Source organism: Niveibacterium sp. (assembly GCF_041909475.1).
Taxonomy (GTDB): Bacteria; Pseudomonadota; Gammaproteobacteria; order Burkholderiales; family Rhodocyclaceae; genus Niveibacterium.
Genome location: NZ_JAYRDJ010000006.1, coordinates 66,138 through 122,856, shown reverse-complemented (window position 1 = coordinate 122,856; position 56,719 = coordinate 66,138). Strand labels below are relative to the sequence as shown.

Below are 56,719 nucleotides of genomic sequence, written 5' to 3'. Positions count from 1 at the left end.
CGCCAAGGCCAAGGGGGCGAAGGTCGAGCTGATGATCTTCGCCGACGAAGGCCATGGCACCGCCAAGCGCGAGAACCAGGCGCTGGAGTGGGGCCACATCCTGCGTTTCTTCCAGCAGAACCTTCAGTAATCAGGCTCGCCTAGAAAAGCGCCCCCCGCTTTGTCGGGGGCGCTTTTGTTTCAGCTCTCCAGCAGGCTGCGCAGCATCCAGGCGTTCTTCTCATGCACCTGCATGCGCTGCGTCAGCAGATCGGCGCTCGGGCCGTCGTGCGCCGATTCGGCCAGCGGAAACACATGGCGCGCGGTGCGTACCACCGACTCCTGACCTGCCACCAGATGGCGGATCATGTCCAAGGCCGACAGGCCCTCGGCTGGTTCGCCGATGGAACTCAGGCGCGCATACGCCGAGTAAGTGCCGGGTGCCGGGTGGCCCAGTGCGCGGATGCGTTCGGCGATCAGGTCCACCGCCAGCGCGAGTTCGGTGTACTGCGCCTCGAACATCAGGTGCAGCGTGTTGAACATCGGCCCCTTCACGTTCCAGTGAAAGTTGTGCGTGGTCAGGTAGAGGGTGTAGGTGTCGGCCAGCAGGCGCGACAAACCGTCTGCGATCCGTGCGCGATCCGTGTCGGTGATGCCGATGTCGATGCTCATGATTTTCTCCTGCGTATTTTCTAGATCGGCTGGCATCGTGCCCCGATCTGCCTAAACTGAAGCCTAGATGCTTGCTGCGCCTGTGCCCAATCAAGCGTATGGATGCATCACATAGCGCCGGGCTATCGCGCTACGCCGCGGCGTGCCACTGATACCCCTCAAGGCGGAAGCCGGTTCGCCCGATAACCCTTCAGGGAGATTTGGGGGATGTGATGCAGAACGACAACGATGCAGGCCTGGTGCTCGTCATCGACGACGATGCGCTGATCCGAGAAATGGTCACCGATGCGCTGGAACCCGCCTGGCGGGTCGCCGGCGCGCAAGATGCCAGCCAGGGCCTGCACATGGCCGCTGAACTGCAGCCGGCGCTGATTCTGCTGGATGTGCAGATGCCCGGCATCGACGGCTTCGAGGCCTGCCGTCGCCTGAAGGATGATTTCGCAACATCCGACATCCCGGTGCTGTTCCTGTCCGGCCTTAATACGCTGGAAGACCGGCTCGCCGGGCTCGAAGCCGGCGCCGAGGATTTCATCGCCAAGCCCTTCGACGCGATCGAGCTTAATGCCCGGGTGCAGGGCATCGTGCGCCAGCTGGCCGAGCGCAAGCGGCTCGCCGCCAGCGCGCAGAGCGCCTTCAGCACCGCCTTTACCGCGATGAGCAGCGCCGGCGAACTGGGTGTGGTGATCGAGTTCATGCGCAAAGGTTTCGGCTGCGCAGACTACGAAGCGCTTGCAAACGCCGTCTTCGCCGCGCTCACGCAGTACGGGCTGGACGGCGCCTTGAGCCTGCGTGGCACGGCCGCCCCGTTGATCCGCACCGCGCAGGGCGAAGCCAGCGCGATGGAAGCCGGTGTGCTGGCGCTGATGGGCAACCAGGACCGCATCGTCAGCCTTGGCCGCCGTGCGGCCTTCAACTACCCTGGCGTGACCTTGCTGGTGAAGAACATGCCGCAGGACGACCCGGACCGCGCCGGCCGCCTGCGCGACCACCTTGCGATCCTCGCCGAAGCGGCCTCGGCGCGGGTGCGTGCGATCGACGCGGATGCCGCGGTGCGGCTGCGCGAGCGCCAGTTGCGCGAGGTGCTGGACGAAACGCGTCGGGCGATCGATGCAATCGAGCAGCAGCGGCGCGCCCAGCGTGCGGCGGTGACGGTGGCACTGGAAACCATGTTGCACGGCACCGAGCGCGAGTTCCTGCACATGGGGCTGAGCGAATCGCAGGAAGATCGGGTTGCTTCCCTGCTTCGCGCGGCCACCTACGATGTTTCCAACGTCTACGATCAAGCCGACGATGCCAGTGCCGGCCTGCGCAAGCTGGCCGAGCGTCTCGCGCAGGAGACCGGCACCGCGTGAGCGGAGGAGGGCAATTCATGTCCGCAAACGGCTATCACCTGCTGGTGGTCGATGACGATCCGCTCGCGCGCGCGGTGGCGAGCGATTGCCTGGAAGAAGTCGGCATTCGTGTTACCGAATGCACCGATGGTGCGGCAGCGCTGGGTCTGCTCGGCGCGCAGCATTTCGACGCGGTGCTGCTCGACCGCCACATGCCCGGCCTGTCGGGCGACGAAGTCTGCCGCCGCATCCGCCACGATCTGGGCGACGCGATGCTGCCGATCCTGATGTTGACCGGCGATTCCGGCAGCCAGGATCTCGCCGCGGCGCTCGATGCGGGCGCCACCGACTTCATCCGCAAGCCCTTCGATCCGGTCGAACTACATGCGCGTGTGCGTGCTGCCGTTGAACACAAGCGCCTTACCGACCAGCTCGACAACGCGGAGAGCATGCTCTTCGCGCTTGCCCGCATGGTTGAGGCGAAAGACGAAAACACCGGCGATCACTGCAGCCGGCTGGCGCACAACTCGGTCGAATTCGGCCGCGCGCTCGGCCTTGCCGAAGCGGACCTGCAGGCCCTGCGCCGCGGTGGCGTACTGCACGACATCGGCAAGCTCGGCATTCCGGACGCGATCCTGATGAAGCCGGCCAAGCTTACCGACGACGAATGGAAGGTGATGCGGCAACACACGCTGATCGGTGCGCGCCTGTGCTCGCCGCTCAAAAGCATGGCGCGCACGGTGCCGATCATTCGCTCACACCATGAGCGCTGGGACGGCAGCGGCTACCCGGACGGCCTTGTCGGCGAAGCGATCCCGCTGCTGGCGCGGGTCTTCCAGATCGTCGATATCTACGACGCACTGGCCTACGCCCGCCCCTACAAGCCGGCGCTGCCGCAGGCCGAGGTGCTCAGCATCCTGCGTGAAGAAGGTGCGCGTGGCTGGCGCGACCCGAAGCTGCTAGCGGTGTTTCTCGATCTGCTGGCACGCAGTCCGGACAGCTTCGCCTCGCCCGCGCCCGATGCGGGCGACCTCGGCCGTGCGGTGTTTGCCGACATCGCGGGCCTCGGCCGCGGCGCGGTCTAGGCGGGCCGCGCAACCGTGGTCGGCAGCACGCCCAGACCGAGGTTGTTCAGTTCGATTCGAGCCCGTTTGCTGGGCTGGTTGCTGCTCAGCAGTCTGGTGCCGACGGCGCTGACGGCGTATTTCGTCATTTCCAGCCTCGAAGAACAGATCGGCAGCGCGGCTGGCCAACGCATGGACGAAGTTGCACAGGGGCGCGAACGGGCGCTGCGCGCGTGGATCGAACAGGTGCTCAACGACGGCCATGTGTTCGCCGCGCTGCCCGCCACCAGCCAGTGCCTCGAAAGCCTCTCACGCGCGCTCGATCGCGGCGAGCCGACCGGTGCCGACTACCGCAAGCGTGACGTGGAATGCCTTGCCAGCCTCAACTTCATCGGCCTCTCCTTCCTCTACGACGTGATGCTGGTCGACCGCGAAGGCCGCGTGGTGATGTCGCAGCAGAAGGAGACGCCGCCTGCCACCTCACTTTTCGTCGGTGCCGCGGCCACTGGCGCGACGCGTCTGGCGCAGGCCTTGCACACCGCGATCGACGAGCAAGGGGCCAGCTTCGTGCCGCACGAGATGTATGCCCCTACCGGGGCGGAGTCGGCCTTCGCCACCATCCCTATCGTGCGCGGCGCCGAAGTGCTCGGCGTGCTGGTGCTGCAACTCAACAACCGCGAATTCCTGCGCCCGCTTGCGGCCGGCATGGCCGACACCCAAAGCGGTGAGCTGTTGCTGTTGCGCAGCGAGGGCAAGGGCGGCGTGCTGGTGCTCACACCGCCTCGCGGCCACCCGGAACTCGCCTTCACGCAGCGCTTCACACTGGCGGGTGTGCGCGGCCAGAGCCTCCAGGCCGCGCTTGACGGCCCGGCAGGGCGCGGGCCGTCGCAGGGCGACCGCGGAGAGCCGGTGTTCGCGGCGTGGCGGCCGCTGCCCGACTACGGCTGGGGCCTCGTTGCCCGCATTGGCGCCGAAGAGGCGCTGGCGCCGGTGCGCGCGATCAAGCTCGCCTTGCTGCCGATCGTTGCCGTGCTGTTACTCGCAACCGGCGCGATTGCGCTGGTGCTGGGCTGGCGCCTGGTGCGGCCCTTGCAGCGCTTCACCGCCTTTAGCCGCGACGTCGCAGCCGGCAATCTGGGGGGCGAGGTGGGCTATGCAGGCAACGACGAACTGGGCGAGCTGGCGAGCACGCTGAATGCGATGTCGGCGCGGCTGGCGTATTCCACCGCGTCGCTGCAGCGTGCGAAGGGTCTGCTCGAGATACGCGTGGCGGAGCGCACCGCGGAACTGACCGAGAAGGCGCAGAACCTCGAAGCGGCCGAGCGTGTCGCCAACCTCGGGCACTGGGAGATGGACTGGCGCAGCGGCCGGCGCTACTGGTCACCGCAGGTTTATCGCATCCTCGGCTTGCCGCCCGGCAACCCGGACCCGGTGGCTTTCCGCCGCCGCATTCACCCGGATGACCGCGCAGCGGTGTCGCAAGTGATCGAGCGCGCCGGCACCGAAGGCAAGCGCTTCGCGATCGAGTTCCGCCTCGCGATGGACGACGGCAGCGTGCGCTGGGTGCGCGAGGAAGGCGAAACGGCGCTCGATGCCGATGGCCGGCCGGCGAAGAGCGTCGGCATGCTGATCGACATCACCGAACGGCAGATGACCGAGCAGGCCCTGCGGCGCTCCGAAGCGAGCGCCCGCTCGGTGCTGGAGGCAGCGCAGGAAGGCATCATCATCATCAGCCGCGCCGACCGCTCGATCCTGTACGCCAACCCGGCCGCCGAGCACATGTTCGGCCGTGCGCGCGACGACTTGCTCGGCCAGCCGACCACGATCCTGTATCCCGAGGATGCACGCGACCAGGTCGAAGCCGAGTTCGCCGCGCTGATCCGTGCCCAAGGCGGGCGTGCCAGCAGCCTGCCGGCGGTGCGCAGCAACGGCGAGCGTTTCATGGTGGACATCTTCGCCTCCGAGATCCGCTACGAGGAACGCGCGGCCATGTTCGGCTTCTTCACCGACGTGACCGAACTGCGTGCCGCCGAGGCCGAACGCGCAAGGCTGGAGCAGGAGCTGATCGAAGCGCGCGCGCTGCGTGCGGAGGTGCGCGCCGAGATGATTCTCGACGCGGTTGATGAAGGCGTGGTCGAAGTCGACAGCGAAGCGTGCGTACGCTACATCAACAAGGCCGCGCTGCGCAGCTTCGGCCTCAGCGCCGATGCGGTGATCGGGCGGCACCACGGCGATGCGGTGCCGTGGGAGATCCTCGACCGCAAAGCCGATGCCGAGGCGCCGCTGGCGAAGGTGCTGCGCAGCGGCGAGCCGCAATCGAGCGAGGGCGCCACGGTGCGGATGCCGGACGGCCGCGAGCTGCGCGTGGCCTACTACATCCGGCCCCTTGCGGCGGCGGCCGGCAGCGGTGTGCTGCTGGTGTTCCGCGACATCACCGAGCGCGAGCGCCAGCAGCTGCGCCTGCAGTTGATGTCCAGCGCGGTCGAGCAGAGCGCCTCGGCGATCCTGATCACCGATACCGACGGGCGGATCGAATATGTGAACCCGAAGTTCTGCGCGCTCTACGGCTTCGAGCCGGCGGAGCTGATCGGTTCGACGCCGCGGGTTCTCAAATCCGGCCACACCACGGCTGCCGAGTACCAGGGCTTGTGGCGCACCATCATGGGCGGCGGTGAGTGGCACGGTGAATTCCTCAACCTGCGCAAGAATGGCGAATCGCGCTGGGTTGCCGCGGCGATTGCATCGCTGCGCGACCACAAGGGGCGCCCGACGCATTTCATCGGCGTGCATGAGGACATCACCGAGCGCAAGGCGATCGAAGCCGAACTGACGCAGGCACGCGAGGTGGCCGAGACGGCGGCGCGCGCGAAGAGCGAGTTCCTCGCGCGCATGAGCCACGAGATCCGCACGCCGATGAACGCGATCATCGGGCTCTCCGACCTTGCACTGCAGGGGCCGCTCGCGCTGCGCGAGCGCGATTTCGTCACCAAGGTGAATCGCTCGGCGCAGTCGCTGCTGGGCATCATCAACGACGTACTGGACTTCTCGCGCATCGAGGCGGGCCGGCTCGAACTCGAAGCGGTCGAGTTCGCGCTCGACGATGTGTTGCAGCACCTTGCCGACATGGTGCACACACGGGTGCATGACGGCGTCGAGCTGTACTTCGATACGCCGCCCGAGGTGCCGACGCGCTTCGTCGGCGATCCGCTGCGGCTTGGCCAGGTGCTCGTCAACCTCTGCAGCAACGCGACCAAGTTCACGCGGCAGGGCTTCATTGCGGTACACGTCAGCTGCGTGAGCGAAAAGCCGGGCACGGTGACGCTCGCGTTCGAGGTGGAGGATAGCGGCGACGGTATCCCGCCCGACCGCCTGCCACTGCTGTTCGATGCCTTCGCGCAGGCCGAGGCCTCGATCGCGCGGCGCTACGGCGGCTCGGGTCTGGGGCTCGCGATCTGCCGCCAGTTGGTGCGCTTGATGGGCGGCGAGATCCGCGTGCGCAGTACGCCCGGTGTCGGCAGCGTGTTCGCGTTTACCGTGCAGCTCGGGCGCGCCGGCAGCGGCGACGAGTTCGTGCCGTCTACTGCCCTCGCGCAGCGCAGCTTGTTATGGGTGGCGACGCGCGCGCCGGGGGCGGAAGTCCTGCAACGCAGGTGCGCCGAACACGGCGTACAGCTCACCGTCGCGGAAGATCTCGCGGCGATGGGCGATGCGATCGACGCCGCACGTCGGTGCGGTGCGCCGTTTGACGTGGTGGTGGTGGACTGCGCTCTGAAGGACGAGGCCTTGCCGGGCTGGCATTGTTCAGAGTCGGCGCCACCGGTGGTGATGCTGTGCGGTGGCGGCAACTGCGCGGAATTCGAGCTTTACCTCGCGACGATGGGACTCACCGTCTGCCAGCACGTCGATCGACCGGTCACCCGCAGCGCGCTGATGCTCGCGCTGACGCGCGCGCTCGGTTGCGACAACACGCCGCCGCCCACGCGCCGCCAGCCTGCGCTGGCAGATGCCGTGGCAATGCTGGCCGGCACACGCGTGCTGGTGGTGGACGATGCCGAGCTGAACCAGGAAGTGGCGCGCGAGTATCTGCAGAGTGTCGGCGTCAGCGTATCGATCGCGAGCAACGGTGCCGAAGCCCTGGCCATCATCGCGCAGCAGCGCTTCGATGCGGTGCTGATGGATTGCCAGATGCCGGTGATGGACGGCTACGCCGCAACCCGCGCGCTGCGCCAGCAGGATGCGTTTGCGCGGCTGCCGGTGATCGCGCTGACGGCAAACGCGCTGGCTGGCGAACGTGAACGGGTACTGGAGGCAGGCATGAACGACTTCATCGCGAAACCGGTCGACCCGGAGCGGTTGTTCGAGGTGCTGATGCGCTGGATCGCGCCGATCGACATGGTGCCTGCAGTTGCGGCGGTGGCGCCCGCGGCAGCGACGTCGGTGACGGCCGCACTGGCGCAGGCGTCCGCGCCGATTGAGGGCGTGCCATCACTGCCGGGCGTCGATACCGCCGCGGGCTTGGCGCGCGCGATGGGGCGGTCAAAGACCTATCTGAAGTACCTGCGCATCTTCCACGAATCCCATGCCGGTTTTGCCGGCAATTTCGACGCGGCGCGTGCGGCGGGTGACGCCGCACTGGCACAGCGGCTCGCGCACACGCTCAAGAGCGGCGCGGCCAGCATTGGTGCGGGTGAGGTGGAAGCCGCTGCGATGGCGCTCGAGAACCTGTTGCGCGAGGGCGGCGACGCAGCGGCCGTGAGTGCCGCACGCGATCGGCTGTATGCCGCCCTGACGCCCTTGCTGGCAGCGCTCGCCGCGCTGCAGACGGCGAGCGCCTGAGCCGCTGCGCTTAGCGCAGCGGCTGGGTGCCCGGCAGGGCGGTGTCGAGCATCGCGCGTCGCAGCACGTCGATGATGCCGTTGCGCGGGTAGGTCACGCGCCATGCAATCGCCACCGTGCGGTGCGGTTGCGGGTCGACGAAGGGGCGCACCTCGACCAGGCCGTGCGCGGTGTTCAGCCCGTCGGCGGCGGCGCTCGGCAGCACTGTGACGCCAACGCCGGTTGCGACCATGTGGCGGATCGTTTCCAGCGAACTGCCTTCGAGCGTCTTCTGCAGGCCGCTGCCGCCGTTCGGGTTGGCGCAGCGCGGGCAGGCTTCGAGCACCTGATCGCGGAAGCAGTTGCCGGCACCCAGCAGCAGCAGCGGCTCTTCCATCAGCCTGCTGGCCGGCACTTCGGGCATCGCGGCCCAAGGGTGGCCGGGTGGCATCACGACGCGGAAGGGTTCGTCATACACCGGCTGCGCGACGATGCCGCTCTCGACGAAGGGCAGCGCGATCACGATCACGTCCAGCTCGCCGCGCTTGAGCGCCTCGGTGAGCTTGGCGGTGTAGTTCTCCTGGATGATCAGCGGCACGCGCGGCGCGCGCTCGCGCATCAGCGGAATCAGCCGCGGCAGCAGGTAGGGCGCGATCGTGTAGATCACGCCCAGGCGCAGCGGCCCGGAAAGCGGGTCCTTGCCGGCCTCGGCGATCTCGCGCACCTGCTGCGCTTCCATCAGCACGCGTTCGGCTTGCGCCACGATCTGCGCGCCGATCTCGGTCAGTTTCACGTCGGCCGCGCTGCGCTCGAACAGCATCACGCCAAGCTGGTCTTCGAGCTTCTTCACCGCCACCGACAGCGTGGGCTGGCTGACGTGGCATTTCTCCGCCGCGCGGCCGAAATGGCGTTCGCGAGCGAGGGCGACGATGTAGCGCAGATCGGTGAGCGTCACGAGGCAGTTCCGTTACCGGGAGGGGGTTCCGATTGTATCCCCGACGCTGCGCCGGCTTGAAAATTGCAACAGGCATCCCCAGTTTGTAATGCCATGTAAGCGGCCGGATTGCGCTTGCCGGCGTCGCATCGATAATCCCACTTCCATTCCAATACGGAGATGCAAAGATGAAGATGACGCTACCCCGTTCGCTCGCGCTCGCCAGTGTGGCTGCGGTGGCGTTTGCCGGATGCCTGCAGGAAGGGCCCGGCGTGTCGACCTCGCATGCCAGCGCGCTGGCCTCGGCCCCGGTGGCCGCCGCGAGCAGCACCGCCACTGCCACGGCACGTGCCGGCCTGCCCGATTTCTCGGCGCTGGTCGAGCAGGTCGGGCCGGCGGTGGTGAACATCGCCGTTTCCAGCGTGCGTGCCTCCGGCGGCGAAACCGCCGGCGAAAACCCGTTTGCCGATGATCCGTTCTACGACTTCCTGCGCCGTTTCGGCGTGCCGGTGCCCGGCCAGGGCGGCCAGCAGGGTGGCCAGCCGCGCGTGCAGCAAGGCGTCGGCTCCGGCTTCATCGTGAGCCCCGACGGCCATGTGCTGACCAACGCCCACGTCGTGGATGGCGCAACCGAAGTGACCGTACGCCTGACCGACAAGCGCGAGTTCAAGGCCAAGGTGGTCGGCGTTGACAAGCGCACCGACGTGGCGCTGCTGAAGATCGACGCGAAGAACCTGCCGACCGTGAAGATCGGTGACGCAGAGCATGCCAAGGTCGGCGAATGGGTGATCGCGGTCGGTTCGCCCTTCGGCTTCGACAACACGGTGACCGCCGGCATCATCTCGGCCAAGGCGCGCCGACTGCCGGACGAAACCTATGTGCCTTTCATCCAGACTGACGTCGCGATCAACCCCGGTAACTCCGGCGGCCCGCTGTTCAACCTGAACGGCGAGGTGATCGGTATCAACTCGCAGATCTACTCGCGCTCGGGCGGCTTCATGGGCATCTCGTTCGCGATTCCGATCGACACCGCGATGAAGGTGCGCGACCAGCTGCAGAAGTACGGCAAGGTGCAGCGCGGCCGTCTCGGCGTGCTGATCCAGGGCATGGATGACGACCTTGCACAGACCTTCGGCCTCGACAAGGCCAAGGGCGCGCTGGTCTCGCAGGTGGAGCCGGACGGCCCCGCCGCGAAGGCAGGGCTCGAGTCGGGCGACGTGATCCTCGCGGTGAATGGTCAGGACGTGAAGGATTCGACCGATCTGCCACGCGTGATCGGCGACCTGAAGCCGGGCGACAAGGTGAAGCTGCAGGTGTGGCGCAACAAGGCCAGCCGCGAATTCACGGCAACGCTGGCCGAGATGCCGGGCGAAGGCAGCAAACCGGTGGCCGGCAAGGGTGGCGAGAAGCCCAGCGGCAAGGTCGGCCTCGCACTGCGTCAGCTCGAATCGCGCGAAGCCAGCCGTCTCGGCGTGCCGGGCGGCCTGCTGGTGGAAGACGTAGCGGGCCCGGCCGCCAAGGCCGGCGTACGTCAGGGCGATGTGATCATCGCGGTGAATAACCAGCGTGTCACGACGATGCAGGAGATGACCGCGCGGCTCGATAGCGCCGGCGACCGTTTCGCGCTGCTGGTGCTGCGCGGTAACCAGCGCCTGTTTATTCCGGTGCGGCTGAAGTAAGCCGCGCACGGCGCGAGCCAAGGGGCGATGCGGGTAACCGCATCGCCCTTTTTCATTGGGGGGTTTGACTCTTCAGGGCGCACCGTCTAACCCTAGGATTGGGACGCGGCCATCGCCGCGCGTGGACGGGGTAAATCATGGACATCCGAAACCACTGGTTGACCGGCGATCAGGTGCGCAAGCAGGAAACACCGAACCGAGGTGGTGCGCTCACCGCACGCTTCCTGATCATGCATTTCACCGGAGGCGCATCGGCGCAGAGCTCGGCTGACTGGCTCTGCAACCCGGCCGCCAAGGCCTCGGCACACGTGGTGCTGGCGCGCGATGGCAGCATCATCCAGCTCGCGCCCTTCAACGTCGTCACCTGGCACGCCGGCGTCAGCCAGTGGAACGGCATCGTAGGCCTCAACCAGCATTCGATCGGCATCGAGATGGACAACGCGGGCGGCCTGCGGCAGGTGGGTGACGCCTTCCAGACCAGCTTCGGCAAACCGGTCGACAAAGCGGATGTCGTGATCGCGGCGCACAAGTACGGCGGCCCGGTGATGCCCTGGCAGGCCTACACCGCGGTGCAGATCGAGCGTGCCTTCGCGCTCGCCGAGTTGCTGGTCGCGCACTACGGGCTGGAAGACATCCTCGGCCATGAAGACATCGCGCGCGGCCGCAAGACTGACCCCGGCCCTGCCTTCCCGCTCGAAGCGTTGCGCAGCCGGGTCAAGGGCCGTGCCGACGACAGCCTGCCGCGCTACCGGGTCACCGCCAGCACGCTCAACATCCGTGCCGGCGCCGGTGCCGAGTTCGCCACCGTGGCGCCCGCGTTGAAGAAGGGCACCGAGCTCGTGCTGCTCGAAGCAGGCGACCGCTGGAACCGCGTTGAAGTGGTCGGCAACACCGATGTCGAAGGCTGGGTCAACAATCAGTTCATCGAGCCGCTCAACGCCGGCACCTCGCGCGCGCTGGCCGTGAAAAAGCCCGCTGTGAAGCGTAAGAAGGCCGGCTGACGCGCTCGCATCGCACTGGCGGGGCTGCCAGAATGGTTGTCCCGCCGCTGCCGATGCACGCCGTGTTTCAAACCTTCCGTTCCCTCGTTTCCTGTCTGGTGTCACTGCTCGGCTTTGCGGCGCTTGCTGCACATGCCGAGGGCACTCAGAGGGGCCCGGACGCCTTCGCGGCGCTGTGCGAAACGCGCCTGCCGCCGGTCGAGATCCGGGTGTTGACCGAACAGGAACTACCGCCGCTCGATCTGACGCGCAGCGCTGCCGAACTGGCCGTGCTGCGCAAGCAGCCGCTGAAAGCCGGTGAGGTGGTGGTCGGGCTGACGCAAGTCCGGCAACGCTACGACATGCGCTGGAGCTACCAGGGCTTGCGCGAACGCAATGGCGCGCGCAGCTGTATCCGCTCACGCATCGAGGTGAAGCTGATCCTCAACCAGCAGGTGTACGTCGCGACCGAGTTCCCGGCCGGTACGTGCGGCTACGACGAAGTGCTGGCGCACGAGCAGCGCCATGTTGCCGCCAACCTCGCGCAGCTCGAAAAAACTGCCCGCTTCGTCGAAGACAGCTTGCGCGAGCAAGAGGGCGGCGCTGCGCCCTGGATGGGCGAGCCGGCCGCGCTGCGCGAGACGGTGCTCGAACGTGCGCGCGTCAGCTGGATGGCGCAGCTCGAAGCGAACTTCCATCAGGTGGATCGCGAGCACGCCATCATCGACTCGGTCGAAGAGTCGCAGCGCTACCGGCAGCTCTGCAACGGCGAGATGGCGCGGACCTTGCGCGGGCTGATGGGTAAGGACGGCGCGAAGGGCCGCTGATCCGCCCTACAGATTCCCCGCCACCAGCGCCCGCATCAACTTCTCCTTCAAATCCTTCGGCTGATCGAGCCCCATGCGCGCGAGTAGTTCGGGCCGCGGGTTGGCGGAGAGGCCGCGGATCAGCGAGCCGACCAGCGCGAGCGGTGTCTTTTGCTGCGCCTTGAGTTTCATCAGCGCCTTGGCGAGCGCGAGTTCGGTGGCGTCCAGATCCGTACCGAAGGGGAAGTCGGGCAACAGGCCGCGCTGGCGGAATTCGGCGAGGCGCTGCGACAGCACTTCCGGCAGGTTCTGGCGTTGTTCGGGCGGGATCTGGTAGTCCGCCGCGATCTTTCCATTGGCCTTGGCGCGCGCGAGCAATTCGTCCTGGAAGCGCGAATCGGTGATCGCGAGCAGGCGCTTGATGACGTCGGCGTCGGATTGGCCGCGCACGTCGGCGATGCCGTATTCGGTGATGTACACGTCGCGCAGATGGCGCGGGATCGTGACGTGGCCGTAGTTCCACACGACGTTGGAGGTCGGCTTGCCGTCCTTGCCGATGCGCCAGGAGCGCAGCATCAGGATCGACAGCGCACCGGGCAGCGTGTGGCCCATCGCGACGAAGTTGTACTGGCCGCCGACGCCGGAAACGAGGTTGCCAGTGTCGAGCCCGTCCGACACCGCGGCGCCGAGCAGCGTGACCATCATCGTGGTGTTGATGAAGCGCGCGTCGCGGCGGTGCGTGGCGGCGAGCTTTTCCTGCCCCATCACCTGGTTGATGAAGCTGATGCGCGTCATGTTGATCTTGGCCAGCAGCTCACGCGGCATCGTGCGCAGGCGCTGGTAGAAGTGTGTCGGGCCGATGAAGAAGCCGCCGTGCATCAGGCGCCCGTGCATGAGGCGTTCGCCGAGCATCTTGCCGGCGATCTCTTTGCGGACGGCGGGGTCGGCCGGCGTGGCCGGGATGCGGTCTGCGCCGCGCACCAGCGCACCATCCTCGAACTGCACATCGGCATGCAGGATGCCGAAGTGGCGCATGAAGCCGTAGTCAGCCTGCGACAGCGGCGAGCCGATCACGCGTGCGTCGAGCATTGCGGCGAGCATGGGCTCGTCCGGGATCAGGCCGACCTTGCCGTCGTTCAGCAGCGTTTGCAGCGCGACGTTGTCGAACACCTCGCGGCGGATCACGCCGGCATCGATCAGCTCCATGAAGCCATTGACGAACATCTCGCTGCAGCCGTAGAGGCCTTCCTTGAAGGGCTCCTGGTAGTTGTGGCCGGCCTGCAGCGGGCCACCCAGCGCCTTGAGCATCGCGCGGTAGGTGGCGTTGTCGCGGTCGCGCAGGATCAGCGCATGGGCGATGCCGTCGCCGAGCGAGCCGATGCCAATCTGCAGGGTGCCGCCGTCCTTCACGGTACTGCTTGAATACAGCGCGATGCCGTAGTCCTGGTCGTCCACCTTCATGTTGGGCGGCGCGAAGATCGTGTGGGTGGAGACCGGGTCGTCGACCAGGATAGAGATGTCGTCCTCGGGCAGGATCGCATCGTTCGGCATGAAGGGCAGTTCGCGATTCACCACGCCGATCAGGTGCATGTGGCGGGTGCCGTCGCGGTTGGCCTGTTCGAGCGCATCGATGGTCAGATCGGTGTTGCACGACATCGAGTAGCGCGGGCCGTCCGGCGTATCTTCCACCGCAATCGCCTGCGCGAACACATTCACGCCTTGTGCCAGTGCGTCACGCACCGCATGGGTGTAGTTCGAATACACGTAGTTCGACTGTGCGTTGGCGTTGCCGAGGTATTCGCCGGTCTTCAGGAAGAACTCGCAGATCTCCACGTTCGGCGGCAGTGCGCCACGCTTGACGTCGACCGAATAATCCATGTCGGGGTAGTTGCCGAACACGCGCTCGACGAAGGGCCCGAGGAAGCGTTGCTCCAGCGCGCTCTTGCCGCGCGGCCGATCGAGCGACAACGCGGTGAAGATCTTGAGCTTCAGGGTCGGATCGCTCTTCGCGCGGCGATACAGCGCGTTGATCCATGCGTTCGGTTTGCCGATGCCGAGCGGCATCGCCATCACGATGTGCTTGCCGACACGGTCGATCAGCGCATCGATCGAATCCTCGATGCGCGAGCAGCGCAGTGGCGCAGTCATGTTTTCTCCCCCGGGCTCTGGTCTATGTGCCGGCCCTGATTCATGGTCTCGACGGACGCATCGCCAGGCGGATTACGCGCTGGCGACAAAGGCATTCTGCGGTGCTGCGCGCCGCCCTGTCACGGTAGCTGTTGGGGCGGCTTGAGGCGAGTCAATTTGTCGCAGGGCGCACGTTTGATGCGCCGTCGAGCAGGCGGACTTCGAGCGGGCGCGAGGTGTCGAGGTGGATGTCGCGCTGCGGGAAGGCGATCGCGATGCCGGCTTCGGCGAAAGCCTTGTCGATCATGAAGCGCACGTCGCTGGTGACGATCCGCCCGGCGGTTCCGGCGTCCAGATCAAGCCAGAAGTAGAGGCCGAAGTTCAGCGCGTCGGCGCCGAAGTCCTCGAACAGCACCTCGGGTTCCGGCTCCTTCAGGATCTTGCCGTGGCGGTGCGCCACGTCCAGCAGCAGTTCGGCCACGCGGCGCACGGGCGAACCGTAGGCCACGCCGATCTTCACGGCGAAGCGCACCTTGCCGGAGGTGTAGGTCCAGTTGGTGACTTCCTGCTCGATGAAGCTGGCGTTCGGTACCAGCGTTTCGATGCCGTCGATGTTGCGGATCGTGCTGGCGCGCACGCCGATGTCGGTGACGGTGCCGCGTTTGCCCGCCACTTCCACCGTGTCGCCCAGCTTGAAGGGGCGCTCGACCAGCAGCATCAGCCCGCTCATCAGGTTCTTCAGCAGCGTCTGCATGCCGAAGCCGGCGCCGATCGCGATCGCACCGCCGAGGAAGGCAAATACCGTGAGCGGAATACGCACGATCGCAAGGCTGATCAGGAACAGCACCACGAACACGCCGGAGAGCAGCCAGTTGCTGGCGGTGTTGAGCGTTTGCAGCGGAATGTCGAAGCGGACATGGATGCGCTGGTTGATGATGCGGGCCAGCCGGCGCGCGAGCCAGAAGCCGGCAAACAGCGTGATCAGCGCGATCAGCAACTTGCCGACGGTGACGCCGCGCTTGGTGGGGATCGTCTGGCCGTCCACCACGGCGGTGTCATCGACTGTGGTGAATTCGTACGACCACACCGCGCTGACGATGTCGGTCACTTCCTTGCGGATCGCGTTGACGCGCGCCTGCGCGCTGCGGTCGGCGGACTGGCGGTCGAACTCTTCGCTCCAGCGGCTCGCCATCAGATGCAGTTGCCCGACTTCCGACAGGCCGCGCAGGTCGAGTTGCACCCGTTCCTGCATGGTTTCGATCGCGCTGCGGATCAGGGCCGCTTCGTCCGGCGTGGCGCCGACAAGGCGATCCTGGATCACCGAGATCTGGTCCAGCGTCAGCTGCAGTTCATGGCGCAAGGTCTTGCTCGGTTCGTCGATGCGCTCGGTCAGCTCGCGCACCCCCTTGCGCAGCGCCTCCATCGTGGCGGGCGTGGCGCCCGGCTGGGCGGCGGCGTAGCGCAGCTCCCAGAACGTGCGCTGGAAGTTCTGCGAATCGATCAGCCGCGTCAGCACGTCGACCTTGTCGCCCGCCGTCGCGACCCTGACCTGTTCGAGTTCGAGCAGGCGCTGAGCGAGTATCAGCGTGTCTTTCTGCTGTGCGAGCTGGGTCTCCAGCGTCTCGATGCTGGGCGCGTGGTCGCGCTTGCCCTTGGTGCCGACCTGTTCGGCCACGTCTTGCGGTGCGCTGCGAGCCGCCTCCAGTGCGGTGGTGGCGGCTTCGACACCGGCCTGGCGTGCGTCGCGCTGCTGCCGGCGCTGAGCCAGCGCCTTGTCGCGCGCGGCAGCCTCGCTGCGTGCGTTGGCCAGCTCGGTTTCCAGCGCGGCGCGGCGCTCTGCCAGGCGTGCAAGCAAGGCCTCGCGGTCGGCGGCGTTGAAGCGGATCTTGTTTTCCGTGAGGGCAACGCGCGCTTCGACTTCGCGGAATACAGTGTTGGCCTGCGCGAGTTCATCGGCCAGCACTGCCTCCTGTTGCTGAAGGGCGCGCAGCGTCGCGCCGGCGCTGTGTGCGCGCAGCGTGGCCAGTTGCCACAGCCAGCGCAGCCGCGCGGCGCGCGCCGGCTCGCGGTTCTTCTCCAGCGCTTCGACGCTCTGGCGGGTTGTCAGCTCGGCCGCCTTGTTGTCGTTGGCCGCGTTCTCGCGTTCCTTCGCAACCAGCCGCTGCTGCGCTTCGATGGAATCGATCGATAGCGCGATGGTTTGCAGCTGTTGCCGCAGGCGGTCCACCAGCACCACCGAATAGGGGGGCTCACCGAGTGGTTCGAATTCTCCGAGCGCGTCTGACCCACTCATGACCTCGGCACGAGCACGCACCGCCGCGGCGCGGCGAACCATGTCGAGCTGCAGCGCGTAGGCCGACACCTGTGTCTGCAACTGGAAGCGCCGCGCGGCGATTTCTTCCGCTGGCGTGCCCGGCGGCGCGGCGTCGTCCTCGTCCGTCGGGTTGTCGGCGCGTGCCAGCGCGGCTTGTGCCGCTTTCAGGCGGGCTTCGATGGAAGCCGGGTCGACTGCGCCCGCTGGCGCCGGTGCCGCGGGCGCAGCGCTCGCAGGCTTGAAGAGCGTGGCGAGGCCGGACGAGGGCGCAGCGAATGCCTGCGTCGCGAGCAGCGCGAAGGCTGCCAGCAGTGCGCGTGAGTACATGCGTGTCCTTGATCGGGTTTGGCTCGCATTGTGGGCAAGCGGCTGCGGCTTGTCATGACGTAGTGCAGACAAGTGCTCGCCAAGCGGCTAACCTCGCCGCGTTCCCCTCCGGAGATTCTGCATGCGCCCGATCGCACGCTTCCTGCTCGGCCTGGTGGCCGTTCTCGTCAGCCTGTGGGCCGTCGCTGCCCTGTGGATTGACGGCCCCACGTCGCGCCCGCTGGCCGCCGGGCTCTGCGGCCTGTACGCCGGTGGCGTGATCGCGCTGTTGCTGCGGATACGCCCCTTCCGCCGCGGCGCGCTGGCCGCGATCATCGCGTTTGCGGTGGTGCTGACGTGGTGGTTGGCGATTCCGGCGAGCAATCAGCGCGACTGGCTGCCCGACGTGGCGAACCCTCCCACCGCGACGATCGAAGGCAACATCCTCACTGTGCGCAATGTGCGCAACTTTGCCTATCGCAGCAGCGATACGGACTTCGAGCCGCACTGGGAGACCCGCCGCTACGATCTGACGAAGCTGCGCGGGCTGGATCTGGCCATCAGCTTCTGGGGCCCGACACAGTACGGCCACACGATCATGGTGTGGGAGTTCGATGACGCGCCGCCACTCGCGGTGTCGATCGAGACACGCAAGGAAAAGGGCGAGGCGTATTCCGCCGTGCTCGGCTTCTTCCGCCAGTTCGAGTTGTACTACGTCGTCGCCGACGAGCGCGATGTGCTTGGTGTGCGTACCAATCACCGCAACGAGCAGATCCGCCTGTACCGGCTCGGCACCTCGCCGGCCGCCGCGCGCGCGCTGCTGGAAGGCTATGTCGAGGAATTCAACGCACTGGCCGCGTACCCCGCCTGGTACAACGCGCTGACCGGCAACTGTACGACGGTGATCTTCAAGAACGTCAAGCATGTGTTCGGAATCAGCAAACTGACCGACTGGCGCATTCTCGCCAACGGGCATCTCGATGAACTCGCTTACGAAGAGAAGGTGATCAACACCACGATGCCGCTGGCCGAACTACGCCAGCGCAGCGACATCACGGCACGCGCGCGCGAGGCCGGTGCAGCACCCGACTTTTCGCAGCGCATCCGCGTCGGCCTGCCCGCGCGACCCGCGCCATTGCCTTGATCTGCAGCGACGCGTTGTCACGCATACCTGCGCACAATCCAGAATCCGAATCCCATCAAGCCGGAGTTCCGCATGAGTGCCACCCCGTCCGCCCCGCGTTACCTCGACGAGATCGCCGTCGGTGAATCTGCCAGCCTTAGCAAGACTTTCACCGACGCCGACGTGCGCGCCTTTGCGGAGGTGTCCACCGATACCAACCCGGTGCACCTCGACGCCGACTACGCTGCCACACCGCAAGTCGGCGCCCGCATCGTGCACGGCATGCTGACGGCGAGCCTGATCTCCGCGCTGCTCGGTAACCATCTGCCGGGGCCCGGCACGGTGTATCTGGGCCAGTCGCTGCGTTTCCGGCGCCCAGTGAAGCTGGGCGATACCGTGACCGCTAGTGTCACGGTGAAGTCGGTTGACCGCGACAAGAACCGCATCGAGCTTGATTGCGTGTGCAGCGTGGGCGGCAAGCCGGTGCTGCAGGGCGATGCGCTGGTGATGGCGCCGGTGCGGCCGGCCTGATCATCGCTTGAGGGCTGGCCCAAGAATCGGGCGCCGCCTGCGCGGCGGCGCCGTGCAAGGTGTCAGTCCGGGATGCTGCGCTCGGCCAGCGTGCAGCGGTTGCGGCCGGCGCGTTTGGAGGCGTAGAGCGCGTCGTCCGCAGCGACCATCAGTTCCATCATTGTCGCGTAGGCCGGGAAGTGGGCGATGCCGGCGCTGAAGGTGGCCGCGAAGAGGCCCTGATCGGTCTGATGGAAGATGCCGCTGAAGCCGCGCCGCAGCGCTTCCACGCGTTCCAGTGCGTCTTCCGGCGTGCTGTCGAACAGCACCACGACGAACTCTTCACCGCCGTAGCGACCGACCACGTCCGAGCGCCGCATGCGCAGTCGCAGGTAGCGCGCGAGTGACTTGATCACCTTGTCGCCGGTGGTGTGGCCGTAGGTGTCATTCACCTGCTTGAAGTGGTCGATGTCGAGAATCGCGTAGCTCACCGGCACACCCTGCCGGTCGGCCAGCAGCAGGGTTTGCTGCAGCAGCGTCTTGGTCTTCACATGGTTGTAGAGGCCGGTCAGGCTGTCTTCAACCATCAGGCGGCGCAGGCCGCGGTAGCGCTCGGCCTTGCTCACCACCGCGTTCACCAGCTGCGCGGCCGAGATCGGCTTGGTCAGGAAGTCGTCACCGCCCTGACGCATCGCCTCCTGCTGGATCGATTCGCTCGTCTCGCTGGTCAGGAAGGCGATCGGGATCGATTCGAAGGACTTGTTCTGGCGGATGATGCGTGCCACCTCAAGGCCGGTACAACCGTCCATGTGGAAGTCCAGCAACAGCACGTCCGGCGCGAAATCCATCAGGGTTTCGAGGATGCGCGAGGGCTCGCGCAGGCCGCGCACATGGATGTTGGGGAACTGGCCGAGGATGCGTTCGACGGTGGCGAGCACGGTCGGCGAATCGTCGAGGGTAAGCACCCGGTAGGGCTCGTCCTTGTACTCGAAGGCCAGCGGGTCGACGGCATCGACCAGCGTGGTGACCGACAGCGGCGCGACGAAGAAACCCTGTGCGTCATGACGCACCGCTTGCAGCCGGATGTTGAAACTGCCCTCGGGCGACAGTGCGAACCACTTCAGGTTGCAGCGGTTCATCTCGCCGACGACGGCCGTGGTTTCGGCATCGAGATCGCCAGTGAGCTCGGCGATGACGGCCACGGCGCGGTTCATTGCCGCGTAGCGCACGCCGTGCCGGTACTGGTTGAACACCTTGAAGCTGTAGCCGTAGTGCTCCATCTGCTGCGCGAGGTCGCCATGCGCCTGAACATCGTGCGCGAGCATCACGACCAGCGGCAGGTTGTCCTCGCCCGGTACCCGCTCCGGCTGGCGGGCCCGATCGGCCAGTGCCGAGCGCACGGCCGCAAATACGCCGGGCAGCAACTGATCAACACGCGCCTTCTCCGCATCCCCCGGGCTGCGCAGCGCGCCGAGCAGATCCATCAGCGGTGCCATCGCCGATTCGACCGCCGCCAGCTCCCCCGCATGTGCGAGCTGCGTCAGCCGCTCGCACTGCGTCGCGAAGGCGTGCCAGCGCGCCATGTCGTGGCTTGCCTGCCACACGGGGCGCCAGGCCTGAACCAAAGCATTCCAGGCCGAATGCAGTTCGACGCGGTTGATCATGTCGGGGGGAGTTTGCGCGTAATTCGTAACAAAGGGACTTTACGGCATCTGCGCGCAAATCCTTTGGCCGAAATGCACGGGCTTTCAGCCTTTTCCCGGCAGCATGCGTGTCAGGGTGTCGTCGCGCTGAACGCGGTGATGCACCACGGCCGCGGCGACATGGGCGACGATCAGCGCGATCATGGCGTTGCCCAGCAGTTCGTGCAGCTCATGCAGGTTCTCGCGCAGGCCGGCATCCGGCGCGATCAGCGCAGGCAGGCTCAAGCCCAGCAGCGTCAGACTGTCACCGTGTGCCTGCTTCATCAGCACACCACTGATCGGCAACGCAATCAGCACCGCGTAGAAGACGAAATGCATCAGATGCGCGAGGCCGTCCTGCCACGCGGGCGGTGCGGGTGTGATGCGCGGCAAGGGCTGTGTGAAGCGCCATACGATGCGCGGCACCGTCAGCAGCAGGATCAAGGCCCCGGCCTGCATGTGCAGCAGGCCGAGCAAGGCGCGCGTATCACTGCCCTTTTCGAACCAGCCCTTGGTTTCGATCAGCGCGATGGCGCCGATCACCAGCAGCGCACTCCACCAATGCAATGCGCGGGCCACCGGCCCGAACTGCCGTTCCGTATTCCCCAGTCCCATCATCCCTCTCCCCCGGTTCGCCGCTGCGATGGCGGTAGCGCCCGCAGCGCGTCCGGCCACGCTAACCAGCTGCGCGCATGCATGCCTTGACCTGTAACAACCCGCATCTGCTCAGGCAGGGTTTGCGCAAACCTCTCGACCGCGCGCACGCTCGCGTGATGTCCCCGCTTCCGAGCTTCTTGTGAACTACCTCGCACACGCTTGGCTTGCCGGCGAAAGCGCGGCCGACCGCATCGGCGGGCTCGCCGGCGACTTCGTCAAAGGGCCCTTGCCCGGTGCGCTGCCGCCGGATCTGGCTGCCGGCGTTGCCTTGCACCGTGCGATCGACGTGTGGGCCGAAGCGCACCCGGCGTTTCGCGCCAGTCGGGCGCGGGTCAGCGCCGAGCGGCGCCGCTACGCCGGCATTCTGGTCGATTTGTTCTACGACCATTTCCTCGCTCGGCACTGGGCGCGCCTGCATCCGCAGCCGCTGCCCCACTTCACGGCACGGCTCTACGACGAGGCGCTCGGTCGCGCAGCCGAGCTGCCGCCGGACTTCGCGCTGGTACTGTCACGCATGCGTGACCAGGACTGGCTCGCGTCCTACCGTGAACCGGCGAACGTCGGCATGGCGCTGGACGGCATGAGCCGGCGGCGTGCGCGCCAGCCGAACCCGCTCGCCGGAGCGATCGTCGAGCTGCATGCGGCCTACGACGAGTTCGAGGCCGACAGCCTTGCATTCCTGCCGGATGCTTTGCAATTTGTTGTCAGCCGCCGCCACAAGGCTTGATCGAAACCCGTCCGGGCAACTACGATCAAGAACCGGGACATACTCCCCTGCGAAAATTTCCCAGATCGACCAACCGGACTCCGGACAGCATGAAAAAGACCATGATTTCGCTGCTTGCCGTCGCGCTGCTTGGCACTTCGGCGGCCTTCGCTCAGGAACAGGATCCCGCCGATCTGCCGGAGAAACCCACCGGCCTGCAGCCGTGGACCCTGCGTGTTCACTACGCGCGTGACCACAAGGACTATGAGGGCTGGGGCGTGTATGCATGGAAGGGCCCGCGTAACGGTGCGCCCAAGTGGCCGGGCAACTGGCGCTTCAACCGCAAGGACGCTTACGGCGTCTACTACGATGTGGCGCTCGGCGAAGGCGCAACGATGATGGAATTCCTCATCACCGACGGCAAGGGCAACAAGAACTGCCCGAACGACCAGAAGCTTGAGCTCTCGTCGAACCTCGCCACCAAGGGTCAGGAAGTCTGGCTCCGCCAAGGCGAGTGCAAGATCTACTCGTCGCGTCCGAAGGGCTGATTGCCCGGCGCTCTGCGAAAAGCCCGCCGTATGGCGGGCTTTTTCATTTGTCTCAGCGTTGCATGCAGGTTTGCCAACGACCTTCCACCCGCCGCGCGAACCACTCTGTCGTGAGCTTGCGCGTGATCTTTGGGCTTTGAAGCTGGATTTGCGGCAGCACCTCGCGCGGCACCGCCCGGCCCGCTGCGCGATCCGCCTGGGCCATTACGCGCAGCCACAACGGAGTTTGCATGAAGGCTGCCGTTTTCTCCTGCAGCAAGTCGCGCCTGATTTCACCGGGCGTCATGCTCAGTTTGGTACTCATCGCGAGCAGCCCGGCTTCGGTGCTGCTTTGATCGGCCAGCGGCTTGCCGTCGCGATAGCGCAGCAGATCGCCGTCCAGCGCGAGCTTTCGCCCCGACAGCCGCGCCACCGCTGCCTGGAAGGCCGCGTTGCGCGAGGCGTAGCGGCCCGCGTTGAAATCGGCGAAGCGATACAGCGGCGATGGATAGCTTGCCGGATAGTCGAGCAGGTTCGCGATACCGAAGTAGACGCCACCGCGTCGCGTGAAGACCTCGTCTCGCACTGTGCCGTGGCGCGCATACGGGTAGCGATGGGTCTGCAGGTATTCCTCGGCAAAGCTGACCGAAACCTGCATCGGCCCACCGGTACGAATCGGGTTCTTGTTGCCGAGCGCTTTGGCGAAGTCCGGCAGCTCGGCGACCATTTCGTTGAACAAGCCATTCATCTCGCGCTCTGTCCGCAGGGCATCGATCCGTTTGCCGTAGCTGCGGCCGTCGCGTGAGGGCTTCAGCAAGGCCATGTCGACCACCAGTGGCGGCACGAGATAGGCGGCGGCCTTGCGGTACAGCTCTTCGCGCACGATGTGACCCAAGCCAGGCACGGGCGGGTCTGCAACGAAGCTCGATTCCTGCTCGATCACCGCGATGGCGGCGCAGAACTGCGCCTGTGTTGGTGCGAGCTGCTGTGCCGCGAACGCGCGGAAGATGTCTTCCGCCCAGCCGTTGCGGTCGGCTGCCTTGGGCGGAATCAGCCGCAGCAGTTGCGCAACCCCTTCCCGTTCGGGGGGATACGCCGGGCGTGGTGGCTGTTGCGGCAGGGCTGGCAACGTCGGGGCGGGCGGTCGGCTGCCGTCCGCCGGCGGCACCGCGGCGCCGGGTAGCGCGCCTGCTTGCTGCGCGGCGGGCGCTTCGATGGGCGGGCTGTCAGGCGGCAGACCTTGCGGTGCCGTGACGCACGCGGTCAACAGCAAAGCAGGAATCAGGGTGTGAAGGGCGGGGCGAATCATCTTGGCGCGGCGATACATCAGGCGGCCGATGATAAGGCAGCGGACGCGGTAAGCTAGGCGCTGGCCCTACTTCGTGCACCGACCATGTCCGAACACGTCTTCCCCCTCAACCGCGAGCATGTCGCACTGTGCGACCTGCTCAAGCTGCTGGCGATCGCGCAGTCCGGCGGCCATGCCAAGACCATGATTGCCGATGGCGTCGTCACCGTCGATGGCGAGGTCGAAACGCGCAAGAAGCGCAAGCTCGTCGGCGGCGAGGTCGTCCGCGCGGCGGGCGCCACGATTCGCGTGACGCGCCCATGATCGGCGGCTGGGAACTCACGGCACTGCTGTTGCTGGCGGGCCTGGTCTGGCTGTGGCTTGACAGTCTGCGCGCGCGCGACGCGGGGATCATTGCGGCCCGCCGCCAGTGCGAGCGCGAGGGCTTGCAACTGCTCGACGAAACCGTCGCGATCGCCAAGCTGCGACTTGCCCGCAACGACGACGGCCAGTTGCGCCTGCAGCGCACTTATCGTTTCGAGTATTCGGACACCGGCGACAACCGCCGCAATGGTGAGGTCACGCTGACCGGCGCCGAGGTGGTAAGCCTCTACACCGGGCCACACGTGCTGCACTGAGCAAGCGCACGCACCACATCAGCGACGGCGGCGCTGCCCCTGGCCGCCCTGCTGCATGTCGCCGCCGGGGCCGCGCATCTCACCGCCACGGCTGTTCTCCATCTCGATCCGGTCGGCAAGCAGCGGTACCGTCGCGGGCAGCATTTCATCTGCAACGCCGCGCTGGCTCTCGTCGAGCGCCCGGTAAAGCTCCCCTGCCGCAGCGCTGATCTGATCGAGCGCCGCGAGCCGGTTGCGCAAGGGCGTGATGCGGTCTTCAATGCGATGCAGCGCATCGCCCTGCGCCGAAACGGCATGCGGGCGCTGCATGTCCGTCAGCAGTGCTTGCAGACGATCGGTATAGGTGAGCCAAAAGGCTTCCTGGCGGCGATCGAGCTGCAATGCATCGTGCAGCAGCCCCAGTTGCATCGCGAGCGAATCCTGCGGCTGCTCCATCGCGCCACCGCGTTGCCCGCCGGGTCCGCCTGGGCCGCCGCGTTGCGATCGCCCTTCGCCGGTCGGTGGCCCTCGGCGGCTCTCATCCGGGCCGCATTGGGTGGCGCACGCGGTCAGCGTCGCGACAAGGACAAGGCAGGACAAGGTGGTGCGCAACATGATCGAGGCTTGAGTGGCTGAAGCCCACACCTTAGTAGCCATCCCGCTGTGAGGTGCCCCTGCGGCGGGTGGAGGTGCAAACAGATGTAAGCGCCGCGCTGCGCCTACAATTGCAAACCCCCCATCTGTCGAGTCGACGATGCGTTTTGCAATTGCGATCCACGGTGGCGCTGGCACGATCCGGCGCCGTGATCTGAGCCCTGCGGACGAGGCGGCCCTGCGTGCGAGCCTTGCCGCGGCGCTCAATGCTGGCCATGCGGTGCTGCGCCGCGGTGGTGCCGCGATCGATGCCGTCGAGGCGGCCGTCGTCGCGCTGGAAGATGACCCGCGCTTCAACGCCGGGCGTGGCGCGGTATTCAACGATGCGGGTTTCGTCGAACTCGAGGCGGCGGTGATGGATGGCCGCACCCGCGCTGCCGGATCGGTGACCGGCCTGCGGCGGGTGCGCAACCCGGTCAAGCTGGCGCGCGAGGTAATGCGCCGCACACCCCATGTCACGCTCGGCTTCGACGCAGCCGAGCGTTTTGCCGAACGCTGCGGCCTTGCCCTTGATCTGCCCAATTACTTTTACACCGAAGCGCGCTGGCAGGCCCTGCAGCAGGAGCTGACACGCATTGCGGCAGGCGGATGCGAGAGCGACGCATCTGAACAGGTACGCCATGGCACCGTCGGTGCGGTGGCGTGCGACGCAAGCGGGTGCCTTGCCGCGGCGACGTCCACCGGCGGACGCACAGCGAAGATGGCCGGCCGCGTCGGCGATACCCCGGTGATCGGCGCCGGCACCTGGGCGGATGCGCATGTTGCGGTGTCCTGCACCGGCCACGGCGAATCCTTCGTGCGCGGTGCGGTAGCCCATGAGATCTCGGCGCGCATGCGTCTCGCCGGCCAATCGCTCGCGCAGGCCACCGAGTCCGTCTTGAACGAGACGCTGACTCAGCTGGGTGGTACCGGCGGCGTCATCGCGGTAGACCGCGGTGGTCAGATCGCGATGCCGTTCAACAGCGAAGGCATGTATCGCGCCGCGGTGTGCGAGGGTGGTGCGCTGCAGGTGGCGATCTATCGCGAGGACCTGGCATGAGCCGGCCGACGCGTGCACCGCAGTTCGCCTATCCGCGCCTCTGGTGGGGCCTCGGCTGGGCCCTTGTTGCGCTGGTGATCTTCTTCTCGCTGGAACCGAAGGCCCCGGAAGTGCCGGGCGACCCCGGCAACTGGAGTGGCCACCTGCTCGCCTACGGCACGCTTGCCGGCTGGTTCACCCGCCTGCTGTACGCGCGGCGTTCGCGCCTGATTGCGCTGGCCATGCTTGTATCGATGGGCGTGGTGCTTGAGTTCCTGCAAGGCATGACCGGTTACCGCACCTACGATCCGTTCGACATGCTGGCCAACACCTGCGGCGTGTTACTGGGCTTGCTGCTGGCGCCGCCCCGCCTGCCGAATGGCTTGCCGATGCTGGAGCGCTGCGTGCGCCGCGTCGCCGGATGAAGCACGCGCTCGGCAGCGGTGTCGCGTGCGCGCTCGGCGCTGGCCTGTTGTGGGGGCTGGTTTTCGTCGCACCGCGAATGCTGCCGGACTACCCGCCGACCCTGCTTGCCTTCGGGCGCTATCTGGCTTTCGGGCTGATCGCATTGCCGCTCGCGTGGCGCGATCGCGCCGCGTTGGCGCGCCTGCGCGCGGCCGACTGGCGCATGGCGCTCGAACTCGCCTTGTCCGGCAACATCCTCTACTACCTTTGTCTTGCGAGCGCGATCCAGCTTGCCGATGCGCCGTTGCCCACGCTGATCATTGGCACCCTGCCGGTGGTGATCGCACTGCTGAGCAATGCGCGCGATGCGACGCTGCCCTGGCGCAGCCTGTTACCGGCGCTCGGCTTGATCGCGCTGGGTATCGGGCTCGTAAACCAGCAGGAGATCGCACGCCTCGCGCCGGGTGCGGGGCGGCACTATGGCCTCGGTGTGCTGTTTGCGTTGGGCGCGCTGGTCTGCTGGACCTGGTATCCGATCCGCAACGCGCGCTGGCTGAAAGCCCATGCCACGCTGGGTTCGAGCACCTGGGCGACGGCGCAGGGGCTGGCGACACTGCCGCTGGCGCTGCTTGGCTTCGTCGTTACGCTCGTACTTGCGCGGCCGGACGGCTATGCGCTGCCATGGGGCCCGCAACCCTTGCGCTACCTCGGCCTGATGCTCGCCATGGGCCTGCTTGCGTCGTGGCTGGGCACCTTGCTGTGGAATCGTGCGAGCCGCCTGCTACCCGCCGCCCTGAGTGGGCAGCTGATCGTGTTCGAAACGCTCGCGGCGTTCGCCTACGCCTTCATGTGGCGTGGCGAGTGGCCCGCGTTACCCGCCTTGCTTGGCATGGCACTGATGCTGGCGGGGGTGGTTGCCGCGGTGTGGGCGGTGCAGCGTCGGCGCGCTGCGTGAGCCCGCTCAGTGGCGGCGCTGCGCCAGTTCGGCGCGCCGCAGCAGGCTATCGAGCGCTTCGTCTTCAGGCTGCAATGCAGCGCTGCCGCTGCGTGCGCCGGCGATGATCTCGCCACCTGCCCATTGCACCGGATCGCTGGCGAGTTCGTGAGCCAGCCGGGTTGCGACCAGTTCGGCGGCGTCGGCGCCGGTTTCCGGCAGCAGGAGTGCAAAACGCGCACCTTCAAAGCGCGCCACCACGTCGAGCGTACGTGTGCTGCCGAGCGCGATGCCGGCCATGCGCCGCAGCACGGCATCGCTCGCACTGTGGCCGTGGCGCGCAACGATTGCGGCGAAGTCTTCGATCTCCAGCATCACGATCGCCAGCGGATGGCGATAACGGCGGGCGCGGTCGAACTCACGCTGCGCCATTTGAAGGAAGAAACGGCGATTGTAGGTGTGGGTGATTTCGTCGATCTGCGAGAGTCGCGCGAGCTCCGCGCGCATGCCTTCGAGGGTGTGCAACAAATGCAGGAAGGGCGCAACGCAGAGCGGGATCACGATCAGCGGCGCGAGTGCGGCGATCAGCAAGGGTGCGACGCCCGGCAGTCTCCCGACCACGACGTAAGCGGCGAGCGTCAGCGCCAATGACAGCAGCACCGCGAATGCGGTGGCAAGGAGCAGGCCGCGGCGCGGGCCCAGGTGCATCAGCGTGTCGGCAACCTGCCCCAAACCGCTTCCCCGGGCGGGCCGAGCTGTATCGTGCAGTACGTCCATACGGACTCCTGGCTGTATCGAGGCGACGAGCACCACGCTGACGGCGGAGCCCGCTGACCCTATCAGCATACTGCGATCGGGCTCGCTGCTGTGGCACCATCGCGCCAGGACCACCACAAACCGCCGCAATGCACGGACTTCATCTCACCGCCGACCTGCTCGATTGCTGCTGCGATCCGACGCTGCTGACCGATACCGGCGCGCTTGCCGCGGTCTGCCGGGCAGAAACGCAGGCGGCGGGGCTGACCGTGGTGTCGGAATTGTTCCACCGCTTCCCGGCACCCGATGACGCGCCTGCCGGCATCACCGGCGTGTTGCTGCTCGCCGAATCGCACCTTGCCGTGCACACCTGGCCGGAACTGCGTGGTGTGACGCTGGATGCCTATGTCTGCAACTACTCGGCCGACAACTCCGCGCGCGCCGAGGCCTTGATCGAGGCGCTGCTGCGACACTTCCAGCCGCTGCGCTTGTGCCGCAACCGCTTGCTGCGCGGCGCGCTGATGCAGCCGACCGATCCGGTCTGAGGCGCTTAGCGCGTCGCATGCCTCTCGCGCGCTCGTGTTGCGGCCGCGTACGCAGCCCGCTTCCTTGCCGCCTGCCTTGACAGGCGGATTGCCGCTCGTCAGCCATTTGTCATGATTCCGGGTGCGCTCGTTACACTGCGCGCCCGAATTCTGTTTGACGGAGTGCCAGGCGATGCGCAGCGAACCGCGAATCAACGTCTTCCTTGCCGGCGTGGCCGCCATCGCGCTCGCCGCGGTGCTGCTCGTTGCCTGCGGTGGTGGCAGCTCGGGCGACTCGGCCAGCCCCGCGGCGCCGGGTGGCACGACCGGAGGCGACACGCCGCCCGCCAGCGGCCAGATCCCCGCTGAACGGCCGGTTCCCAATCCGGTTGCTTCGACGACATGGTCACCCTGCAGCGCCGAGTACTTTGGCGGGTGCGAGTTCGAGGGCCTCCGCGAAATCCGCTTCGGCACCAACGGCAAGTGGGTGATCCAGCGCTACCTCAACAGCTTCCCCGGCTGGCATTGCAGCGCGGCCAACTTTGGCAGCGATCCGGCGCCGGGCGAAACGAAGCGCTGTGAAGTGTCGGATGTGATGATCACCGGCACGATTGCGGCGCCCAACGTGTGTTACGCCGGCGGCATGTGCCCGCAGATCGACCTCTCCGCCATCCCGATGGGCAGCGATGGCTATGGCGAGCTGCGGGTGCAAGCGACCACTGACAGGGGCGATCCGGCGAGCGATGGCGTCGGTGCCTTCCGCACGATCTGTGGCTTCTCGCACATGGCCTTCGACGACCCGATCGTGTTCCCGGGCAAGCCCGGCATGTCGCATCTGCACGCCTTCTTTGGCAACACCGGCACCAACGCCTATTCCACCGCGCAGTCGCTCGCCGGCAGCGGCAACTCCACCTGTGCGGGCGGCATCGCCAACCGGTCGGCGTACTGGGTGCCTGCGCTGATCGATACGGTCAGTCACAAACCGATCGTGCCGAGCGACCCGATCTGGTACTACAAGACCGGCTACGGCGGCGTGAAGGCGGCCGATGTGCGGGCGATGCCCGCCGGCCTGCGCATGATCGCGGGCGACATGAAGGCCAAGGGCGCGCAGGACGTCGCCAACTGGTCCTGCCGCAGCTCGCCGGAACACTTCGCGACCATCCCGAACTGCGCGGTGGGCGACAACGTGCAGATGTCGGTGCGCTTCCCGCAGTGCTGGGACGGCGTCAATCTCGATTCTCCCAATCACAAGAGCCACATGGCCTACCCCACCGGTAGCGGCTGCCCCGCCACCCACCCGGTCGCGCTGCCCGAAATCACGCTCAACGTGCTCTACCTCGTTCGCACCCCCGATGCACCGCTGAACTGGCGCCTGTCGTCAGACGACTTGTCGTTGCCGGCCGGGTACTCGGTGCACGCCGACTGGTTCGACGGCTGGAACCCCGAGATCCGCGATACCTGGGTCAAGCACTGCGACCAGGCCGCGGTGGATTGCCACGCCTACCTGCTCGGCGACGGTCGTACCCTCTACTGACGCACGCGCTGCAGGCTGACCGCGGTCTGGATCGGGTTTTCTGCAGTCTGTTCCGCGCCAGCGGCAGTTCATCGCAAGCCGGTCGCGGCAGGCCGGGCGGTCGTCCATCCTTCACTCAACGCAGCACCGAACGCTGCTCCCAAGTGAGAGACAGGAGACCGCCATGAACGCCCTTCGCATCCGCCCTACCCAAGCCCTCGTCGCTGCCCTGATCGCCGTCGCCGGCTTTGCTGCAACCGTGGGTGGTACGGTGATTGGATATCAACAGGTTGCCGCGCAAGCTGTTGTCGAAACGCCCGTGACGGTCGCGTCCGCTGCCACGCAGCGCGGCTGAGGGCTGCGAGTGCGACGCACCTCTAATCCCCCACGTAGTCGTGCGTCGGAGGGTCACCGTTGGTGAGCACGGACGCCGTCAGGGCGGCGGAAGCTGGGACAAATAGTCCGCCAGCGCTTCCAGATCGGTATCCGGATAAGGCTTGAGCACGCGGATCATGTCCGGATCGGAGTTGCCGCGTTCGCTGGTGCGAATGAGCTGGAGTTCGCGTAGCAGGTAGCCGTAGTGCTGGTCGGTGACGCGCGGGATGTAGTGCGCGGCGAGGCCTTCGCCGTTCGCGCCATGGCAGCGCACGCAGTCCTGGAGATACAGCGAGCGGCCGCGCTCGATCTGGGTGCCCGGCCCTTTTCCGGTCGGCCCTGCGACGGGCAGCGAGGCGAGGTAGCTGGCGACGTCGGCGATGGCCTCGAGCGTGAGTTCCGGGTCGTCTAGAAGGGGCGCCATCAGCGGGTTGTTGCGTTTGCCGCTGCGGATGTCGAGCAACTGTTTGCGGATCACCGCGGCGTGCTGACCGGCGAGCCGCGGGATGCTGCCACTGCTGCGCCCAGCGGCGTCTTTGCGGTGACAGCCCGCGCATTCTGCAAATACCGCCTTGCCGCGTTCAGGATCCCCTTTTAGCTGCAAGGCGGAGTCGAATTGCGCCGGGCTGAGCGAGACCGGCAGTTCGGCGTACGCACCGCCGGAGGCCAGCATGGCGAGTACGAAGATCACGTTGCGCATGGGGGTGAGCCTCCGATCGTTTTGGTATCGGCAGTGCAGCGCGCAGGTGCCTGTGTAGTGGCTTGCGCCGTCTATTCAGACAGGCCGAGCACGCGCCGCAGCGCGGCGGGCGTTGCGGGGTAGGTAAGCGCTGTTATACGACCGCCTTCAAGGCGCAGCACCGTGACGCTGCCGCCTTCGCGCGGCAGTTCGCCGGTTAGCGCGGCATCCCGTACCAGGCCGACCGAGTAGGAGCGTTTGCGCAGTGCTGGCAGCGCGAACATGCTGGTGACGAGTGCAGGCATTGCGCTGATATCCGCCACGTAGCGTAACTGCAGTGCCTCGATACGCTCGGCGGTGAGGCCTTCGAGGGCCTGCGTCACCAGATCGCTGGCGGCCTTGTCGGCCGCGAACAGCAGCGTACGCGTCGTGGGGGCGACATTGAATGCGTTGCCGTGCTGGTCTTCGAGACGCGGCAGCTGCAGCGTGTCGCCCACTGCCAGCGGTGCCGCGCAGGCCAGTGTGACGTGGGTAAGCAGGGCAAGCATCGTTGCCCATCGCAGGTATCGGGTCATCGCGGGTGTCGTGCGAAGCAGGGGGATGCACACCTTAGCAGCACGGCCGCGTCTCCGTGCGCGCTGCAGCCTGGACTCAGTGCGGGGCCCGCTCCGTCGACTGAGCGTCGCGCGCCTGCAGGATCGTTGCCAGATTGCCTTCAATCCAGTCCGCCAGCGCTTGCACCCGCTGCGCAACTTCCTGCCCGATCGGGGTGAGCGAGTATTCGACGTGCGGCGGCACGACCGGGTAAGCCACGCGCAGCACGAAGCCATCACGCTCCAGCCATTGCAGGGTCTGCGCCAGCATCTTCTCGCTTACGCCGCCAATCTTGCGCCGCAGGTCGCTGAAGCGGTGTGTGCCGCCCAGCAGCGCGACCAGCACCAGCACGCCCCAGCGGCTGGTTACATGCTGCAGCACTTCGCGTGAGGGACACAGTTCGGCAAAGACGTTGCCGCGCATCAGGCGTTCGGACAAGGTTTCTGCGTGCTCGGCGGCGATGGGTCGGAGATCGGTCATTACACTAACTTTCAGGTGCGTACTTACGAAAAGTAAGTTTAATCGATAGGCTGCGAACTCACCAACTTTCCGCAACAGGAGTTCGCGTCATGATCGTCGTTACCGGTGCTTCAGGCCAGCTTGGCCGCCTCGTCATCCAGTCCCTGCTCGCCCGCAACGTGCCTGCGGCGCAGATCGTCGCCGCTGTGCGCAACCCGGCTCGTGCGGCCGACCTTGCAGCGCTGGGCGTACAAGTCCGCGCAGCGGATTACACGCAGCCGGCCACGCTCGATGCCGCCTTCAGCGGCGCCGAAAAGCTGCTGCTGGTGTCGTCCAGCGAAGTGGGCCAGCGCTTCCCGCAGCACAAGAACGTGGTCGACGCCGCAAAGCGCGCCGGCGTGAAGCTGCTCGCCTACACCAGCCTGCTGCGCGCCGACAGCTCACCGCTGGGCCTGCGCGACGAGCACTTCGCGACCGAGCAGTATCTGAGCGAGTCGGGCCTGCCGCACGTGGTGCTGCGCAACGGCTGGTACACCGAAAACTACCTCGCCAGCATTCCGCCTGCGTTGCAGCACGGCGCCTACATCGGCAGTGCCGGTGAGGGGCGCATCGCCTCCGCTGCGCGCGCGGACTATGCCGATGCGGCCGCCGTGGTGCTCACGTCGCCGGATCAGGCGGGCAAGGTCTACGAACTGGCCGGCGACACCAGCTACACGCTGACCGAATTCGCCATCGAGCTGAGCCGCCAGACCGGCAAGCAGATCCCGTATGTGAACATGAGCGAGGCCGAGTTCAAGGGCGCGCTGCTCGGCGCAGGCCTGCCGGAGCCGATCGCCGCGTTGCTGGCCGATTCCGACACCGGTGCCTCGAAGGGCGGGCTGTTCGACGACTCGCACACCCTGAGCGCGCTGATCGGCCGCCCGACGACATCGCTCGCTGCGCTGATGCGGGCCGCGTTGAACTAGGGCGCTGTCAGCCGCCGGCGTCGTGGGCCGGGAGATTCGCCAGGCACACCAGACCTAGGCGGGAAGAAAAAAGAGGGCTGCAAATGCAGCCCTCTTCTCTTTTCGGTTTGCGGCGGACCCTGCCCCGCTACGCCTTGCCTTTTAGCTTGAGGCACGCCGCATTGATTCAAGCGCGCGGTTGCCGGCGAACACTCAACCCAAGCCCGGCGAACGCAATACCGAGGAGCAAGAGCGAGGCCGGTTCAGGCACCGCCAATGCCAGCCGTGCCGGTCCGCCGAAACCTTCCGTGTAGACCAATGAGAAGTCGATCAAGCCAGAAGGGCCTGCATAGGTGCAGCTTTCGATGCCGGCGCCGGCGGTGTAGTGTTGGCCCGAGCCGTCCTTGAAGCAATCCATCCAGAGCCCGCTCAGCATCAGGCTGACGCCGTCATCGTGGTCGATCTTCACGTGCCCGCCGGTTTCCATGTTGATCTTGCCGGTGATCTCGATGATCGAGCCCCAGCAACCCACCTCATTCAGGTCTGACGCGCCGCAACTCTCAGACCATAGCTCGGTGTTGGCGTCTACCGTTGCGCCGACCAGAGGATTTACAAGACCGGAGAAGGCCGCGTTCTTCACCACGCCGGGAACGAAGAAGCCCTGCACGGTATTGGGTTTGAATTCGCTGTTGTACTGGATGAGGTTGGTCTGGAAGCTCAGATCTGCCGGACTCCCAGGAACGTTTGCAGCCACGGCGTTCACGCCGTGTGTGCCCCCGATCGTAGGCCCCAAGGGATCGAGATTCACCATCCACAATTTGACGTCGGCATCCGTCGGCAGCCACGTACCCAGCAGCGGGCTGGCGCTGGCGTTCGGCGCGCAAGCGATCATTGCGGCCGCAAGCGCAATTCGTTTCAAGTTCGAGGTACCCATGAGCTTTGCTCCTTCAGGCGTTGATGTCGGTCTCTGCACCAGAAACCAAGCTCGCGAACTCAAGCGAACCCTTGCCTGTAGGCCAAAATCAGCACTCCTTCGCCTCGCTCGCGACCAACCGTTACCGAACGCATACTTCGAGCCATCTGACGCAAGCATTTGTTATCTATCGTGTATTGATAGATTGCTTCTCCAGCAGATTTGTGGTTTGGAAAGGATTTCGACACCCAGCCGATTCGGCTCATGTCACCGGCCGGGTTTGACGGCAATGCGCGGCACTGTGCTTGAATCCCGTCGGGGCCGTGGGGTGTTGTTGGCGGCATCGACCGCCTTCTGTGCACTCGTTCGTGGCGATACGGCTCGCCGCAGCCACCCCGCGGGCGCGAGGAGCGCCAGCGCGGGCAGGTCTCACCCGCGCTGGCTGAGCGACCTTAACGTGCGGGTTTCTTGGTCTTGGGTGGGCCCCAAGGCTTCTTGTCACCGCTGTAGGCGGGTTTGGCCGGACGATCGCCGAAGGGGCGCGGGCCACGATCGCCCTGCGGGCGCGGTGGGCGGTCGCCCCAGGAACGCTGACCCTGCGGGCGCTCACCGTAGGGCTTGTCGCCTTGCGGACGATCGCCCCACGGACGATCGCTCTGCGGCCTATCCCCCTGCGGGCGATCGGAGCTCGCTCGCTCGCTGAAGCTGCGTTCCCCCTGTGGCCGATCGCCGTAGGGGCGGTCGCCTTGCGGACGCGGGCGCGGCGGGCGGTCGTCGGCCCAGCGGCCTTGCGGCTTGCGGTCCTCGAAACGGCCGCGCTCGCCATCGCGTTGCCGGCCACTGTCGCCCCAACCACCGCCGCTGCGCTCATCGCGGAAATCGCGGCGCGGCGGGCGGCGCTCCATGCCCTCGTCTTCACCCTCTGCAAGGGGGCGGATCGCCAGTGCCTGGCGACGCACGCGGATCGCGCCGATCTGTGCCAGTACGTCGGCCGGCAGGTCGCGCGGCAGTTCCACCGTCGAGAAGTCCGGGAACAGGTTGATCTGGCCGATGTGGCGGCCTTCGATGCCGCCCTCGTTGGCGATCGCGCCGACGATTTCCTTTGGCATCACGCCATCGTTGCGGCCCACGTTGATGCGGTAGCGCGCCAGCGCGCCGGCCGAGAATTCACGCCGTTTGGCGAGGATCTCGTCGCGGTTCTCGCGCGTCGGGCGTTCGCGTTCCGGCCTTGCCGCGGGCTCATCCGGCCACTCGGCGGGGTCGAGCTTGAGCGGGCGCTCGCGCTGCGCGATCCAAGCCAGCGCGGCGGCGATCTCGTGCGCGGTAAGGTCCTGGTCGTCCTCCATCTGGCTTACCAGTTCGACGAAGTACTCCAGCGATTCGTTCTCGATCACCTCGGTGATCTGCAGCTTGAACTGCTCGGCGCGCTTGATCTCGACTTCGCTGCGGGTCGGCAGGCGCAGCGGTTCGATCGTTGCGCGGGTGACACGTTCGATCGTCTTCAGCATGCGGAATTCGCGCGGGCTGACGAACAGGATCGCGTTGCCGGTGCGGCCCGCGCGGCCAGTGCGGCCGATGCGGTGCACATAGGCTTCGGTGTCGTACGGGATGTCGTAGTTGATCACGTGGGTCACACGCGGCACATCGATACCGCGCGCGGCCACGTCGGTCGCCACGACGATATCGAGCTGGCCGTTCTTCAACTGCTCGATCACGCGTTCGCGCAGGCCCTGCGTCATGTCGCCGTTCAGCGCGGCGGCGGCGATGCCGCGCGCTTCGAGTTTCTGCGCCAGCTCTTCGGTGGCGATCTTGGTGCGCACGAACACGATCGCCGCATCGAAGTCCTCTTCCACTTCAAGGATGCGGGTCAGCGCGTCGAGCTTGTCCATGCCGCGCACCGTCCAGTAACGCTGGCGGATCGCTTCGACGGTGCTGGTTGCGGCGCGGATCTTCACCTCGCGCGGTTCGCGCAGGTAGGTACGCGCGACGCGGCGGATCGGTTCCGGCATCGTCGCCGAGAACAGCGCCGTCTGCCGCTCGGCCGGCGTGTGCTGCAGGATCCATTCGACGTCGTCGATGAAGCCCATGCGCAGCATCTCGTCGGCTTCGTCGAGCACCATCATGCGCAGGGAATCAAGTTCCAGGCTCTTGCGTTCAAGGTGGTCCATCACGCGGCCCGGCGTGCCAACGATCACCTGCGGGCCGCGCGACAACGCGCGCAGCTGCACCACCATGCTCTGGCCGCCGTAGATCGGCAGCACATGGAAGCCCGGCAGATGATGCGCGTACTTCTGCAAGGCTTCGGCGACCTGGATCGCCAGCTCGCGCGTCGGCGTGAGCACCAGCGCTTGCGGGCGGCGTTCGGCGATGTCGATGCGCGACAGCAGTGGCAGCGCGAAGGCGGCGGTCTTGCCGGTGCCGGTCTGCGCCTCACCGATGATGTCGTTACCTTCCAACAGCAGCGGGATACAGGCGGCCTGGATCGGCGAGGGGGTTTCGTAACCCACGTCGGCCAGCGCGCGCAGCAGCGCATCGGGCAGGCCGAGCTCGGCGAAGGTGGTCGGGGTGTCGGGTGTAGTCATGGCGGGGGCCCTGCGAGGACGGCCCGAAAACACGGGCCAACCCTGAAGTATCGCCGACGCGGCGCCGTTTGCCGAATATCTTGAGGGGGCAGATGTGTCGCTGGGCTGCTCAAGCGTCGCGCTCGTCGTCGCGCGGCGGCGTCCAGCGTTCGGCCAGCTGGCGCGACTGGTAATCCAGTTCGGGGAACAGCGCCGCCTCGGTGATGCCGATCAGCGCGAGCTCGCGCCGGATGCCGGCGCGCTTGGCGGCCGGAATGCGCAGCCACTTCAGGATGCGCGTGCGGCGCAGCGCCGCATCAATGTCGAGCAAATCGATCGGCGCGCCGATCGCGCTCGGCGATGTGGATTTGCCCTCCCAGGCCGCCGTGTCAGCGACGTAGCGCCCGCCATGCAGCGTGAAAGTGCCGGACTGATTGCGGATGCGCGCGTTCGCGCGCGGCGGGAACACCGCTACCGGCATCGACAGGCGCAGCGCGAGGCGCTCGGGGGCCGCCCAGTTTCCGTCGTCGAACAGGTTGAGCGGCTTGGCGCCGCGCGTGCTGGCGATGGGCACCGCACGCAGATCCACCGCGCGCGCCTCGCTGGCGATCTGTGAGACCGGCATCGGCGTGTCGCCGATTGCGCCGAGCAGCCGCGTGTGGCGATAGCTTTCACCGTCGATCTGCGGCGCGTGCAGGCTGCGCGCTACGCTGTCGTGCCATTCGTCGCGGTTGCGCACACGGCAAAGGGTGGCGCGGGCGACCACATCTGCATCGTTGGCGTAGAGCAGTTCGGCGCTGCGCCGGCTGGCCGAGCTGTAGTAGTTGAGCCGCCGCGCGTTGAGGATCCACAGCGCGGCGTCTTCGTCGCCGTCGTCCAGACGCGGATCACGCACCGCGAAGAACAGCGCGACGAGCAGGTTCTCGGTCCAGTCGAGCAGGCGGGTCGGCGCGAGGTAGTGCTGCATCGTGACCAGCGCGGCGAAGTCCGGCGTACCGGCCGGCACCGCGTCCGGGTTTAGCGCGCGGAAGTGCCGCGTCAGCGAAACCTCGTCCATCGGTGCACGCCCCGGTGTCGGGCGCAGCAGGCTCGGCACCAGCCGGTAGCTGGCGCGCTCATGGCCGCGGAACCACAGCCCGAAGCGGGCGTCGCCGCGCCGCGCGCTGGCTTCCGGCGCGAGCGCGTCGAGCAGCTTGCCGCGGGTCAGCGCGTCGATCGCCTGCGCGACGCTTTCGATGGTCTTCGATTCGGCAGGGGTGTCACGCATGGCGGGCGTCGGTCTGGCGCTAGGAGGCCCTGATTCTACGTGGCGTACAAACAAGAACGGCGTGCGGGTGCGCACGCCGTTCTGTCATTGTGCGGTGCGGATCAGATCAGCACGTTGATCACTGCATTGCCGATGCCAACCAGTGCGGCACCCGAGATGAGGCCGGCGCAGATCGGCTCAAGGCCATCCACCCAGATCGAGTGCGCGCGCGTGCCTGGCTTGTCGGCATTGCACCGATGCATGTACCAGAAGAGCAGCGCGCCGACGAACATCGTCAGCGACGCATCCGGCGGCAGCACCACGCCGAGGCCGATCGACACGGCGGACAGCGGGAAGCGGCCCTTCGTAACGATCTTCGCGACTTCGATCGCGATGGCGGCGAGGCAGGCGACGACCATTGCGATCACCGCCGAGGTCGGCAGTGCCGACACGCCCTTTGCGATGATCTCGGCCACGCCCTTCCACTGCAAAGCGGCCGGGAAGGCGAAGGCATCCGAAACAATCGTCGCCGTCGAGCGCACGCCTTCGGCGTTCTTCGGCAGGAAGAGCAGGAAGAACAGCGGCACGCAGGCCAGGGCGCCCGCGAAGATGCCGATGATGTGGCCGATCGCCTGCTGGCGCGGCTTGGCGCCGAGCATGTAGCCCGGTTTGATGTCCGACAGCAGGTTCGCCGCGTTGGCCGAGATTTCGGCCGTCATGCCGGCCGGCAGCAGGTTGCTGGCCGGGTTGCTGCGATCGAGCGCGCCGATCGAGAACTGCGTGATCTTGCTCATCGCGCCGATCGGGATCCACGAGGTCAGCGCCATCGAGTTGGTGCCGATGATGGTCAGCACGAAGATCAGTGGCAGCGACACCACGCTCAGCAGCCAGGGCACGCCGAAGAACTCGTGCGTGACCCAGGCGCCCAGCACCGAGAACACCGGCACACCAACGTAGGACACCCACAGCGGCAACTCGATGTCACTGAGAATGTCCGGGCCCTCGTTTGCCACCTTCTTGCGACCGGTCAGCGACTTCCATGCGCTGGTGAAGATCTCCGGCCGCGCGATCAGGCTGACCAGCGAGCCGGTTACCATCATCGCGACACCCCACCACAGCGACCACTGATTGACGATCTCGCCGCGGTTGATCGGAATGGGGGTGCCGTCGGCCGCCACGCGCGGCACGATGTCGCCGAGCTGGATCACGATCGGCGCGAGCACCGCGAAGTTGATGAAGCTGCCGAGCAGCACGCTGCTTGCCACGGCGATGCCCATCAGGCCACCGACGCCGATCAGCGAGGCATCCAGTGTGGCGCGCCAGCCCAGCTGGCGGATGTCCATGCCGAGGATCTTCGGGATCCACAGGTGGTAAGCCGTCGCGAGGTTGTAGTAGTAAGTGTCGAAGCGTTCATGGAAGACCCAGGGCTCGGTCATGCCGGCCCACTTGTCCATGCGCAGCAGCTTGAACTGGATCAGCTTCATCCAGCCGTCCGAAATCAGCATCTGATACACGCCCGCACCGGCCGCCACGATCGCCAGCAAGCGTGCCTTGAACACACCTACCGCGGCATCGCTGGTGTATAGCGAATCAAGCACCACGCCGCAGGCACGCCCCTCGGGGAAGGGCATTTGCTGGTCGTTGATGAAGTGGCGCTTGAGCGGGAAGGCGATCAGCACGCCGAGGATCGCGACGATCACCTGCCATACGACGATCTGCCAGCCGGGGATGATCTTGTCGGAGATCAGCATGTAGGCCACCAGGCTGGCGGTGAGCGGCGTGGTCATGTAGCCCGCGGCGGTCGCGATCGACTGGGTGCAGTTGTTCTCCAGGATCGTCATGTCCTTGCCATAGCCCGCGTTGCTCAGCGCACGGAACATGGCAAAGGAAAGGATCACCGAGGTGAGGCCGACGCCGAGGCCGAGGCCTGTTTTTGCGCCGATGTAGAGCATGGTGGCGGAAAGGATGCCGCCGAGCAGGAAGCCGGTGATCGCGGAGCGGATCGTGAGCTGGGCCATGTCGCCCCGATACACGTTCTTGAACCACCACTCGTCTTTTTGTGCCCGCGTCCAGGTGCGGGTCTCTTCATCGGTCAGATGTATCAGGGCCATGTGCTGTTTGAGCCGGTTGGTTGAAGGGCCTTGCCCTGCAGCGGCCGGCGCCTTGGTGGGGCGCCCGTTGCCAGGGCGCGCGCATTGTGACAGAGGCGTGACCGCTGACGATAGAGCCGCCCGCAGCGCCCTTGCGCCGGCACAAACTGGGCCGCCGATCCGCCGCAGCCTGCCTCCGGGCGGCATGTCGTGCCGGCAAGCGAGTACTGGCCTTAGTTTTCGCTGCCGCGCCATGACAACGGCGTTGCCCGGTCAAACACCAGAACGGCCCTGAAGGAACCCCGATGCATCGCTTGTCGAACCCGTCGCGTCTCACTTGGCCCGGCCACGCCATGGCCACCCTGCTGCTCACGCTGCTCGCCGCCTGCGGGGGCGGTGGCGGTGGTGAAAGCGCGCCAACCGCGCCCGGCCCGGCCACCCCCCCTACCGCACCGGTCAGTTATCACCACGGCGACACCGTGACGATCAAGGGCGACTTCGGTCTGCAGGATGTGGTGCACAGTTTTCTCGGCGGTGCGGGCGGCATGATCGAGGCGCAGGTGACGGGCGCCTCAATGCCCAACGGCAACGGCTGGCAGTTCAACGATCTCGGCGGCCCGACCTCGGTGGCAATCGACGGCACGCGCGGCAAGGTGCTCTTCACACCGGAAGACAGCACACGTTACAACGCTACGCGGCGCTTCGACCCCGGTTTTGCGATCGGCGAGCAGCGTTACTTCTACAAGGCGCACTGGGTGCGCAACATGATGCTGCTCGGTGGCGCGCCCTACACGAAGAGCTACCAGTGGAAGCATGAACGCATCAACTGGGAAAACTCGGTCACCGACAGCGACTGCCAGATCAAGGTGCACAACTGGCCGACCAGCCAGGGGCCGATCACGATCATCAATCGCGGCGGTGGCGACGACAGCACCTACTGGGGTGGCGCAGCCGCCGACAGCAACGGCGGCTGGGCGTTACTTGAAATCATGGGCTACACCGGCACGCTGGGGCAGCAGGACGGCATGCTGATCACGCGTGTGCACAAGAACGGCCGCACCTTAATCAGCCAGAACCGGCAGGCCGAACGCATCTACGCCGATCCTACGCTGCGGCTGCGCTACTTCGTCGAGCAGAACTACTTCGGCAACTTCGGCCAGATCGAAGACGGCGTCGACAACGCGCTGCCCAAGCCCGATACACGTGAGGTGTATTCCGATGACAGCCGCGTCATCGTCGGCCGTGTACCGGGGCAAGGCTGGCAGCGGGTAGAACTGCGTGACAGCGTCGATCTGCAGACCGCCACCGTGCGTGAGGTGCAGGACTGGAGCGAATGGAACGGCAACATCACGCTGCACCTCAATACCGGCGGATTGGCGCCGGGCGTGCACGCGCTTTACCTCGTCGTGATCGACGGGGTGGATGCTCAGGGTTGGGATCGCGTGATCCACAGCGAGCCGGTGACGGTGCAGGTGGACTGATCAGCCGCGCATGCGGCGCGTGAATCGACTACGCTCGGCGGGCGGCCGCCCAGCGCCGCGCCATCGAAAGGTCGATTCGTGAAGCCCTTGAGCGGACTGGACGGCAGCTTCCTGCATCTGGAGACGCCGGCAACGCCGATGCACGTCGGCGCACTGCACCGCTTCGAGCCGCCGCCGGGTGGCGTAGCACAGTTTCGCGCAGCGATCCGCCAGATGCTGGCCGAGCGCCTGCCCCGGACGCCGGTGTTGCGGCGCAAGTTGGCGACGATGCCGCTGCAGTTCGCCAACCCGGTGTGGGTGGAAGCGCCAGAACTCGACCTCGACGACCACGTCCGCAGCGTCACGCTGCCATTGCCGGGAGGCCTCGCCGAGCTGGAGGCCTGCGTGGGCGAACTGCATGCGCAGCTGCTCGACCGCGAGCGCCCGCTTTGGATGCTGTATGTGATCAACGGGCTCGCCGACGGGCAGGCAGCCTTCTACGTGAAGATCCACCATGCCGTGCTCGACGGCAGTGCTGGCGTCGCGCTCGCACGCGCGCTGTTCGATAGCGAAGCGCAGCCGCCCGCCGAGTCGACGCTTCACTCCCGACACCACCCGCGGTCGAGCGAGCCTTCCGTGCTGAGCCTCGCCGCCACCGCTGTGCGGCACGACGCCGCGCAGTACCTGAAGTTGGTTCGCCATCTACCGGCCGCGGCCCGCCTGCTTGCCGGGCTGACCAAGCAGGCGATCGGCGCGCGCCGCGACCCGCCTGGCGATTCAGCCTTGCGACGCAATCTCGCGCTCGGCCCGAAAACACCACTGAACGTTCAGATCACCGGCGAGCGGCGCTTTGCCGCAATCAGCCTGCCGCTGGACGCCCTCAAGCAGATCGCCGCGGCGCACGAGGCCAAGCTCAACGACGTGGTGCTCGCGTTGTGCAGCGGTGCGCTGCGACGCTACTTCGCGCAGCACGGCGGCATCCCGCAGAAGTCGCTGATCGCGGCGATGCCGATCTCGCTGCGTGAAGCCGGCAATGCCGAGTTCACGACCAAGGCCACGATGGCCGTGGTGAACCTCGCCACACAGATCGCCGATCCGGTTGCGCGCCTGCGGGCCATCACCGACGCAGCCCGCGCGGTGAAGGGGCTCGCCAAACGTGCGGAATCGATCCTGCCGACCGACTTTCCTTCGATCGGCCTGCCCTGGGTGCTGGGCGGGCTCGCCAGCTTGTACGGGCGCAGCACGCTGGCGAACCGGATACCGCCGATCGCCAACCTCGTGATCTCGAATGTGCCGGGCCCGAGCGTGCCCTTGTACTGCTGCGGCGCCCGCATGCTCGACTACTGGCCGGTGTCGATCGTCGAGCACGGGCTCGGGCTCAACATCACGGTGATGAGCTACGCGGGCAAGCTGGACTTCGGTATCACCAGCGCGCAGGCTGCAATGCCGCAACCACGGCGGCTTGCCGAAGCACTGCAGCAGAGTTTCGACGAGCTGTGTGCAGCGCCGCGGCCTGGCGAGGCGCCACCAAGGCCGCGGCGCAAGCGGCGCGTCGGCGGGGCGTCGACATGAGTCGTGTGGCGGCCAACGGTATCGAACTCGAATACCAGTCGCTCGGCGACCCGGCGGCGCCGACGATCTTGCTGATCATGGGGCTGGGCATGCAGCTCGTGAGCTGGCCCGAAGCTTTTTGCGACGCGCTGGTTGCGCGGGGCTTCCGCGTGATCCGTTTCGACAATCGCGACAGCGGTTTGTCCACGCACATCCGGGCGCGCCGGCGGCCAGGGCTGCTGCGCACAATCGTCGGCAGCGCGCTGGGTCTGCCGCCGCGTGTGCCCTACACGCTGGCCGACATGGCGGACGACAGCGCGGGTCTGCTCGACGCGCTGGGCATCGCGCGGGCGCACATCGTCGGCGCCTCGATGGGCGGCATGATCGCGCAGCTGATGGCGGTGCGGCATCCGGCGAAAGTGTTGAGCCTCACGTCGATCATGTCGTCGAGCGGCCACCCGCGCCTGTCGCGCCCCAAACTGCATGCCATGCGCGCACTGCTGAGTAGGCCGGCCGAGCCGGGTAACCCCGACAGCGTGGTCGAACACCTGATCGGCGTCTTCGGCGTGATCGGCAGCCCCGGTTTCCCGATCGAGCGCGAGCAGTTGCGGCGGCAGATCGCGGCGGGGGTGGGGCGTGCCTGGCATCCGGCCGGCACGGTGAATCAGCTGCTGGCCGTCATCGCCAGCGGCGACCGGCGCCGCCTGCTCAAGCGCATCACCGTACCGACGCTGGTGCTGCATGGCGATGCCGACCCGCTGGTGCCACTTGCCGGTGGTCGCGATACCGCAAGGCATATCCGCGGCGCGCAACTGCAGGTGATCGCGGGCATGGGGCACGACCTTGCGCCGGGTGTGCAGGCGATCCTGGTCGACGCGATCGCGCGACATTGCGCGGCAGACGCCTCGCCCGCCTGACACACTGCGCCGCCCGGCCTGCGTGACGGACGCTGTCTATACTCCGCGTATCCACCAACACCTGTCAGGAGCACACATGCAATGGGCTCAGCACGGAACCTACACGCTGGAATGGCAGGGCGACATCCTCGTCACGCGGCTCACCGGTGAGTGGAACGACGTTGCCGCGCTCAACCTGCATCGCGATGCGCGCAGCCTGTGGCAGGCACGTGGGGGACAACAGTGGGGTCTGCTGACGGATGCGCGCGAATGGGGCGGCGGCACGCCCGAGTGCTTCGACGCCTGGTGGGCGTTCTTCGAGGAAGGTGTCGCCGCGGGCATGCTTGCGGCAACCGACGTCCTGCCCTCGATGCTGCATGCGCTGATTGTCAGCCAGCTCGCCGAGCGCGCAAGCCGCATGGTGCGCTACCGCCGCAGTCAGAGCGTCGACGACGCACTCGCCTGGCTCGCCGGCCAGGGGCTGCGCACCCGCTGAGCCTCAGGTGCTTTGCAGTGTGCTGCGCCGCGTCAGGCGGCTCGACAACCAGCGGCGCAGCGGAATGTCGACGCGTCGCTCCAGCAACACCGCGAGCGGCATGAGCAGCGAAATGAAGGTGATGCCACTGTAGGGCGCGAATGCGGGAATCGCGCCCGGCAGCAGATGCAGCACGAGTTCGCCAAGGGGCGCATGCAGCACGTAGATCGGGTAGCTTGCCGCGCCCAGCGCAAGCAGCGTGCGATCGAAACGCGTGGCGGCATCGCGCGACATGCTGAGTACTGCAAGCGGAAACAGCATGCACACCGCCGCGAGATCCACGATCGCATTCAGGCGGCCCATGTCCGGCGACAGCATCACAGCGCTGACCGCGGCAAACGCAAGCCAGGGTGAGCCAGCGTGGCGGGCGATCTTGCTCAGGGCGCCAGCCGATCGAAACAGCAGCACGCCAAACGCAATGCCGAATACGGCACGCGATACGCCCAACAGCAGCGAGGTCTCCGTGAATGAAAAGCCTGCGTCCAGTGTGCCCATGCGCAGCGCCATGCGGGCCATCACGGCGGCGGAAACCAGCAGCACCCCAAGCAGCACTCGCGTGCTCAGAACGCGGTGGAAGAGCGCGTAGCCGAGGTTTGCGACCAGTTCAAAAAACAGCGACCAGTAGGGCCCGTTGAGCGGGAACAGAATCGCATCGCGATGCGGCGGCGTTGGCAGGAACAGCGCCGTCATCGTCGCGGCCAACCACAGCGAGCCGCCAAACATCGGCGCCGGTTTGTCCGACGCGCTCCAGGCGAAGACCGCTAGTACTAACGAAAGCAGGAACATCGGATAGAGGCGGATCAGGCGAACCAGCATGAAGCCGCCAACGCTCAGCACACCGTCGCGCAAGCGCCGGTCGTAGGCGCTGGCGATCACGAAACCGCTCAACACGAAGAACAGGTCTACCGCGAGATAGGCTCGGTAGATCTCGAAGTTCCAGAAGGCGTCGGTGTGCCGGGTGAGCACCAGCAGGGCCGCGACGCCACGGATGCCATCGAGAAAGACATAGCGCGCGTTTGCCATCGAGAGTCCCGTCTCCGAGCTGTGGCCCGCCCGGCGGGCAGAGCAACGGCGGATTCTAGCGGGGGGCGTTGCTACCCGCCGCGCGGTAATTCCTCGCCCGCCTCTTGTTCAGCGTGCGCTCAAGCGCTCCAGGGTGCCGCGTATCGCGCTGAACCACGCGTCGGCCAGTTTCGCGTTGCCGGGCCCCTCAGGGCGCAGGTGGACCCCGTCTTCCGCGAGGTCGTCGACGCTGACCGCGTCATGCGTTGCTACGCTGTGCAAGTGCGTGTCGAGCTGCATCCGCGTGACGAGACCCTGTTGAACGAGGGCGTTGAAACGGATGACGCGGCCGGCGAGCTGCGGGTCGCGCAAGGGCAGTGTCGAACCGACGAAGAGCTCAGCCTCGGGCGCAAGTTCACGGATGCGGTCGATCAGCGCGAGCAGGTTGGCTGCGATTGTCTCGTCGCCTTGCGTGTAGAAGACGTCGTTGGTGCCGGCGAGCAGCAGGATCACGTCCGGGTGTTCGGCGGCCAGCCAGTTGCGCACGTTGCCGGCATCCAGGCTGTTGCGGCGGCCGTCGCGCAGGTCGTACGACGTCCAGCCACCATGACCTTCATGGTTGGGGTCGGGCAGGCCGTTCGAGGTGTTCGTCAGCGATCCGACGAAGTTCACCGGCAGCTTCGCTGCGATGAAGCGGCGGTAGAGCTCGAAGCGGTAGCCGCCGTAGCTCGAAGGCCAACCCTCGGTCAGCGAGTCGCCGAGCGCCATTACACGCACGCCACTGTTGAGCCAGGTGGGCGCCTCAAGCGGCATGGTTGCGCTTGGCTGCTCGCCCGTCGGTTCCGACGTGCTACCCCCGCAAGCGCTCAGGCCGCATAGCGGCAACAGCAGGCCGATCAGCGCGAGCCGCGTCGCCGAGCGTTTCAGTGCCTGCGCGAGCAAGACCAGGTCGTGTGCCATGGGGGGTATCCGGAGCGGGTTGAGGAAACCCTTTGTACCGGGGGTGACGACATGTCGACTTCATCCAGCGCAAATGCCGATGACATTGTTCTTGCTGGCGCGGTTGCCGCGCCGTGCGGTTCAAATCATCAGCCGCCTGATCGAACCACTGACCGAGACCAGCTGGGCTGCGTCCATGCGCTGGATGATCTTGCGGATCACTGAGCCCATCACCTGCTGCGCACCGGCGAGTCCAAGGTTGGCCGACTGCTGCACGATGAAGCCGGCCTTCGATTCCTTCAGCGGTTGCATGAAGAAATAGTCCATGCCGCTATTCATCAGTTCGACGACGAGATCGGCGAGCGCGTCGCTATGCTCGCGTGCGTCGTCAGCACCTTCGATGCGGCTCAACAGATCGAGCGTCTTCCGGCGCAGCGCATCGGAATGGTAGAAGCGCAGAAACGGCTGCTCCGGCGCAGCCTCTGTCGTGGCCGGCGGCGTTGCCGGTTTGCGTTTCGGCGAGGTGCTCATGGCTCATGATCATACGCCGGGGGCGAAGGTGCTGCGCATCGCCGTCGCCGCATGAGGCCACTTCAGTCCAGCGGCGGTTCGTCGAGCGCGAGCAAGCCCAGCCGGCCCTCGCGGTCCAGCCCCACCGCGCAGGCCTCGTACTCGCGCGGCACGCGGAACTGGTGTCCGGCCAGGTGAACCTCGACGGATTCGTAGATCTTCTGCGTGGCGATCACACGCGCGCCGAGCGACAAGGCGACCTTGCGGTTGATCTCCTCGTGCTGCGCGCGCAGATCCGCAATGGCGGCGGCGATCGCAGCCGCCGTGTGGCGCGCTTTTTCGACAGTTGCCTCCGGCAGCCGACCCGGCTGTTGCCGCGCGAGCGCGAGCAGTTTGCTGACTTCCAGCAGCTGCGTTTCCTTGGCGTCGCGCTGCTTCGTCAGTTCCAGCATCTGCCTGTGCATCGCCGGGTTGATGCCCAGCTCGATCACCGTCGCGAGACGTTGCGGGCTGCCGACCTCCTTTGCGGTGAGGCTCAACGTCGCCTGATGGCGGCCGCCGATCAGGCAGCCATGCTTCTTTCTGCCGACGACGATGTGGTTGGCGGCGATCAGTTCGCACTGGATCGCAGCGTCGTCGATCACGATGCAGTTGCCGGCTTCGATATGTGCGTTCTGCGCGTAGCCCGCTTCCACACTCACGGCCGCGCGGGTGACCGGTGCGCCGCTGCTCTTGCCATCCTTGCGCCCCAGCGCGCCGATGATGCCGCCACGCACCACCACGTTGCCGCCGGCTTCCAGCGTCGCCAGCTCGGCCACGCCGCCGACCTCGATGTCGCCGGTAGCGCTGACCGTCATGCCCGACTCGACATCGCCCTTGATCTTCACGCTACCTTCGAAGCGGATGTTGCCGCTCGTCATGCTCACCGACTCGATCACCAGCACCGGCTCCACGATCATGCCGTCGTGCCGCAAGACCGGCTGACCCGTGATCGCAGCCACGAGAAGATCCGGGTCCTCTGCGCTTCGTTTCGTGCCCGGCAGATCTGCGCCGAACACAACGGCCTTGCCAGGTTGCGCCGGTACGATGGCGCCGGTGAGCGTACGGCCGGGCGTGCCGGCCGTGGGTGGTATCCGGCGCATCAACGCGTCACCCGGATGCACGACCAGCAGATCGCCCAGATCGCGATAGTCCACCTGCCCACTTTCGCTGACCTTCGGGCTGCGGGTACGGGGCTGCGCCTGGCAGGGTTCCAGCGCGCCGTCGACGCCATGCTCCGGCGCCAGGCCGCGCGCGATCACCACGCCATCGGCCATGCCCGCCGCCAGCGCCTCTGCCAGCGCGGCCTGATCAACACCAGACTGAACGCCCAACTCGGTCAGCGCTGTCAGCACTGCTTCGGCGAGCACCGGCGCACCCCCCTCGGCGGGAGTCAGACTCAACCGGGCAAGCATCTGGTCGTCGCTCAGCGCGACCCTGAAGCTCGCGTCGACGGCCTCGGCGATGCACAACGCCTCGACTGCTGAACTGGTCTGGTCTGCCGCGAGCAGTGTTGAGAGCGCCTCCGGCAGCACGCGAAGCGCGCCCCAGCCTTGCGCTGCGAGCGCGGCTCGCAGTGCGTCTTCGGTGAGGGGCGTGGCCGCCTCACCCGGGGTGAAATCGACCAGCACTGCCCGCTTCGTTTCATCGAAATGCAAGCTCAGCGCCGTGCTGCCCTGCTCAGCGGATACGTCGCCCATCAGTGGCCTCTGATCCGGATGTCACGCGGTGGCTAAACAGCATGCAGCGGCGCGCCGCGAAAGGGAAGCCGAATCGGAGAAAGCCACCCGCCGCGATTGCGTGAACCGCCTATCGCGGCAGGCGCTGTACTTCCGGCGGGTGTCGAGCGGCTACTTCGTTTGCTTCACCAGCGACCACGCCATGCCACCCATCACGGCAACACCCGCGACGAGCACCGCCCACAGCACCCATTTTCGCGTGCTGGCCGGGGCGTCAGGGGTGGGGCCGCTGCCGTCGGCGGCGCTGGCCTGGGGGCCGAAGCTGATTTCGGCGTCGGCGATCTTGGGCGCGCCGGGCTGGCCGTAGCCGGGCACCAGGGTGTCGATGGCGAGCGCTGCCGGGGCGATGTTGGGCTTGCCAAGGGCGAGGGTGTAGGGCGCCGGGCCGTGTGTGAGGAAGACGAGTTGTTGCGGTGTGAGCCCGAGTTGTAGCGTGGGCGCGGTGCTGCCGAGTCCACCGCTGCGCGGGTCGGCGTGCAGGCGCAGGTGCTGGATCACGCTGTTGCCGAGCGCGATGTCGGGCGAGGTGCGGTCGGCGCCGTCGCCAGCGAGGCGATAGACGACGCCGCCGGCGATACGCCGCCACGGCGCGCGCTCATCGTTGCGGGTAGCGACTTCAACCGGCGCCAACAGATTGCCGGGCGGCAGTGTGATGCGCAGTTGCTCGGCGCGGATCGGCGTCGGCAGCTTCAGCACATAGTCGCCCTTGGTGTCGCGCTGGGCTGGTGTTGCGCCGGTCCACACGATCGCCGGCGCTTCGGTATGTGCCTCGCGGGTGACGAGCTTCACTGCGGCAATCGGCACCGCTTCGGCTGGCTCCCGCCACAGCACGCGCAGGTAGCGCGCGCCGGTCTGGCCGAGTTCGATGCGCTCGCGGCGGATTTGCTCGTTGTTGAAATCGAGCGCTGCCAGCACGGCGTCGGCCTGCAGGCTCTGCCACCGGGTGAGATCGTCGCTCGCCTCGACGCTGACGCGGTGAAAGCCGTTGATGCCTTCGCCGAGCGTGATGTCCAGCGCGGCCAGCGCTGCCTCCTTGCTACCGGTGTCGATCAGGTAGCCGCGCAAGGATTTGCCGGCTTTGCTGCCGGATTGCTCGCGCACCGACACCACGGTGCCGCTGGTGTCGCGCCGCACATCCACTTGCAGATCGCCGAGCCTGGCGCCGGCTTCGCCGTGCAGCGGGAACCACCGTAGCGCACGTTGCTGTTCGCTGGCGCGTGTCTGCGGCGGCGTGTCGATCAGCGCGAAGGGCACGGCTTCGCCGTTGGCGTTGAAGACGCGCAGATCGCGCAGGTCCGGTGAGCGGGCCGCGAGGTAGGCGTCGATCGGCAGCGTGAGCCGTGCGTATGGCGCGGTCTCGTTGACGCGGATGCTGGCGCGGGTGGTGAAGTCCGCCGCTTGCTCAGCGGCATGGGCTGCGCTGCAGCACAGCAGTGCGAGCAAGGCGGTGGCGATACGGCGGCTCATGATCCGGCCCCTTCCTGCTGGTCGTTCTGTTTCGGTGGCAGCGGCGCGAAGTAGCCCACCACCAGTAGCAACACGCCCACCGCGATGAAGGACACGATACGCGCGAGTCCGCCGGTGTTCGAGAGTTCGATCAGGAACAGCTTGGCGACGACCACGCCGATCAGCACCGCACCGATCAGCCAGCGCAATCGGTGCTGGGCACGGTGCCCGCTCACCATCAGCGCCAGCGCGGCGATGCTCCACGCGATCGATAGACTCGCCTGCAGCGTCATCGAGGCGAACAGCGCCTGCGATTCAAAGGGCACACCGGCCCAGTGATGCACCGCTCGTGCCACACCGCAGGTATAGACCAGGAAGGCGAGCGCGCCGAAGCTCGGTCGCAGCAACTGCTGTACGTCGTCGGCCAGCTCGACCCGCGCGAGCCAGCGCCACACTGCGATCAGCACGATGCCGCAGGCGATCTCGAGCGGGTTGGCGAGCGGCAGGTAGGGCAGCGGCGCGGCTGAGCCGGTCGAATGCAGGTTCGCCGCCATCACCCACAACATCATCAGCAGCGCCACCGGCGTCGCGACCAGCGTGCGGTAGGTGGTTTCGTGTGCGCCAAAGGGCCAGCGCTGTGGCCAGTTTTCGCGTGCAGTCAACACGAGGTAGGCGGCCGGCACCAGCGCCCAGCCCAGCCAGCGCCATGCAGAACGTTCGTCACCCAGCTCAGCGAATAGCGCGCGCGCTGCTAGCGCCAGCACGGTCAGCAACAGCCATGCACCGAGCGCATGGGCGAATCGGATGCCGATCGCCGGCCACGGCGCGTCGTCACCCTCGCCGAGCAGGCGCAAGGCGAGCAGATGTGCGAGCAGCATCGCGGCCCAGCCAGCACTGGCGAGGTTGGAGAAGGGCGCGTAGGTGCCGTGATAGGCGGCGGCGAGTGCGAGCCAGCCAAACGGCGTGAGTGCGAGGCACAGGTTCGCCAGCGTGGCCCAGACCCAGCGGCGTGCCGCGAGCGTCCACAGGATCGCTGTGGCGGCGATCAGGCCCAGCGTTGCTGCATGATGCTGGGTCGGCGCAAGGAAGCGCGTGATCTCGCCCAGCCAGGCATGGCCCCACCACAGCGCGCCCCACAGGAGCCCCAGCAGCGAGAGTTTCGGTGCGATGTCGGCGAACTGCTCGTCGCCGCGCTGTTGCAGGCGCCACGCGGCGACCCAGGCCGCGAGTGCGATCACCAGCGGCACCAGGAAACCGGCGTGACGCAGTGGTGACAGATCCGGGTCGGTATGCAGCGCGACGTGCGGCCACACCTGCAGCAGGAAGGCCGCCGCCGCCGCCACCTGCAAGGCGATGCCGAACCACATCGCCACGGCCTGCCGCAGCGAGACTGCGAGCCAGAGGATCAGCACGCCGCTGAGCGCCCACACGCCGCTCGCCACCCGCCAGGGCAGCACAAACAGCACCGCAAGGTTGATCAGCGCGAGGCCGAAAACGAGGAAGAGCCCCACGCCCGCCGACAGGCCCGGCAGCGCATCGGCATGGCGCGTCGCGAGGATCGTGCTGGCAAGCACCGTGAGGCCGATCAGCCCGCACACGACGAGGCCCGACAGGCCGGCTGCAAAGACCTGAGCGCCGTCGGTCGCCGCACCATGGTTGTTGGCGAAGAACACGATGCCGGCGGCCACCTGCACCAACATGCCGGTGAGTAGCGCGGCGCGATCGGCAAATCGCAGCGCGGCCCACACCGTCGCGACGCCGGCAATCGCCCAGGCCACCGCGGTGGTGGTGCTGCCGGCAAGCATCGGCGCCAGCAGGTAGGCGAAGACGAGTCCCAACACCGCGAACAGCGGCTTGAGCACGGCGTCTGCGGGCGGATTGTTCTGCGCTGCGGCCATGCGGGCGACGCGCCAGTTCGACAGCAAGGCACCCGCCAGCATCAGTGTGCCGAGCCACGAACCGGTGAGCACGGGGCCGGGGTCGGACGTGCCGCCACTCAGCGTGCGCAGGAAGAACACCGTGGCGCCAGCTTGCAGCAGCAGCGCGAAGGCGCGCGCCAGCGTGCGTTGCTGGCGATGGCCCAGCCAGTAGATGCCGGCGCCTTCCACCGCCCACGCGGCGGCAGTCCATTGGTCGTCGAGTGCGAGTGGAATCGCCAGCGACGCGAAGATCACGCCCAGCGCGAGGAACACTTCCACCAGCAGCAGGTTGCGGATGCGGTCTCGCCCGAGCAGCGCGCGCGCGAGGATCAGGTAGAAGGCGCCCAGCGCAAAGGCGCTGAAGGCCATGCCGTATTCGATGTGGCGGATGACCGCGACCTGCAGGCCAAAGCCCACCAGCGGCACGCCGAACAGCAGGGTGCCGTCGATCGCGTTGGCGTGCGCGAGCGCCCCGCGCAGCAGCGCCCCACGGTCGCCGCCATCGCCGGTCGGTGATACCCACTCGGCCATGCGTCGGCGCGCGAACAGCAGCGCAATCGTCACGTACATCAGGAAGAACGCGACGAGGAAGGGTTCGGTGCTGGCAAAGAGCTCCGGCTGGTAGCTGCGCAAGCCCCAAGCCGTGCCGATCAGGAAGGTGCCGGCGAAGCCGACCAGATTGAGCACCCGCCAGGCCTTGAACCAGGCAATGCCCAGCACGCCGGCGTTGAGCAGCAGGAAGTAGGAGAACAGCGCGACATGGCTGCCGCCGCCGGTGGAGGCCAGGATAGGCGCCGCAAAGCCGCCCAGCGTGCCGGCAATCGCCAGCGAAGCGGCGTCCTGCTTCACTGCGAGCAAGCCGGCGAGCACCGCGATGGCCACCATCAGCGCGAAGCCGCCCTGCATCGGGATCAGCGGATGCAGCCGCATCGCCGCGAAGGTAGTGAGGTACATCACCGCCACCGCCGCGCCCTGCAACAACAGGCCATACGGCCCGTTGCGCGCACGTAGCCGCCAGCCGATCACCAGCAGGCCGAGCGCAGTGGCCGCTACGCCCGCGTAGCGGAACTCGATTGGCAGCGTGGTGCGTTCGGCCGCGTAACGCAGCAGGAAGGCCAGCCCGAGGAACAGCAACACGATGCCCATACGCACCAGCGTGTTGCCACCGAAAAGCCAGGCACGCGCGGCGTCGAAGGCGCGTTCGATGAGATTGGGGCCGGCCGGTTCGGTAAGCGCTTCTTCCGCGGTTTCGTTCGGCGGGGTGGCGTGCGCGGCCGCCTCGGGTACTTCAGGCGCCCAGGCCGGCGTGGGCTGACTGGGCGCTGCCGTGGCCGGCTCGGAATGGGCTTGTTCCGCCGGTGCGGTCTCGACGGCCTGAGCGGGCTCGGAAATTGATGCCGCCTCAGGCGCGATGACCGCGGCCACCGGCTCGGCGATCACGTCGAGGGTCAGTGCCGGGGTCTGCTCGCTCGCGTCCTCGGTGGTGCGCTCGGCGGTGTGCGTGGCGGCGCTCACCGCCGATTCGGCCGGCGCTGCAGGAGCTTCGGCCTCTGCTGATGCGTCCTTGCGGGACTCCAGCGCCACGAAGCGCTGATGGATCGCCAGCGTGACGCGGTCGAAGTGCTCTCGCAGGGCCGCCTGCGCTTGTTCGCTGGCTTCCAGCTGCTCGACGAGCACCTCTAACCGCTGCGTCAGCGACACCACCCGACCGGCGAGAAAACCGATCAACCCGCCCAGTGCCGCGCCCAACCAGCCGCTCAGGTCATTGGCCAGTGCGGCCACGAGGCCCAGTACCAGGCCGATCAGCATCAGCAGAACACTCACAGCATGCACTCCCATTCCGGGCGACGCGGCCGATACGCCGCACGGCGGGCAGTCTCCCACAGGCCGGCGCGGGCCAGCGTGAGCGAACACGCGGTCGGCCTCAGATCGTGACGTGCCGCGGCAGGTTCAAGCGACGGCCCCGACGGCCGTAATTGCTGGGAACGACCTGCCCAAGCTGCCACCATGCTCCGGCGATACGCCCTCCTTGCTTTCTTGCTGATCTGCATTGCGGGCGTCGTGCTGTGGACGCGGCATAGCCCTGCGCCGACGCCGATCCGCATCGGCGTGCTGCATTCGCTGAGCGACACCATGTCGGCGAGCGAACGGCCGCTGGCCGACTCGGTGCAGATGGCGGTGGCCGAACTCAACGCCGACGGTGGTCTGCTGGGCCGGCCCGTCGAGGTGCGCGTGGCGGACAGCCGTTCCGACGCCGAGCAAGCGGCGCGTGAGGCGGAGCGACTGATCACGGCAGAGCGCGTCAGCGCGCTGTTCGCATGCTGGACATCGGCCTGCCGCGCCGCGGTGCGACCCATTGTCGAGCGTCATCACCACCTACTGTTCTACCCGGTGCAGTACGAGGGCATGGAGCAGTCGCCCAACATCCTGTACACCGGCCTCGCGCCCAACCAGCAGATCGTGCCTGGTACGCACTGGATGCTCGAGCACTTCGGCAAGCGCGTGTTCCTGGTTGGCTCCGACTACCGATTTCCGCGTACCGCGAACCTGATCATCCGCGATCTGGTTGAAGCGCGTGGCGGCGAGGTCGTTGGCGAACACTACCTGCCGCTGGGCAGCCGTGATTTCGCCGATGTCATTGCCGAACTCGCTGACGAACGACCGGCGGTGGTGCTCAACACCCTCAACGGCGACAGCAACGCAGCCTTCTTTGCCGCGCTGATCGCGGCGGGGCTGTCCGCGCAACCGGTGATGTCCTTCAGCGTGGCTGAGCCCGAGATGCGCGCCTGGGGCGGCGAGCGGCTGACGCGGCACTACGCCGTCTGGAGCTACTTCCAGTCAGTCGATACACCACAGAACCGGCGCTTCGTTGCGAACTGGCGTGCGCGCTTCGGCGCCGATCGGCCGACCAGCGATCCAGTCGAAGCCGCTTACATTGGCGTGAAGCTCTGGGCGCAGGCGGTGCGTGACGCGGGCAGCGACGACCCGGTCCGGGTCAATGCCGCGCTGCTGCATCAGTCCGTCGGCGGCCCCTCGTCGATCGCAGCGGTCGATTCGGCGACGCGGCATCTGTGGAAGCGGATGCGCGTCGGACATGTGTTGCCGGATGGCCAGTTCGAGCAGGTGTTCGCGTCCGACTACCCGTTGCGGCCCGCGCCGTGGCCCGCGTATCGCAGTCGGGAAGCCTGGCAGCAAATGCTGGAAGGGGCGGCGCCGTGAGTCCCGGTCGCATCCTGCCGCGCCTGATGCTGGGCTTTCTGTTGCTCTCGGCGTTGCCGGTCGGCGGCCTCGCATGGTGGGCCGATACTGCCTTCGAGCGCACCCTTACCGCTACCGTGCTGACTCACTTGTCTGCCATCGCCGACAAGAAATCAGACCAGATCAACAGCTACCTTGAAGAGCGCGTGGCCGATAGCCGGGCGCTGGCCAACTCGCCGACGGCGCAGCATGCATTGAGCGTGCTGCCGTCACTGCTCGCCAGCACCGAGGCAACGCAGTACCAGATTGAAGCGGCGCGCTACCGCGAGTATTTCCTCAGCGTGCAGGACAACGTCGGCGGCTACGATCTGCTGCTGACCGCCGCCGACGGCACCGTTGTGCTCTCGGTGCTGCATGAAGCCGATTTCGACAGCAACCTCGATACCGGCCCTTACCGCGACAGCATTCTTGCGCATGCGCACCGCCAGGCTCTTGCGCTGCTGACGACCCAGGTCACGCCGGTGGCGGCGTATGCGCCGTCGGGCGGGCGGCCGACGGTCTTCATCGTGTCGCCGGTCATCCGCGACGGCAAGCCGATCGGCACCGTCGCGCTGCAACTGTCGCTTGAACACCTCAACGCCGTGGTGACCGACGCAACCGGGCTTGGCCAGAGCGGGGAGACCATCGTTGCCCAGCGGGAAGGTGACAAGGCGCTGTACGTGGTGCCGCTGCGGCGTGTGCCGGACGCCGCATTCCGCCTGCGCCGCCCGCTCGACAAGCTGGGCGAGCCGATGCAGGCCGCGATCCGCGGCGAGCGTGGCAGCGGCATCGCGCGCGACTACGCCAGCGTGCGTGTGGCCGCCGCATGGCGTTACCTGCCGGCGCTACGCTGGCACATGGTGGTGAAGATCGATGCCGATGAGGCTTTTGCGCCAGCCACGCAGTTGCGCACGCAAAGCCTCACCGCGCTTGCGCTGATCGCGCTGGCGGCCCTCGCAATGTCGGTGGTGCTCGCGCGCAGCATCGTCAATCCGATCCGCCAGCTGCTCGGCGCCACGCAGCGCATCGCCGCCGGCGACCTGCACGAGCGCGCACCGCTGGCGGGCAGCGGTGAATTCCGCGAACTTGGCGCGAGCTTCAACCGCATGGCTGACCGGCTTGCCGACGAACAGGCCCTGCTGGAGCAGCGCGTCACCGCGCGCACCCAGGAGCTGGCGCACAGCAATGCGCGCTTCGACGATCTGGTGCGGCGCATCTCGGCCGGCATCTACGCGTTTCGTGTCGGCGCCGATGGCAGCAGCGGTTTCGACTATGTCAGCCCGCGTTTCTGCGAACTGCTGGACGTGGATGAGGCCGCGATTGCGCGTGATCCGCTGCTGCCCTTCTCGCGCACGCACCCGGCCGATCTCACCGAGTTGATGCGCAAGCAGGCCGACGCGATCGCGACACTGAAGCCGTTTCGTATCGAGAGCCGCTTCGTCGTGCGCGGCGAGGCGCGCTGGTTCCGCATCGAGTCCGACGGTACGCGGCTGGGCGATGGCGGCAGCCTGTGGAACGGCGTTGTCACCGACGTCACCGAACGCAAGCTGGTCGAAGCCGCCGAGCATGAAAGCGAACAGCGCCTCGCGCTGGCCACCCGCGCGGCGGGCGCCGGCATCTGGGACTGGGACGTCGTGGGCGACGTGCTGCTGTGGGACGACACG

The 56,719-nt window shown here is 66.9% G+C and carries 48 protein-coding genes (2 of these 48 only partly in view); 26 read left to right on the top strand and 22 right to left on the bottom strand.

Going from position 1 to position 56,719, the window contains the following annotated elements:
- Positions 1-130, top strand: the final stretch of a protein-coding gene (locus ACE3P0_RS06820) for a prolyl oligopeptidase family serine peptidase (protein ID WP_374401182.1). The gene continues 1,820 nt to the left of window position 1, outside the view; only the last 130 of its 1,950 coding nucleotides appear in the window; its start codon lies beyond the left edge, outside the window; the stop codon is at positions 128-130.
- 50 nt (positions 131-180) lie between these two features.
- Here the strand turns inward: ACE3P0_RS06820 and ACE3P0_RS06815 are convergent, their stop codons facing one another.
- Entirely contained in the window at positions 181-651 is a 471-nt protein-coding gene (locus ACE3P0_RS06815) for a Dps family protein (protein WP_374401180.1), read from the bottom strand.
- A 212-nt stretch (positions 652-863) separates the two neighbouring features.
- Here ACE3P0_RS06815 and ACE3P0_RS06810 point away from each other — a divergent pair, with 212 nt between their 5' ends.
- Genes ACE3P0_RS06810 through ACE3P0_RS06800 form a run of 3 tightly spaced genes read left to right on the top strand, consistent with a single transcriptional unit; the run spans position 864 to position 7,882 of the window.
- Entirely contained in the window at positions 864-2,003 is a 1,140-nt protein-coding gene (locus tag ACE3P0_RS06810) for a response regulator transcription factor (RefSeq protein ID WP_374401178.1), read from the top strand.
- A gap of 17 nt (positions 2,004-2,020) precedes the next feature.
- Positions 2,021-3,067 (top strand): HD domain-containing phosphohydrolase, encoded by a 1,047-nt coding sequence (locus ACE3P0_RS06805; protein WP_374401176.1) that lies wholly within the window; start codon positions 2,021-2,023, stop codon positions 3,065-3,067.
- A 42-nt stretch (positions 3,068-3,109) separates the two neighbouring features.
- The gene (locus ACE3P0_RS06800; protein WP_374401174.1) at positions 3,110-7,882 is read left to right on the top strand and encodes a PAS domain S-box protein; all 4,773 of its coding nucleotides are present in this window, start codon (positions 3,110-3,112) and stop codon (positions 7,880-7,882) included.
- 10 nt (positions 7,883-7,892) lie between these two features.
- Here ACE3P0_RS06800 and ACE3P0_RS06795 read toward each other — a convergent pair whose 3' ends face one another.
- A complete protein-coding gene (locus ACE3P0_RS06795) occupies positions 7,893-8,816 on the bottom strand; it encodes a hydrogen peroxide-inducible genes activator (protein WP_374401172.1) in 924 nt (307 codons plus the stop codon).
- 167 nt (positions 8,817-8,983) lie between these two features.
- Between ACE3P0_RS06795 and ACE3P0_RS06790 the strand changes: the two genes are divergently transcribed.
- From ACE3P0_RS06790 to ACE3P0_RS06780, 3 genes are all read left to right on the top strand, one after another.
- Complete coding sequence (locus ACE3P0_RS06790) at positions 8,984-10,474, top strand: DegQ family serine endoprotease (RefSeq protein ID WP_374401170.1); 1,491 nt, start codon at positions 8,984-8,986, stop codon at positions 10,472-10,474.
- A 137-nt stretch (positions 10,475-10,611) separates the two neighbouring features.
- Positions 10,612-11,475 (top strand): N-acetylmuramoyl-L-alanine amidase, encoded by an 864-nt coding sequence (locus ACE3P0_RS06785; RefSeq protein WP_374401168.1) that lies wholly within the window; start codon positions 10,612-10,614, stop codon positions 11,473-11,475.
- 32 nt (positions 11,476-11,507) lie between these two features.
- Positions 11,508-12,281, top strand: coding sequence for a hypothetical protein (locus ACE3P0_RS06780; RefSeq protein ID WP_374401166.1), 774 nt, complete (start codon positions 11,508-11,510; stop codon positions 12,279-12,281).
- 6 nt (positions 12,282-12,287) lie between these two features.
- Here the strand turns inward: ACE3P0_RS06780 and ACE3P0_RS06775 are convergent, their stop codons facing one another.
- Together ACE3P0_RS06775 and ACE3P0_RS06770 are read right to left on the bottom strand one after the other, a co-directional pair.
- Positions 12,288-14,408 carry an acetyl-CoA hydrolase/transferase C-terminal domain-containing protein gene (locus ACE3P0_RS06775; RefSeq protein WP_374401164.1) on the bottom strand — a complete coding sequence of 707 codons (2,121 nt, stop codon included), beginning with the start codon at positions 14,406-14,408 and terminating at the stop codon, positions 12,288-12,290.
- A 151-nt stretch (positions 14,409-14,559) separates the two neighbouring features.
- Entirely contained in the window at positions 14,560-17,028 is a 2,469-nt protein-coding gene (locus ACE3P0_RS06770; RefSeq protein WP_374401162.1) for a mechanosensitive ion channel domain-containing protein, read from the bottom strand.
- A gap of 121 nt (positions 17,029-17,149) precedes the next feature.
- On the opposite strand from ACE3P0_RS06770, the gene ACE3P0_RS06765 reads away from it, so the two are divergent.
- Positions 17,150-18,151: a DUF4105 domain-containing protein gene (locus tag ACE3P0_RS06765; protein WP_374401160.1), complete on the top strand. Its 1,002-nt coding sequence runs from the start codon at positions 17,150-17,152 to the stop codon at positions 18,149-18,151.
- A 72-nt stretch (positions 18,152-18,223) separates the two neighbouring features.
- Entirely contained in the window at positions 18,224-18,661 is a 438-nt protein-coding gene (locus ACE3P0_RS06760) for a MaoC family dehydratase (RefSeq protein WP_374401158.1), read from the top strand.
- 62 nt (positions 18,662-18,723) lie between these two features.
- Here the strand turns inward: ACE3P0_RS06760 and ACE3P0_RS06755 are convergent, their stop codons facing one another.
- Together ACE3P0_RS06755 and ACE3P0_RS06750 are read right to left on the bottom strand one after the other, a co-directional pair.
- A complete protein-coding gene (locus ACE3P0_RS06755; RefSeq protein ID WP_374401156.1) occupies positions 18,724-20,304 on the bottom strand; it encodes a diguanylate cyclase in 1,581 nt (526 codons plus the stop codon).
- An 84-nt stretch (positions 20,305-20,388) separates the two neighbouring features.
- Positions 20,389-20,937 (bottom strand): cytochrome b, encoded by a 549-nt coding sequence (locus tag ACE3P0_RS06750; protein ID WP_374401154.1) that lies wholly within the window; start codon positions 20,935-20,937, stop codon positions 20,389-20,391.
- A gap of 181 nt (positions 20,938-21,118) precedes the next feature.
- Here ACE3P0_RS06750 and ACE3P0_RS06745 point away from each other — a divergent pair, with 181 nt between their 5' ends.
- Together ACE3P0_RS06745 and ACE3P0_RS06740 are read left to right on the top strand one after the other, a co-directional pair.
- On the top strand, positions 21,119-21,706 hold the full coding sequence (locus ACE3P0_RS06745; protein ID WP_374401152.1) for an ACP phosphodiesterase: 588 nt from the start codon (positions 21,119-21,121) through the stop codon (positions 21,704-21,706).
- Positions 21,707-21,795: 89 nt separating this feature from the next.
- Positions 21,796-22,233, top strand: coding sequence for a pullulanase-associated domain-containing protein (locus ACE3P0_RS06740; RefSeq protein ID WP_374401150.1), 438 nt, complete (start codon positions 21,796-21,798; stop codon positions 22,231-22,233).
- 52 nt (positions 22,234-22,285) lie between these two features.
- On the opposite strand, the gene ACE3P0_RS06735 is transcribed toward ACE3P0_RS06740, so the two are convergent.
- On the bottom strand, positions 22,286-23,539 hold the full coding sequence (locus ACE3P0_RS06735) for a DUF1615 domain-containing protein (protein WP_374401148.1): 1,254 nt from the start codon (positions 23,537-23,539) through the stop codon (positions 22,286-22,288).
- A gap of 66 nt (positions 23,540-23,605) precedes the next feature.
- Between ACE3P0_RS06735 and ACE3P0_RS06730 the strand changes: the two genes are divergently transcribed.
- Positions 23,606-23,824, top strand: coding sequence for an RNA-binding S4 domain-containing protein (locus tag ACE3P0_RS06730; RefSeq protein WP_374401146.1), 219 nt, complete (start codon positions 23,606-23,608; stop codon positions 23,822-23,824).
- Complete coding sequence (locus tag ACE3P0_RS06725; protein WP_374401144.1) at positions 23,821-24,138, top strand: DUF3301 domain-containing protein; 318 nt, start codon at positions 23,821-23,823, stop codon at positions 24,136-24,138. Before ACE3P0_RS06730 ends, ACE3P0_RS06725 begins: the two co-directional genes overlap by 4 nt.
- An 18-nt stretch (positions 24,139-24,156) precedes the next feature.
- Here ACE3P0_RS06725 and ACE3P0_RS06720 read toward each other — a convergent pair whose 3' ends face one another.
- Positions 24,157-24,573: a hypothetical protein gene (locus ACE3P0_RS06720; RefSeq protein ID WP_374401142.1), complete on the bottom strand. Its 417-nt coding sequence runs from the start codon at positions 24,571-24,573 to the stop codon at positions 24,157-24,159.
- Between the two features lie 298 nt (positions 24,574-24,871).
- On the opposite strand from ACE3P0_RS06720, the gene ACE3P0_RS06715 reads away from it, so the two are divergent.
- Genes ACE3P0_RS06715 through ACE3P0_RS06705 form a run of 3 tightly spaced genes read left to right on the top strand, consistent with a single transcriptional unit; the run spans position 24,872 to position 27,149 of the window.
- Positions 24,872-25,810 (top strand): isoaspartyl peptidase/L-asparaginase family protein, encoded by a 939-nt coding sequence (locus ACE3P0_RS06715; protein WP_374401141.1) that lies wholly within the window; start codon positions 24,872-24,874, stop codon positions 25,808-25,810.
- A complete protein-coding gene (locus ACE3P0_RS06710) occupies positions 25,807-26,214 on the top strand; it encodes a VanZ family protein (RefSeq protein WP_374401139.1) in 408 nt (135 codons plus the stop codon). Before ACE3P0_RS06715 ends, ACE3P0_RS06710 begins: the two co-directional genes overlap by 4 nt.
- Positions 26,211-27,149, top strand: coding sequence for a DMT family transporter (locus ACE3P0_RS06705; protein ID WP_374401137.1), 939 nt, complete (start codon positions 26,211-26,213; stop codon positions 27,147-27,149). Before ACE3P0_RS06710 ends, ACE3P0_RS06705 begins: the two co-directional genes overlap by 4 nt.
- A gap of 6 nt (positions 27,150-27,155) precedes the next feature.
- Here ACE3P0_RS06705 and ACE3P0_RS06700 read toward each other — a convergent pair whose 3' ends face one another.
- On the bottom strand, positions 27,156-27,905 hold the full coding sequence (locus ACE3P0_RS06700) for a GGDEF domain-containing protein (RefSeq protein ID WP_374401135.1): 750 nt from the start codon (positions 27,903-27,905) through the stop codon (positions 27,156-27,158).
- 128 nt (positions 27,906-28,033) lie between these two features.
- On the opposite strand from ACE3P0_RS06700, the gene ACE3P0_RS06695 reads away from it, so the two are divergent.
- The 3 genes from ACE3P0_RS06695 to ACE3P0_RS06685 all read left to right on the top strand — a co-directional run bounded on the left by ACE3P0_RS06695 (position 28,034) and on the right by ACE3P0_RS06685 (position 30,276).
- Positions 28,034-28,429 carry an S-adenosylmethionine decarboxylase family protein gene (locus ACE3P0_RS06695; protein ID WP_374401133.1) on the top strand — a complete coding sequence of 132 codons (396 nt, stop codon included), beginning with the start codon at positions 28,034-28,036 and terminating at the stop codon, positions 28,427-28,429.
- 172 nt (positions 28,430-28,601) lie between these two features.
- The gene (locus ACE3P0_RS06690) at positions 28,602-29,942 is read left to right on the top strand and encodes a DUF1996 domain-containing protein (protein WP_374401131.1); all 1,341 of its coding nucleotides are present in this window, start codon (positions 28,602-28,604) and stop codon (positions 29,940-29,942) included.
- Between the two features lie 163 nt (positions 29,943-30,105).
- Positions 30,106-30,276, top strand: coding sequence for a hypothetical protein (locus ACE3P0_RS06685; RefSeq protein ID WP_374401130.1), 171 nt, complete (start codon positions 30,106-30,108; stop codon positions 30,274-30,276).
- 78 nt (positions 30,277-30,354) lie between these two features.
- Here the strand turns inward: ACE3P0_RS06685 and ACE3P0_RS06680 are convergent, their stop codons facing one another.
- The 3 genes from ACE3P0_RS06680 to ACE3P0_RS06670 form a co-directional block, all read right to left on the bottom strand.
- Positions 30,355-30,996, bottom strand: coding sequence for a cytochrome c (locus ACE3P0_RS06680; RefSeq protein ID WP_374401128.1), 642 nt, complete (start codon positions 30,994-30,996; stop codon positions 30,355-30,357).
- 71 nt (positions 30,997-31,067) lie between these two features.
- Positions 31,068-31,523, bottom strand: a complete 456-nt coding sequence (locus tag ACE3P0_RS06675) for a hypothetical protein (protein ID WP_374401126.1) — start codon at positions 31,521-31,523, stop codon at positions 31,068-31,070.
- A 103-nt stretch (positions 31,524-31,626) separates the two neighbouring features.
- Positions 31,627-32,049, bottom strand: a complete 423-nt coding sequence (locus tag ACE3P0_RS06670; RefSeq protein ID WP_374401124.1) for a winged helix-turn-helix transcriptional regulator — start codon at positions 32,047-32,049, stop codon at positions 31,627-31,629.
- Positions 32,050-32,138: 89 nt separating this feature from the next.
- Between ACE3P0_RS06670 and ACE3P0_RS06665 the strand changes: the two genes are divergently transcribed.
- Entirely contained in the window at positions 32,139-32,993 is an 855-nt protein-coding gene (locus ACE3P0_RS06665) for an SDR family oxidoreductase (protein WP_374401122.1), read from the top strand.
- 166 nt (positions 32,994-33,159) lie between these two features.
- On the opposite strand, the gene ACE3P0_RS06660 is transcribed toward ACE3P0_RS06665, so the two are convergent.
- The 4 genes from ACE3P0_RS06660 to ACE3P0_RS06645 form a co-directional block, all read right to left on the bottom strand.
- Entirely contained in the window at positions 33,160-33,969 is an 810-nt protein-coding gene (locus tag ACE3P0_RS06660; RefSeq protein ID WP_374401120.1) for a PEP-CTERM sorting domain-containing protein, read from the bottom strand.
- 368 nt (positions 33,970-34,337) lie between these two features.
- Entirely contained in the window at positions 34,338-36,467 is a 2,130-nt protein-coding gene (locus ACE3P0_RS06655; RefSeq protein ID WP_374401118.1) for a DEAD/DEAH box helicase, read from the bottom strand.
- A 109-nt stretch (positions 36,468-36,576) separates the two neighbouring features.
- Positions 36,577-37,713: an FRG domain-containing protein gene (locus ACE3P0_RS06650; RefSeq protein WP_374401116.1), complete on the bottom strand. Its 1,137-nt coding sequence runs from the start codon at positions 37,711-37,713 to the stop codon at positions 36,577-36,579.
- A 101-nt stretch (positions 37,714-37,814) separates the two neighbouring features.
- Entirely contained in the window at positions 37,815-39,803 is a 1,989-nt protein-coding gene (locus tag ACE3P0_RS06645) for an OPT family oligopeptide transporter (protein WP_374401114.1), read from the bottom strand.
- 284 nt (positions 39,804-40,087) lie between these two features.
- Between ACE3P0_RS06645 and ACE3P0_RS06640 the strand changes: the two genes are divergently transcribed.
- The 4 genes from ACE3P0_RS06640 to ACE3P0_RS06625 all read left to right on the top strand — a co-directional run bounded on the left by ACE3P0_RS06640 (position 40,088) and on the right by ACE3P0_RS06625 (position 44,185).
- The gene (locus ACE3P0_RS06640) at positions 40,088-41,263 is read left to right on the top strand and encodes a hypothetical protein (protein WP_374401112.1); all 1,176 of its coding nucleotides are present in this window, start codon (positions 40,088-40,090) and stop codon (positions 41,261-41,263) included.
- Positions 41,264-41,350: 87 nt separating this feature from the next.
- Positions 41,351-42,814: a wax ester/triacylglycerol synthase family O-acyltransferase gene (locus ACE3P0_RS06635; protein WP_374401110.1), complete on the top strand. Its 1,464-nt coding sequence runs from the start codon at positions 41,351-41,353 to the stop codon at positions 42,812-42,814.
- Complete coding sequence (locus ACE3P0_RS06630) at positions 42,811-43,710, top strand: alpha/beta fold hydrolase (protein WP_374401108.1); 900 nt, start codon at positions 42,811-42,813, stop codon at positions 43,708-43,710. Before ACE3P0_RS06635 ends, ACE3P0_RS06630 begins: the two co-directional genes overlap by 4 nt.
- A 76-nt stretch (positions 43,711-43,786) precedes the next feature.
- On the top strand, positions 43,787-44,185 hold the full coding sequence (locus ACE3P0_RS06625; protein ID WP_374401106.1) for a hypothetical protein: 399 nt from the start codon (positions 43,787-43,789) through the stop codon (positions 44,183-44,185).
- 3 nt (positions 44,186-44,188) lie between these two features.
- Here the strand turns inward: ACE3P0_RS06625 and ACE3P0_RS06620 are convergent, their stop codons facing one another.
- From ACE3P0_RS06620 to ACE3P0_RS06595, 6 genes are all read right to left on the bottom strand, one after another.
- The gene (locus ACE3P0_RS06620; RefSeq protein ID WP_374401104.1) at positions 44,189-45,247 is read right to left on the bottom strand and encodes an acyltransferase family protein; all 1,059 of its coding nucleotides are present in this window, start codon (positions 45,245-45,247) and stop codon (positions 44,189-44,191) included.
- Between the two features lie 108 nt (positions 45,248-45,355).
- Positions 45,356-46,186: a GDSL-type esterase/lipase family protein gene (locus tag ACE3P0_RS06615; RefSeq protein WP_374401102.1), complete on the bottom strand. Its 831-nt coding sequence runs from the start codon at positions 46,184-46,186 to the stop codon at positions 45,356-45,358.
- Between the two features lie 120 nt (positions 46,187-46,306).
- Positions 46,307-46,696 (bottom strand): hypothetical protein, encoded by a 390-nt coding sequence (locus ACE3P0_RS06610; RefSeq protein WP_374401100.1) that lies wholly within the window; start codon positions 46,694-46,696, stop codon positions 46,307-46,309.
- A 62-nt stretch (positions 46,697-46,758) separates the two neighbouring features.
- Complete coding sequence (locus tag ACE3P0_RS06605; protein WP_374401098.1) at positions 46,759-48,414, bottom strand: DUF342 domain-containing protein; 1,656 nt, start codon at positions 48,412-48,414, stop codon at positions 46,759-46,761.
- A gap of 150 nt (positions 48,415-48,564) precedes the next feature.
- Positions 48,565-49,920 carry a DUF3999 domain-containing protein gene (locus tag ACE3P0_RS06600; RefSeq protein ID WP_374401097.1) on the bottom strand — a complete coding sequence of 452 codons (1,356 nt, stop codon included), beginning with the start codon at positions 49,918-49,920 and terminating at the stop codon, positions 48,565-48,567.
- The gene (locus tag ACE3P0_RS06595; RefSeq protein WP_374401096.1) at positions 49,917-53,642 is read right to left on the bottom strand and encodes a DUF2339 domain-containing protein; all 3,726 of its coding nucleotides are present in this window, start codon (positions 53,640-53,642) and stop codon (positions 49,917-49,919) included. The genes ACE3P0_RS06600 and ACE3P0_RS06595 overlap by 4 nt, the downstream gene beginning before the upstream one ends.
- A gap of 183 nt (positions 53,643-53,825) precedes the next feature.
- On the opposite strand from ACE3P0_RS06595, the gene ACE3P0_RS06590 reads away from it, so the two are divergent.
- Together ACE3P0_RS06590 and ACE3P0_RS06585 are read left to right on the top strand one after the other, a co-directional pair.
- Positions 53,826-55,037, top strand: coding sequence for an urea ABC transporter substrate-binding protein (locus ACE3P0_RS06590; RefSeq protein WP_374401094.1), 1,212 nt, complete (start codon positions 53,826-53,828; stop codon positions 55,035-55,037).
- Positions 55,034-56,719 carry the start of a PAS domain-containing protein gene (locus ACE3P0_RS06585; RefSeq protein ID WP_374401092.1) on the top strand. 2,451 nt of this gene lie beyond the right edge of the window, so only the first 1,686 of its 4,137 coding nucleotides appear in the window; its start codon is at positions 55,034-55,036; the stop codon falls past the right edge of the window. Before ACE3P0_RS06590 ends, ACE3P0_RS06585 begins: the two co-directional genes overlap by 4 nt.

Coding starts and splice junctions, on each gene's coding strand:
- ACE3P0_RS06815 (WP_374401180.1), bottom strand. CDS start 651: ATGAGCATCGACATCGGCATCACCGACACGGATCGCGCACGGATCGCA.
- ACE3P0_RS06690 (WP_374401131.1), top strand. CDS start 28,602: ATGCGCAGCGAACCGCGAATCAACGTCTTCCTTGCCGGCGTGGCCGCC.
- ACE3P0_RS06665 (WP_374401122.1), top strand. CDS start 32,139: ATGATCGTCGTTACCGGTGCTTCAGGCCAGCTTGGCCGCCTCGTCATC.
- ACE3P0_RS06645 (WP_374401114.1), bottom strand. CDS start 39,803: ATGGCCCTGATACATCTGACCGATGAAGAGACCCGCACCTGGACGCGG.
- ACE3P0_RS06770 (WP_374401162.1), bottom strand. CDS start 17,028: ATGTACTCACGCGCACTGCTGGCAGCCTTCGCGCTGCTCGCGACGCAG.
- ACE3P0_RS06785 (WP_374401168.1), top strand. CDS start 10,612: ATGGACATCCGAAACCACTGGTTGACCGGCGATCAGGTGCGCAAGCAG.
- ACE3P0_RS06670 (WP_374401124.1), bottom strand. CDS start 32,049: ATGACCGATCTCCGACCCATCGCCGCCGAGCACGCAGAAACCTTGTCC.
- ACE3P0_RS06725 (WP_374401144.1), top strand. CDS start 23,821: ATGATCGGCGGCTGGGAACTCACGGCACTGCTGTTGCTGGCGGGCCTG.
- ACE3P0_RS06700 (WP_374401135.1), bottom strand. CDS start 27,905: ATGGACGTACTGCACGATACAGCTCGGCCCGCCCGGGGAAGCGGTTTG.
- ACE3P0_RS06650 (WP_374401116.1), bottom strand. CDS start 37,713: ATGCGTGACACCCCTGCCGAATCGAAGACCATCGAAAGCGTCGCGCAG.
- ACE3P0_RS06610 (WP_374401100.1), bottom strand. CDS start 46,696: ATGAGCACCTCGCCGAAACGCAAACCGGCAACGCCGCCGGCCACGACA.
- ACE3P0_RS06625 (WP_374401106.1), top strand. CDS start 43,787: ATGCAATGGGCTCAGCACGGAACCTACACGCTGGAATGGCAGGGCGAC.
- ACE3P0_RS06775 (WP_374401164.1), bottom strand. CDS start 14,408: ATGACTGCGCCACTGCGCTGCTCGCGCATCGAGGATTCGATCGATGCG.
- ACE3P0_RS06615 (WP_374401102.1), bottom strand. CDS start 46,186: ATGGCACACGACCTGGTCTTGCTCGCGCAGGCACTGAAACGCTCGGCG.
- ACE3P0_RS06675 (WP_374401126.1), bottom strand. CDS start 31,523: ATGCTTGCCCTGCTTACCCACGTCACACTGGCCTGCGCGGCACCGCTG.
- ACE3P0_RS06640 (WP_374401112.1), top strand. CDS start 40,088: ATGCATCGCTTGTCGAACCCGTCGCGTCTCACTTGGCCCGGCCACGCC.
- ACE3P0_RS06765 (WP_374401160.1), top strand. CDS start 17,150: ATGCGCCCGATCGCACGCTTCCTGCTCGGCCTGGTGGCCGTTCTCGTC.
- ACE3P0_RS06805 (WP_374401176.1), top strand. CDS start 2,021: ATGTCCGCAAACGGCTATCACCTGCTGGTGGTCGATGACGATCCGCTC.
- ACE3P0_RS06715 (WP_374401141.1), top strand. CDS start 24,872: ATGCGTTTTGCAATTGCGATCCACGGTGGCGCTGGCACGATCCGGCGC.
- ACE3P0_RS06600 (WP_374401097.1), bottom strand. CDS start 49,920: ATGAGCCGCCGTATCGCCACCGCCTTGCTCGCACTGCTGTGCTGCAGC.
- ACE3P0_RS06750 (WP_374401154.1), bottom strand. CDS start 20,937: ATGGGACTGGGGAATACGGAACGGCAGTTCGGGCCGGTGGCCCGCGCA.
- ACE3P0_RS06755 (WP_374401156.1), bottom strand. CDS start 20,304: ATGATCAACCGCGTCGAACTGCATTCGGCCTGGAATGCTTTGGTTCAG.
- ACE3P0_RS06685 (WP_374401130.1), top strand. CDS start 30,106: ATGAACGCCCTTCGCATCCGCCCTACCCAAGCCCTCGTCGCTGCCCTG.
- ACE3P0_RS06760 (WP_374401158.1), top strand. CDS start 18,224: ATGAGTGCCACCCCGTCCGCCCCGCGTTACCTCGACGAGATCGCCGTC.
- ACE3P0_RS06710 (WP_374401139.1), top strand. CDS start 25,807: ATGAGCCGGCCGACGCGTGCACCGCAGTTCGCCTATCCGCGCCTCTGG.
- ACE3P0_RS06810 (WP_374401178.1), top strand. CDS start 864: ATGCAGAACGACAACGATGCAGGCCTGGTGCTCGTCATCGACGACGAT.
- ACE3P0_RS06630 (WP_374401108.1), top strand. CDS start 42,811: ATGAGTCGTGTGGCGGCCAACGGTATCGAACTCGAATACCAGTCGCTC.
- ACE3P0_RS06620 (WP_374401104.1), bottom strand. CDS start 45,247: ATGGCAAACGCGCGCTATGTCTTTCTCGATGGCATCCGTGGCGTCGCG.
- ACE3P0_RS06730 (WP_374401146.1), top strand. CDS start 23,606: ATGTCCGAACACGTCTTCCCCCTCAACCGCGAGCATGTCGCACTGTGC.
- ACE3P0_RS06680 (WP_374401128.1), bottom strand. CDS start 30,996: ATGCGCAACGTGATCTTCGTACTCGCCATGCTGGCCTCCGGCGGTGCG.
- ACE3P0_RS06740 (WP_374401150.1), top strand. CDS start 21,796: ATGAAAAAGACCATGATTTCGCTGCTTGCCGTCGCGCTGCTTGGCACT.
- ACE3P0_RS06605 (WP_374401098.1), bottom strand. CDS start 48,414: ATGGGCGACGTATCCGCTGAGCAGGGCAGCACGGCGCTGAGCTTGCAT.
- ACE3P0_RS06720 (WP_374401142.1), bottom strand. CDS start 24,573: ATGGAGCAGCCGCAGGATTCGCTCGCGATGCAACTGGGGCTGCTGCAC.
- ACE3P0_RS06695 (WP_374401133.1), top strand. CDS start 28,034: ATGCACGGACTTCATCTCACCGCCGACCTGCTCGATTGCTGCTGCGAT.
- ACE3P0_RS06780 (WP_374401166.1), top strand. CDS start 11,508: ATGGTTGTCCCGCCGCTGCCGATGCACGCCGTGTTTCAAACCTTCCGT.
- ACE3P0_RS06735 (WP_374401148.1), bottom strand. CDS start 23,539: ATGTATCGCCGCGCCAAGATGATTCGCCCCGCCCTTCACACCCTGATT.
- ACE3P0_RS06790 (WP_374401170.1), top strand. CDS start 8,984: ATGAAGATGACGCTACCCCGTTCGCTCGCGCTCGCCAGTGTGGCTGCG.
- ACE3P0_RS06705 (WP_374401137.1), top strand. CDS start 26,211: ATGAAGCACGCGCTCGGCAGCGGTGTCGCGTGCGCGCTCGGCGCTGGC.
- ACE3P0_RS06655 (WP_374401118.1), bottom strand. CDS start 36,467: ATGACTACACCCGACACCCCGACCACCTTCGCCGAGCTCGGCCTGCCC.
- ACE3P0_RS06590 (WP_374401094.1), top strand. CDS start 53,826: ATGCTCCGGCGATACGCCCTCCTTGCTTTCTTGCTGATCTGCATTGCG.